This is a genomic window from Xanthomonas bonasiae (assembly GCF_017163705.1).
Lineage (GTDB): Bacteria > Pseudomonadota > Gammaproteobacteria > Xanthomonadales > Xanthomonadaceae > Xanthomonas_A > Xanthomonas_A bonasiae.
Window position 1 is genome coordinate 340,155 of the sequence record NZ_JAFIWB010000002.1, and the last position, 57,538, is coordinate 397,692.

The window sequence follows — 57,538 nt, forward strand, 5'->3', positions numbered from 1 at the left end:
GCGAGCGGTTGCTGCGTCGTGGTCGTGGCGTCCTGCTGCGGCTTGCTGTCCGTCGTGGATGCCGTGACCGGTTCCGCGACCGGCGCGGCCGGCGCTGCAACAGTCTCCATTCCGGCGTCGCGCCTGGTCGTGGCGACCGGGACGGGCTGCTCGACGATCGGCGCCGGTGTCGGCTGCAGTGCATCCTCGATGGTTTCCGGAGACGCCGTTGTGGAAGCGGCCGACTCGGTGACGGTCGACGGAGCAGGCTCCGCGGCAGTCGCTGTCTCGGAACGCGCCGCTGGCGCCTCGGCGACGACGGACGGCAGCGGTGCCGCCGCTACCGGCGCCACCGTTTCCGCCTGCGCGGTACCGACCGATGCTGCGTCGACCGATGCCGTCTCGGCAACGGAAGGCGTGGTTGCGATCGCTGCGGCTGCGGCCACCGGCGCGGCCTGCACCTGCACGGTGCGGTCCTCGGTCTGCGGCGCTGCGGTTGCGGCGACCGGTGCGGCCTGCTGCGCGGGGGCAGTATCGCCCTCGGCCTGCGGCACCACGCTTGCAGCTGCGACGACCGGCGCCGGGGCGCTGGCGGCCTGCTCGTGACGCGGCGGCCGCGGCTCGCGCTTCTCCCGCGGCGCACGCGGCGCTTGCTGCGGCTTGGCCTCGGCGGCCTCGGCGGGCGCTGCGTCGTCGTCGAAGTCGAACTCCGGCTGGCTGCGGCTCGGTGCCGGCGCGGTTTCGCCGTCGCCGTCGCTGTCGCCGGCATCCAGGTCGTTGTCGTCGAACGCCGCACCCTCGCTGCCGCTGCCGGCTTCGCCATTGCCGCGACGACGGCGACGGCCGCCACGACGGCCGCGGCGGCGGCGGCCACCGGCCTCGCCATTGGCGTCGTCGGCTTCGCCGTTCTCGCCGACCGGTACGGCCTGCGCGGTTTCCGCAACGCTCTCGCGCTCGTCGACGCCTGCCGGTGCCGGGTTCGGCTGTGCCGTCACCGGAGTCGAGGCCGTGGTGTTGGCCTCGCTGGCCGGCGTATCGCCGCTCAGCGCGACGGCACCGCCGGCCACGGCAGCGGCCGCGATCGTGGTGGCGTCCTGCGTTGCAGCGGCAGGTGCGGTAACGGGCTTGGCCGCGACTTCATCCTGGCGCGGCTGACGCTGCGGCTTGTCGCCCTGCAGGGCGGCCTGCGCCGGATCCTGCTGCGGCTTGGGCTGGCGCGGCGGGTTCTGCGGCTGCTGCTGCTTCGGCGCCTTCGGCTGCTGCTGCGGGTTCTGTTGCTGCGGCTTGGCCTGCTGCGGCGCCTGCTCGTTGCGCGGCGGCTTGGGCGCAAGGTTCTGCTGGCCACCCTGCGGGTTGCCGCCGCCGTTGCCTGGACGACGCTCGTCGCGGCGCACGTTGCCGCCGTTGCCGCGCGCGGCATTGCCGCCCTGGCCGCCGTTGCGGTTGCCGCCGTCGCGACGCGCGTTGCGGTCGCCGCGGTCGTTGCGGTTGCGGTTGCCGTCATGGGCACGCTGGCGCTGCGCCGGCTCGCTCGCGGCCGGGGCCGGCGCCGGACTTTCGCCGGCACCGAAGATCCGCTTCAGCCAGCCGACCACGCCGGTGGCCGGCGCCGCGACCGGGGCGGGCGCCGGCGCCTGGACCTGCACGGGCGCGGCGACCGGTTCCGGTGCCTCGACCACTTCGCGCACCGGGGCCGGCTGCGAGTGCTTCACGTTGGTCACCGCCGGCGCCGGAATGTTCAGCTGCGCCTTGGTCAGCGCATGCACCGGCAGCTTGCGCGGGGTGTTGCGCTGGTAGCTGGGCTTGGCGCTTTCCTCGCCGAGCTCGTTCTCGCGCAGGCGGGTCACTTCGTAGTGCGGGGTGTGCAGCTGCTCGTCGGCGACGATGACGATCGGTGCGTCGTGGCGCTTTTCGATCTCGCTGAGCGCGCGGCGCTTCTCGTTGAGCAGGTAGTTGGCGATCTCCACCGGGGCCTGCACCAGCACCTGTCCGGTGTTCTCCTTCATCGCATGCTCTTCGGCGACGCGGATGATCGACAGCGACATCGACTCGACGCTGCGCATGCGGCCATGGCCGTCGCAGCGCGGGCACACGATCTGGCTGGACTCGCCCAGCGACGGACGCAGGCGCTGGCGGCTCATTTCGAGCAGGCCGAAGCGCGAAATGCGCCCGATCTGCACCCGCGCGCGGTCGTACTTGAGCGCGTTCTGCAGGCGATTCTCGACCTCGCGCTGGTGCTTGTTGGAGGCCATGTCGATGAAGTCGATGACCACCAGGCCGCCGAGGTCGCGCAGGCGCAGCTGGCGCGCCACCTCTTCGGCGGCCTCCAGGTTGGTCTGGAACGCGGTGTCCTCGATGTCGCTGCCCTTGGTCGCGCGCGAGGAGTTGACGTCCACCGCGGTCAGCGCTTCGGTCTGGTCGACCACGATCGAGCCGCCGGACGGCAGGCGCACGCTGCGCTCGTAGGCGGCCTCGATCTGCGATTCGATCTGGAAGCGGTTGAACAGCGGGATGTCGTCGGTGTAGTGCTTGAGCTTGCGCAGGCTCTGCGGCATCACCTGCTGCATGAACTCCTGGGCATCGCCGTACATCTCGGGGGTATCGACCAGGATCTCGCCGATATCGGCGCGCAGGTAGTCGCGCAGGGCGCGGATGATCAGCCGCGATTCCTGGTAGATCAGGAACGGCGCCGGCTTGGCCAGCGCGGCCTCGGCGATCGACTTCCACACCTGCAGCAGGTAGTCCAGGTCCCACTGCAGTTCTTCGGCATCGCGGCCGACGCCGGCGGTGCGGATGATCACGCCCATGTCGTCGGGGATGTTGAGCTTGTCCAGCGCTTCCTTCAGCGCGGCGCGGTCCTCGCCCTCGATCCGGCGTGAGACGCCGCCGGCGCTGGGCGAGTTCGGCATCAGCACCATGTAGCGCCCGGCCAGCGAGATGAAGGTGGTCAGCGCGGCGCCCTTGTTGCCGCGTTCTTCCTTGTCCACCTGGACCACGACCTCCTGGCCCTCGCGCAGCAGTTCGCGGATCGTCGCCTTGTTGTGGTCGACGCCGGCCTGGAAGTAGTCGCGGGAGATTTCCTTCAGCGGCAGGAAGCCGTGGCGCTCGCCGCCGTATTCGACGAAGGCGGCTTCGAGCGAGGGTTCGAGCCGCGTGATCCGGCCCTTGTAGATGTTGGACTTCTTCTGTTCCTTGGACGGCTGCTCGATGTCGATGTCGTACAGGGTCTGGCCGTCCACGATGGCCACACGCAGTTCTTCCGCCTGCGTGGCGTTGATCAGCATTCGCTTCATTGTTGCGTTCCTCGCGCTGCTACCGCGCGGAACGCCATGGGGTTTCGCTTCTGGTCACGCTTCGCCGCCCATCGCGCAGGCGCGGGGAGGGCGGCTTGGGTTTCCAGCGCTACGACACCACGGCGAGCCGCGGGAGCGCTTCTTTCTTTTAGGTGGTTCAGGACCGGCGGCGACTCCAGCCAGGCTGGGCGCCGCACGGGGCATGTTCAGCGCGGACGCTTGTGGCATCCGGCGATGGCCGGGTAGGCCGGTGAGCCGCTAACATGGCCGCCCCGGGGGCGGTGGTCGCGCACTGTGCCGGAATCGTCGCAAGCCGGGCTTCTGGCCCTGAGCTAACTTCCAACGAAATCAAACCCTTATCTCGCCCCCCGAGTGTAACAGAATAAACTGCCTGATGACTTCTTCCCCGATCCCTCCCAAGCCGCGCGACGTCGCGACCAGCGCGGTGCGCATTCTCAAGGTCCCGGAAGACAGGGCTGGACAGCGTGTAGACAATTTCCTGCTCGGCCAGCTCAAGGGCGCCCCGCGCAGCCTGATCTACAAGCTGATGCGCAGCGGCCAGGTCCGGGTCAACGGCGGCCGCACCAAGGCCGAGCGCAAGCTGGAGGCGGGCGACGAGGTGCGCATCCCGCCGGTGAAGCTGCACGAGGAGGGCGAGAAGACCGCGCCGCCGGACGCATTCATGGCCCGGCTGGAGGCGGCGATCGTCTATGAAGACGCGCGCTTGCTGGCGCTGAACAAGCCGTCCGGGGTCGCCAGCCATGGCGGCAGCGGGATCAGCTTCGGCGCGATCGAGACCTTGCGCGCCCTGCGCCCGAACCAGACCCTGGAACTGGTGCACCGGCTCGACCGCGACACCTCCGGGCTGCTGATCGTGGCCAAGAAGCGCTCGGCGCTGACCGAGATGCAGGCGCTGATGCGCGAGGACGACCGGGTCGAGGGCCGCGGCATCAGCAAGCGCTACCTGACCCTGCTGGTCGGGCGCATGCCCGACGGGGTGATGAGCGTGGATGCGCCGCTGCACATCGGCCTGCGCCAGGGCGGCGAGCGCCATGTGCAGGTGAACGCGGCCGGCAAGGCCTCGCTGAGCCATTTCCGGGTGCTGGAGCGGCGCGGCGGGCATTCCTATTGCGAGGTGCGGATCGAGACCGGCCGCACCCACCAGATCCGCGTGCATGCCCAGCACCTGGGGCACGCGGTCGCCGGCGACGACAAGTACGGCGATCCGGCGGTCAACAAGCGCCTGCGCGAGCAGATCGGGCTCAAGCGCCTGTTCCTGCATGCCGCGTCGCTGGAATTCACTCTCGACGGCGGCAAGACCCCGTATCTGCTGAATGCGCCGCTGGCCGACGAACTGGCCGAGGCGCTGAGCCGCCTGGGCGGCTGAGCCAGGCGCGGACGGGCGGCGATGTGTACGCCGCCCGCCGGTGCCGTCTATCCGTTGTGCTTTTCGTGGTCGTGCTCGTGGTGCGGCTCGGAATGCGCTTGCGGCGGACGCGAAGCGGGGCGCGGCTCGGCCGCGTGCATCGGCTGCGGCCGCGGCGATGCGACCCGCGCCATGCGCTGCTCCTGCATCGGCGGCCGCTGCTGTTCCTGTCGCGACATGGCCTGAACGCGCTCAGGGAACTCGCGCATCGGTGCCTCCCGGTGCGCGGGTGCCGGCTGCTGCGCATTGAACGCGGCGAACTGGTGCGGCGCCTGCCGTGCCGGCTCGGGCTGGGCGAATCGGGCCTGCTGCGCACGCGGATCCTCGCGGTGCGGTGCCGGCATCGACATCGCCCGCGGCTGTGCGGCATGCGCCATCTGCATGTTCCCCATCGGCATCGGCGCGCTGGCGCGCGGCGCCTGCGGCATGTCGCGGCGCGGCGCTGCGGCAGCGTTGGCCATCGGCATGGCATGGCGGGGATCGGCCGCGGACATCGGCATCGGCGCGTGCGGCGGTTGCGCAAAGGGCGACTGCGTACGCGCATCGCGTGCGGCACTCATTGCGTTTGCGTTCGGGCCGTTCAGCCCGGGCAGCGGCGACCGCTGCGCCGCATTCGCCACGACCGGACGACCCGGCTGCAGCATCCGTTCGTTGAAATGCGGTGTGGACAGCTGTGCATAGTCGACTGGGTGGCGCGCCGCCACCGGTGCGAACTGCGGCGCGGGGCCGCGCGGGTTCTGGGCCAGATGCGGCGCCAACGCGGCCGCGGCGGCGGCCGCAGGCATCGCCGCCAGCGCGGCCCGCTGCGGAAAGCTGCGGTTGTCGTTGTGCACGAAGCTGCGCGCGTCGATCCGGTTGTTGCTGATGTTATTGGTGATGTTGTTGTTGATGATGGTGGTACGCGGCGCGTACACGCGGTTCTGGTAGACCACATAGTGCGGTGCCGAGGGCGGGGCGTTCCAGTTCATGCCCCAGCTGTTCCAGCCCCAGCGGTGCCAGGCCGGTTCCGGTTCCAGCCAGCCCAGCGGGCCGTGGTGGTGGTGTTCCAGCGCGTCGTCGACCAGCACGCCGACGCCGAAGGAGATGATGCCGGCGGTCACCAGATCGCCTTCGCTGTAGTACCGCGGACGGTAGCGGTACTCCCGGTACACGTCGACCGGGGCGCCGTAGACCACGTCCGGATCGTAGCGCGGCACATAGACGACATCCGGCTGCGCCGGTTCGATGACAATGGTCTGCCGCGGCGGCGGGATCCGCTCGTCTTCGTAAGCCGGTTCCACCACGGTGCGTTGCACCACCTGCACCCGTTGCTGCGGCGTGCTGCGCAGATGGCCCTGCGCCTGCGCCCGCCCGCGCATGACCTGGATCGCGTCGAGCACCTCGTTGGGGTCGTGCGCATAGGCATCGCCGAGCGCGCGAGTCCAGTCGCCGTTGCTGGCCAACTGCTCGATCACGTCGGGAAAGGCGATCAGCGCCTTGACGCTGGGATCCCAAGGCTGCGCTGCCGCCGCCTGCAGACGGTCCGCCACGGCCAGGCCGCTGTTGCTATGCAGCCAGCCCTGGGCATCGCCGACCTGGTCCGGATACACCGAGGCGGCCAGGGTCTGCGCGAGCAGCTTGTCGGGAAACAGCGCGATCGGCGCGACCAGCTTATACAACTGATCGGCGCTGGGCGGCACGTAGGGCGCGGGCGCGGCGACGGTTGCCGCGGCCGGTGCCGGTGCAGGCGTCGGTTGCTGTTGGCACGCACTCAGCGCCAGCACGCTCACCGCGGTGACCAGCGCCAGCGTCAACTTCGTTGATGGCAGGGAGCGGATATCCATGCTGCACCTTTTCGACGTGGTGTTCGGAAGTTGCGCGCAGGATGCTCTGTGTTGCATGTCTGCAAGCTTTCTGCGAAGCGCTGCAACACGGGCGCGCCAGCGTTCGTTCAGCCGGGCCGCCGCTGCCGGCTCAGGGCGTGGTGGACAGGCGGAACAGCACCAGGCTCAGCGCCAGCGTGGCCATGCCGGCGACCAGTCCGTACACGGTTTCGTGGCCCTTTGCGTAGCGCTTGGCCGCCGGCAGCAATTCGTCCAGGGCCAGGAACACCATCACCCCGGCGATGACCCCGAACACCGAGCCGAAGATCGCCTCGGACAGGAATCGCGACAGCGCCACATAGCCGATGATCGCGCCGATCGGCTCGGCCAGGCCCGACAGCAGGCTGGCGGCGAAGGCATAGGATTTGCGCCCGGTGGCGTAGTGCACCGGCACCGCGATGGCGATGCCTTCGGGGATGTTGTGCACGGCGATCGCGAACGCCAGCGGCATGCCCACGGTGGGGCTTTCCAGGGTGGCGAAGAAGGTCGCCAGGCCTTCCGGAAAGTTGTGCGCGGTGATCGCCACCGCGGTCAGCAGGCCGACGCGCTTGACGTAGGCGCGGTTGTCGGCGCGGAACAGCGGGTCCTGGGCATTGAGGCTTTCGTGCGGATTGGGTACCAGCCGGTCGATCACCACGATCAGCGCCATGCCGGCCAGGAACGCCAGCGTGGCATAGGCGTAGCCCAGGCGCGGATCGAACGCGTGGCTGAAGGAGGCGACCGACTTGCCGAGGATCTCGGTCAGCGACACGTACACCATCGCGCCGCCGGCGAAGGCCAGGCCGAAGGCGAGCAGGCGCGGATTGGGGCCTTTGGTGAACAGCACCAGCACACTGCCCAGGCCGGTGGCCAGGCCGGCGGCCAGGGTCACCGCCAAGGCGATCCATACGTTGTGCGACGGAATATCCAGCATGCGCCAGGCGGCTCCTGTGTCGAGACGGGGATGGAGACAGGGATGAAAGCGGGCGCGAGGCTGGCGGAATGTGAAGGCGGCGCACCGCCAAGGCCGGCGGCGCGCGCAAGCGGCCCGCGGGCCGCGTTCAGCTGGAGTGGTGCGCCTGCGCGTCGAGCGCGAAGCAGCGGTCCGGCCGCGGTTGCGGCGGATTGAAGTTGACCGGCACCTGGATCGCGCGCGGCACCGCCTTGCCGTCGCGCGTGGCGGGCTTGAAGATCCACTCGCGCACCCGCTGCTGCGCCGACGCGTCGAGTTTGGGCTGGCCGCTGCTGCTGACCAGCTGCACGTCGGTGGGCTTGCCCTGCACGCCGACCACCACGCTCAGCACTGCCTTGCCGCCGAGCCCGGCGCAGGCCAGTTCGATCGGGTAGTCCGGCGGCGGGGTCTGCACCGCGGCGACTTCGGTCGGCGCGGCGGCCACGCTCTGAGTCTGCGATTGCCCGGACTTGCCGCAGCCGCCGAGCAGCAGGACGGCAGCGAGCGGCAGGCAGGAGGCGGCGAGGATGGAACGGCGGGATGCGGCAGGCATGGGGATCATTCCGGTAGGGCCGAGGCTTTGGCGGCGCAGATGAAGTCGTTTTCGCTGAGGCCGCCGACGTCGTGGGTGGAATAGCGCACCACCACGCGGTCGTAGTGCACGCCCAGGTCGGGGTGGTGGTCTTCGCGGTGCGCGATCCAGGCCAGCGCGTTCACGAACGCCAGGGTGCGGTAGTAGTCGGGGAAGCGGAACGTGCGGCTGATCGCCATGCCGTGTTCGACCAGCTCCCAGCCGGGCACCTGCGGCAGCAATTCGGCCAGGCGCGCCTGGGTGAGCTTGTATTCGCTGCCCTTGCAGGGCGAGCAATGGGCCTGTGCGAGCGGGATCAGGTCGTTCATTGTTGGAGCCTCCGCGGCAGGCTGGCTGAACGCGCCGCCGATGGGAAAAGTTCGCGATGAGCCGGTCGCGTGGAAGCGTTAGAATAACCGCATGATCCAGATCTCCGACAACGCGCAGACCCATTTCCGCAAACTGCTCGAACGCGAGGCCGTGCCCGGCATGGGCGTGCGCCTGAGCGCGGTCGATCCCGGCACCGCACGCGCCGACGCGCGGCTGGAGTTCGCCGAGCCGGCGGACCTGGCCGGCGACGAATGGGCGATCGACTGCGCCGGCTTCACCCTGTATGTGGCCGCCGACAGCGTCGGCTGGCTGGACGGTGCCGAGATCGACTACGTCACCCAGGGCACCGGCCAGCAATTGACGATCAAGGCGCCGAAGATCAAGGGCGAGGCGCCGGGCGAGGCCGCCTCGCTGGTCGAGCGGGTGCGCTGGGTGGTCGAGAACGAGGTCAATCCGCAGCTGGCCCAGCACGGCGGCCGTGTGGCGGTGCAGGAAGTGTCGGCCGAGGGCGTGGTGCTGCTGCGCTTCGGCGGCGGCTGCCACGGCTGCGGCATGGCCGACGTGACCCTGAAGCAGGGCATCGAGAAGACGCTGATGGGACGCGTGCCGGGCATCACCGCCGTGCGCGACGCCACCGACCACGACAGCGGCAGCGCCCCGTACATCCCGCGCGATTCCGCGGCCTGATTCCTCCGCTACGCCGGTGACGCGCGCCGCCGACATCCTCGCCGCGCTGTTGGCGCGCTCGCCGCGCAAGCTGCTGCGCGATCGCCGCACCGGCCTGCCGTACGGCTGGGCGCACTGGATCTCCTCGCAGCCGGTCAAGCCGCGTCCGTTCGTCTCCTCCGAGTTGATCGCGGCGTTGCCGCAACCGGTGCCGGCACCGACCTCGCGCCTGCCCGCACTGAGTCCGTGGCAGGCATTCCGCCGCCTGTGGTGGCAGGACTGGGAGCCGGCCCCGTACGACCAGCGCTGGTGGCGGCGGATCGCGGCGCTGGTCAGCCTGGCCTTGCATCTGCTGTTCGCGCTGTTCCTGCTGTGGGTCGCCTTCGTGCGCCTGTTGCCGCCGCGCCCGGACGCGAGCGAGGCCGGGCGCGTGCAGGTGGAATTCGTCGGCCGCGGCACGCCGGCCGAGACCGGTGGCGGCGCGGACGCGCAAGACCCGGCCGCCGCTGCTGCCGCGCAGCAAGCCGCAGCGGCGAGTGCGCAGCGGGCCGCGGCGACGACTGCCGTCACCCAGCCCAAGACCGCAGCCGCGGCGCCGGCCGCCTCCGCCACGCCAGCGGCGAGCACCGCGCAGGCGGCGCCCAGTCCACCGCCGCCGCCGCCGGATCAGCCGCTGCAGGTCACCGAGACTGCGCAGCCGAGCAGCGATTTCGTGCTGCCGCCGCCCAGCGTGCGCGAACCGACGCTGACCCTGCGCGAGATCGCGCCGCCGAGCGTGCAGGTGCCGGAGCGCGAAGTCGAAGTGGTCACCGAGATGCCGACGGTGGCGCAGATCCGTCCGCGCGAAGTGCCGGTGCCGCGCCCGTCGGAACCCCAGTTGCAGGTACGCGAGCGCGAAGTGCCCGAGCCGCTGCCGCAGGTCCAGGTGCAGATGCCGCAGATCCGCGCGCGCGATCCCGCACCGACGCTGCGCACGCCGGAGGCGCCGCAGGTGCGGCAGATCGAACTGCCGACGCCTGCAACGGCGGCGACGCCGACGCCGCCAGCGGCGGTGCCGCCCGAGGTGCCGGCAAGCGCATCGGCGGCTGGCGCGGCCTTGGCGCAGGCGGCGGCCCAGACCAGCGCCGCGGCGCAAGGCAAGGCCGAGTCGCGAACGCCAGCTGGCAGCGGTGCCGCGCCGCCCGGCAGCCAGGCCGCCGCGCCGGGCAGCGGTCCGGCGGCGGTCGCGCACGACGGCGGCTGGGCGACGCCGCAACGCGGCGACGACTGGGGCGCTTCGGCGCGCAACCGCGCCGGCGACGCCGGAGCCGGTGCCAGCCAGCGCAATGGCATGTTCAACGGCGATGGCAGCGTGCGCGTGCCTGGCGGCGAAGGGCAGGGCAAGGCGCCGCCGCGCGGCGCGCCCGGCAGCGAGACCGACAGCTGGTCGCGCGATCAGATCGCCAACGCCGGGCAGTGGCTCAAGCGTCCGCCGTACGACTACAAGCCGACCTCGTTCGACAAGTATTGGTTGCCGAACGCGACGCTGCTGGAAGAGTGGGTGCGGCGCGGCATCAAGACCGTCAACATCCCGATTCCCGGCACCACCAGCAGCATTTCCTGCGTGGTCTCGATCCTGCAGCTGGGCGGCGGCTGCGGCATCACCGATCCGAACCTCAACGACCAGCCCGCCGGCGCTCGGCCGCCGCCGGCGGTGCCGTTCAAGCCGGGCCTGCAGGAAGACAACGGCAGCGTGAAGTAGGCGCCGGGAGTTCGCGCATCTGCGCTGTGGCGTCCAGCCAGCCGTGATTGCCCGGCACGCATGCGGCAGCGATTCGCCAACATGCAGACGCCTGCCTCCTGCATTCTGCAGGCGCGGCCATCTTGCTGATGCGGCCATCCTGCAGGTACGGCTTCAGCCGCGACAGAATCTATCGGTAGATGCCTGTCGCGGCTGAAGCCGCTCCTACAGAACTCGCGGCCGACGGGTTGAATGCAGTAGGAGCGGCTTCAGCCGCGACCGATCGCCGAAACCGGCGCAAGGCCGGATTGCGTTCGCCGCGCCTACAGAAAGGTGGCTCGCCGCCGACATGCGGGCGATCGCGCTCAATCCAGATGCGCTCACACCGCTTCGCCGATCTCGGCCGGTCCGGCACGAAGCCGGGCACCTGACGCCGGCTATGCCGCGTTTGGCGTGCGGACTTGCGATGGAAACCGGTGCCGGCAAGATGCCGGCGCCGCGATCACTTCACGCCGTGCAGGTCGCGCAGTTGGGTGGCGCGCGATCCGAAATACGCCGCCAGGTCGGCGATGTCCTGGTCGCTGAGCGGCGCCGCCTGCGGGGTCATCAGCGGATGCTGGCGATCGCCGGCACGGTACGCCTGCAGGGCATGCGCGACATAGTCGCCGTACTGGCCGCCGAGCTTGGGATAGCTCGGGTCGATCGGCGCGTTGCCGTCGGCGCCGTGGCAGTCGATGCAGCTCTGCCCGGTGGCCTTGCCCTTGGCGTGGGCCAGTTTCTCGCCGGCAGCGGCACGCCCGCTCGGCAGGCCGGCGGACGAGCCGGACCCATGTTCGCCGCTGGCGTGGCCGGGGTCGCCGGCGGACTGGCTGGTGGATTCCACCTGCGATTGCGAACACGCCCCCAGGCACAGGGCAGCAAGCAGGACGATGGCGGGACGCAATGCGTGCGCGGCTTTCGGCATGGGATGGCTACTTGAGGGTGGTCAGGTAAGCGGCGATGTCGGCGATGTCCTGGTCGGAGAAGCTCTCCGCCTGGGCCTGCATGGTCGGATGCTTGCGCTTGCCGAGCCGGTATTCGGTCAGCGCCTGGGTCAGGTACTGCGCCGACTGGCCGCCGATCTTGGGAACGCGGTAGCTCGGGTAGGCATTCTTGTAGCCGGTGACGCCGTGGCAGCCCTGGCAGGTATAGGTCAGCAGTCTGCCGTTGTCGGCATGGCCGACGGCGGCAGCGGGCGCCGCCGGGGCGGCGGCTGGGGCGGGAGCGGCGGGCGCCGGCGCGGTCTGCGCCGCGGCCGGGGCAACCCCGAGAGAAACGAGTACGGCCAAAGCAAAACAAGCGGCTAGCGGCTGCGTGCGCATGGTTTCGTGGTCCGGAGGACGGGACTGGGAGTTCCGGCGTGGGGGAACACGGAACGACCCGAGTATAGCCTGGCCTTTCGCGGCTCCGAAACAGGCCTTGGGAATCCTCCACGCCGCACCGTGCGGTGGACCATGACCTTTGGCTCATTCACCTGGGCGTCATCAGGTGATCTACTTACCTACAACACCATTCACGCCATCCACCAGGGACACGACGATGACGCGATATTCCACGCGCCGACGCACCGCCAGCTGCGCCGCCGCGCTGTTGATCACCTCCACGCTGTTGCTCGGCGGCTGCAAGCCGGCGGCCGGCGATGCGCAGGCCAAGGCCAAGGAGGCCGAGAAGGCGCCCGACGCGGTCCCGGTCGAGGTGGCCAAGGCCAGCCGGCGCGCGGTGGCGGCCAGCTACAGCGGCACCGCGGCGCTGGAGGCGCGCGCCGAATCGCAGGTGGTGGCCAAGACCTCCGGCGTGGCGCTGGCGGTGCTGGCCGAGGAGGGCCAGCAGGTCCGCGCCGGGCAGCCGCTGGTGCGGCTGGATCCGGACCGCGCACGGCTGGCGGTGGCGCAGAGCGAGGCGCAGCTGCGCAAGCTGGAGAACAACTACCGGCGCTCGGAGCAACTGGTCGGCCAGCAACTGGTCAGCGCCGCCGATGTCGACCAGATCAAGTACGACCTGGCCAACGTGCGCGCGCAGCACCAGCTGGCGTCGCTGGAGCTGTCCTACGCGACGGTGGTCGCGCCGATCTCCGGAGTGATCGCGTCGCGTTCGATCAAGACCGGCAACTTCGTGCAGATCAATACGCCGATCTTCCGCATCGTCGACGACTCGCGCCTGGAAGCCACGCTCAACGTGCCCGAGCGCGAGCTGGCCACGCTCAAGGCCGGGCAGCCGGTGACGCTGCTGGCCGACGCGCTGCCGGGCAAGCAGTACCTCGGCAAGGTCGATCGCATCGCGCCGGTGGTGGATTCGGGCAGCGGCACGTTCCGCGTGGTGTGCGCGTTCGAGGAAGGGGCCGAAGCCTTGCAGCCTGGCATGTTCGGGCGCATCCGCATCGACTACGACCAGCGCGCCGATGCGCTGGTGGTGCCGCGCCTGGCGCTGCTCGACGACGGCGAGCCGGCGGTGTTCCGGGTCAGTGCCGGCAAGGTCACGCGGGTGCCGGTCAAGCTGGGCTACTCCGAAGGCCCGTGGGTGGAGATCCGCGACGGCCTGCAGCCCGGCGACCAGGTGGTCACCGCCGGCAAGGTCGCCTTGCGCGACGGCAGCCGCGTGCAGGTGATCGCGCCGCAGCGCGAGGTCGCCGAGGTCGGCGGCGGCGCCGCGGTCGGAGCGCACTGATGACCAGCGCCGGTTCCGATCACGGCAGCGATCCGCACGAACATTCGCCGCCGGGCGTGCGCGGCGGTGGGCTGGTCGAATTCGCCACGCGCCGCCGCGTCACCATCGCGATGGCCACGGTGACGCTGCTGCTGTTCGGCGTGATCGCGCTGAACAGCCTCAAGGTCAACCTGCTGCCCGACCTGAGCTATCCGACCCTGACCGTGCGCACCGAGTACACCGGCGCGGCGCCGTCGGAGATCGAGACGCTGGTGACCGAGCCGGTCGAGGAAGCGGTCGGCGTGGTCAAGAACCTGCGCAAGCTCAAGTCGGTGTCGCGCACCGGGCAGAGCGACGTGGTGCTGGAGTTCGCCTGGGGCACCAACATGGACCAGGCCAGCCTGGAGGTGCGCGACAAGATGGAGGCGCTGGAGCTGCCGCTGGAAGCCAAGGCGCCGGTGCTGCTGCGCTTCAATCCGTCCACCGAGCCGATCATGCGCCTGGTGCTGGCGAGCAAGGCGACGCCGGCCAGCGACGCCGATGCGGTGCGCGCGCTGACCCAGTTGCGCCGCTATGCCGACGAAGACCTGAAGAAGAAGCTGGAGCCGGTGGCCGGCGTAGCCGCGGTCAAGGTCGGCGGCGGGCTGGAAGACGAGATCCAGGTCGACATCGACCAGCAGCGGCTGGCGCAGCTGAGCCTGCCGATCGACAACGTCATCACCCGGCTCAAGGAAGAGAACATCAACATCTCCGGCGGGCGCCTGGAGCAGGGCTCGCAGCGCTACCTGGTGCGCACGGTCAACCAGTTCGTGGATCTGGACGAGATCCGCAACCTGCTGCTGACCACGCAGGGTGCGGGCAGCAGCGCCGCCGACTCGGCGATGCAGCAGATGTACGCGATCGCCGCCTCGACCGGCTCGGAAGCGGCGCTGGCCGCGGCCTCGGCGGCGCAGAGCGCCTCGTCCAGTTCCACTACCACCATCGCCAACGGCATGCCGGTGCGGCTGAAGGACGTGGCCGAGGTGCGGCAGGGCTACAAGGAGCGCGAGGCGATCATCCGCCTGGGCGGCAAGGAAGCGGTGGAACTGGCGATCTACAAGGAAGGCGACGCCAACACCGTGTCCACCGCGGCGGCGCTGCGCAAGCGCCTGGAGCAGCTGAAGACGCAGATCCCGCCGGACGTGGAACTGACCACGCTGGAAGACCAGTCGCGCTTCATCGAGCACGCCATCGGCGACGTCAAGAAGGACGCGGTGATCGGCGGCCTGCTGGCGATCCTGATCATCTTCCTGTTCCTGCGCGACGGCTGGAGCACGTTCGTGATCAGTCTGTCGCTGCCGGTGTCGATCGTGGCCACGTTCTTCTTCATGGGCCAGCTCGGGCTGAGCTTGAATGTGATGTCGCTGGGCGGACTGGCGCTGGCCACCGGGCTGGTGGTGGACGATTCGATCGTGGTGCTGGAGAGCATCGCCAAGGCGCGCGAGCGCGGCCTGAGCATCCTCGATGCGGCGATCGCCGGCACCCGCGAGGTGAGCATGGCGGTGGTCGCCTCGACCCTGACCACGATCGCGGTGTTCCTGCCGCTGGTGTTCGTCGAGGGCGTGGCCGGACAGTTGTTCCGCGACCAGGCCCTGACCGTGGCGATCGCCATCGCGATCTCGCTGGTGGTGTCGATGACCCTGATCCCGATGCTCAGTTCGCTGAAGGGACGCCCGCCGCTGGCGTTCCCGCCCGAACCCGAGCAGCCGCAATGGCAGCCGCAGCGCGGCTGGCTGAAGCCGGTGGCGTGGGGCCGGCGCGGTGCCGCCGCGGCGGTGCGCGGCGGTTTCTTCGGCGTGGCGTGGCTGGTGGTGCGGCTGTGGCGCGGCGGCGTGGCGGTGATCGCGCCGGTGATGCGCAAGGCCAGCGACCTGGCGATGGCGCCGTATGCGCGTGCCGAACGCGGCTATCTGCGGTTGCTGCCGGGCGCGTTGGCGCGGCCGTGGCAGGTGCTGGGCCTGGCTGCGCTGGCATTCGCGGCGACCTTGGCGGTGGTGCCGATGCTCGGCGCCGACCTGATCCCGCAATTGGCGCAGGACCGCTTCGAGATGACGGTGAAGCTGCCGGCCGGCACGCCGTTGCGGCAGACCGATGCGCTGGTGCGCGAGCTGCAGGAAACCCACGGCAAGGACGCCGGCGTGCAGGCGCTGTACGGCGTCAGCGGCAGCGGCACCCGGCTCGATGCCAGCCCCACCGAAAGCGGCGAGAACATCGGCAAGCTGACCATCGCCATGGCCGGCGGCGGCAGCGCGCAGTTCGAGGCGCAGCAGAGCGACCGCATGCGCGCGACGATGCGCAAGCATCCGGGCGTGCAGGTCGGTTTCAGCCGCCCGGAGCTGTTCAGTTTCTCCACGCCGCTGGAAATCGAGCTGCGCGGGCAGGACCTGGAGACGATCCAGCACGCCGGCCAGAAGCTGACCGCGATGTTGCGCGGCAATGGCCACTACGCCGACGTGAAATCGACGGTGGAAGAGGGCTTCCCGGAAATCCAGATCCGCTTCGACCAGGAGCGTGCCGGTGCGCTGGGCCTGACCACGCGGCAGATCGCCGACGTGGTGGTGAAGAAGGTGCGCGGCGACGTCGCCACCCGCTACAGCTTCCGCGACCGCAAGATCGACGTGCTGGTGCGCGCGCAGCAGAGCGACCGCGCCAGCGTCGACAGCATCCGCCGGCTGATCGTCAATCCCGGCAGCAGCAAGCCGGTGACGCTGGATGCGGTCGCCGACGTGGTCGCCACCACCGGTCCCAGCGAGATCCACCGCGCCGACCAGATCCGCGTGGCGATCGTGTCGGCCAACCTGCGCGACATCGATCTGGGCGGCGCGGTGCGCGAGGTGCAGGACATGGTCGCGCGCGAGCCGCTCGGTGCCGGCGTCGGCATGCACATCGGCGGGCAGGGCGAGGAACTGGCGCAGTCGGCCAAGTCGCTGCTGTTCGCATTCGGTCTGGCGATCTTCCTGGTGTACCTGGTGATGGCCTCGCAGTTCGAATCGCTGCTGCACCCGTTCGTGATCCTGTTCACCATCCCGCTGGCGATGGTCGGCGCGGTACTGGCGCTGCTGCTGACCGGCAAGCCGGTATCGGTGGTGGTGTTCATCGGCCTGATCCTGCTGGTCGGGCTGGTGACCAAGAACGCGATCATCCTGATCGACAAGGTCAACCAGCTGCGCGAAGAGGGCGTGGCCAAGCGCGAGGCGCTGATCGAGGGCGCACGCTCGCGTTTGCGGCCGATCATCATGACCACGCTGTGCACGCTGTTCGGCTTCCTGCCGCTGGCGGTGGCGGCGGGCGAGGGCGCCGAAGTACGCGCGCCGATGGCGATCACCGTGATCGGCGGCCTGCTGGTGTCCACGCTGCTGACGCTGGTGGTGATCCCGGTGGTCTACGACCGACTGGATCGTCGCGCCGACGGCTATTACGCCGAGCGCGGGCAGCGCGCGCGGCGGCGTCTGGAAGGGCTTGGCCACGGCGCAGGCGACGGCGCGGGTGAACCGGCATGAGCGTCGCCGAGTTCAGCATCCGCCGTCCGATCACCACCATCATGTGCTTCGTTTCGCTGGTGGTGGTCGGATTGATCGCGGCGTTCCGGTTGCCGCTGGAGGCGTTGCCGGACATCTCCGCGCCGTTCCTGTTCGTGCAGTTGCCGTACAGCGGTTCCACCCCCGACGAGGTCGAGCGCAACCTGGTGCGGCCGACCGAGGAAGCGCTGGCGACGATGACCGGGATCAAGCGCATGCGCTCGACTGCGACCGCCGACGGCGCCAACATCTTCATCGAGTTCTCCGATTGGGATCGCGACATCGCCATCGCCGCCTCCGACGCGCGCGAGCGCATCGACGCGATCCGCGCCGACCTGCCCGACGATCTGCAGCGCTACCACGTGTTCAAGTGGTCCAGCAGCGACGAGCCGGTATTGAAGGTGCGCCTGGCTGGCGCGGCCGACCTGACCGGCGCCTACGACATGCTCGACCGCGAGTTCAAGCGGCGCCTGGAACGCATCCCCGGCGTGGCCAAGGTGGAGGTGTCCGGCGCGCCGCCGAACGAGGTGGAGATCGCGATCGCGCCGGACCGGCTCAGCGCGCACAACCTCAGCCTCAACGATCTCAGCGAGCGCCTGGGCAAGCTCAATTTCTCGCTGTCGGCCGGGCAGATCGACGACCACGGCCAGCGCCTGCGGGTGCAGCCGGTCGGCGAACTGCGCGACCTGCAGGAACTGCGCGACCTGGTCATCGACAACAAGGGCCTGCGCCTGGGCGATATCGCCGACATCCGGCTGAAGCCGACCCGGATGAACTACGGCCGGCGCCTGGACGGGCGCCCGGCGGTGGGCCTGGACGTGTACAAGGAACGCAGCGCCAACCTGGTCGAGGTGTCGCGCGCGGTGCTGGCCGAGGTGGAGCAGATCCGCACCCAGCCGGCGCTCAGCGACGTGCAGGTCAAGGTCATCGACAACCAGGGCAAGGCGGTGACCTCGTCGCTGACCGAACTGGCCGAGGCCGGCGGGGTCGGCCTGCTGCTGTCGGTGACGGTGCTGTTCTTCTTCCTGCGCCACTGGCCGTCGACGCTGATGGTGACCCTGGCGATCCCGATCTGCTTCACCATCACCCTGGGCTTCATGTACTTCGCCGGGGTGACCCTCAACATCCTGACCATGATGGGCCTGCTGCTGGCGGTGGGCATGCTGGTGGACAACGCGGTGGTGGTGGTGGAGAGCATCTACCAGGAACGCGAGCGCATGCCGGACCAGCCGCAGCTGGCATCGATCATCGGCACCCGCAACGTGGCCATCGCGCTGTCGGCCGGCACCCTGTGCCACTGCATCGTGTTCGTGCCGAACCTGTTCGGCGAAACCAACAACATCAGCATCTTCATGGCGCAGATCGCGATCACCATCTCGGTGTCGCTGCTGGCCTCGTGGCTGGTGGCGGTGAGCCTGATCCCGATGCTGTCCGCGCGCATGCGCACGCCGGCGCTGGTCCGCTCCGAGCGCGGCCTGATCCCGCGCCTGCAGCGCCGCTATGCCCGCGTGCTGCGCTGGTCGCTGGCCCATCGCGGCTGGAGCGTGGCCGCGATCGCGCTGATCACCGCGCTCAGCGTGGTGCCGATGCTGCAGACCAAGAAGGACATGTTCGGCGGCGACGGCGGCGAACAGATCTTCATCGGCTACCAGTGGAAGGGGTCGTATACGCGCGAGCAGCTGTCCACCGAGGTCGCCAAGCTCGAACGCTTCATCGACGCGCGCCGCCAGCGCTATCACGTCACCCAGGTGTATTCGTGGTTCAGCGAAGTGGAAGGCAGCAGCACCACGCTGACCGTGGACCTCAAGCAGGTGCGCGACCTGCAGGCGCTGATCGAACAGATCCGCAAGGAGCTGCCGCGCTCGGCGCTGGCTGACTACAGCGTCGGCAGCAACGGCAACGGCAATGGACAGGGCAGCGGCGCGCAGAGCGTGCAGGTGCAACTGGTCGGCGATTCCACCCAGACGCTGCGCGCGATCGCCGACGACGTGGTGCCGCTGCTGGCGCGGCGCAAGGAATTGCGCGACGTGCGCGTGGACACCGGCGACCGCACCACCGAGCTGGCGGTGCGGGTGGATCGCGACCGCGCCTCGGCGTTCGGCTTCAACGCCGAGCAGGTCGCCAGCTTCGTCGGCCTGGCGCTGCGCGGCGCCTCGCTGCGCGAGTTCCGCCGCGGCGACAACGAGGTGCCGGTGTGGGTCCGCTTCGCCGGCGCCGAGGAGACTACGCCCGAGGACCTGGACAGCTTCAACGTGCGCACCAAGGACGGGCGCAGCGTGCCGTTGCTGAGCCTGGTGGACGTACAGACGCGGCCGGCGGCGACCCAGATCGGGCGCACCAACCGGCAGACCACGCTGACCATCACCGCCAATCTGGGGGTCAAGGTCACACCGGCCGAGGCCAAGCAGGCGATGGAGGACACGCTCAAGGGCGTCAGCTTCCCGGCCGGCTACCACTACAGTTTCGACGGGGCCGATGGCCAGGACGAGGACAAGGCCGGCCAGCAGATGATGTTCAACCTGCTGATCGCGCTGCTGATGATCTACGTGGTGATGGCCGCGGTGTTCGAATCGCTGCTGTTCCCGGCGGCGATCATGAGCGGCGTGCTGTTCTCGATCTTCGGCGTGTTCTGGCTGTTCTGGATCACCGGCACCAACTTCGGGATCATGGCCTTCATCGGCATCCTGGTGCTGATGGGCGTGGTGGTGAACAACGGCATCGTGATGATCGAGCACATCAACAATCTGCGCCGGCGCGGCCTGGGCCGGACCGAGGCGCTGGTGGAAGGGTCGCGCGAGCGCTTGCGGCCGATCATGATGACCATGGGCACCGCGATCCTGGCGATGGTGCCGATCTCGCTGACCACCACGCAGATGTTCGGCGACGGCCCGGCCTACTACCCGATGGCGCGCGCGATCGCCGGCGGCCTGGCGTTCTCCACCGTGGTCAGCCTCCTGTTCCTGCCGACCATCTACGCGATCCTCGACGATCTCAGCGGCGGCGTGGCGCACTTGGTGCGCCGCGCCCGTGGCGGCCGCGGCGTGGCGGCGCCGCAGCTGTCCTGACCAAGGCAGATATGCCGCGCGCCGGAACGGCTCGCGCGCTCGTCGCCTGCGGCATATCGTGCAAAAACTTGTGGGAGGGGCTTCAGCCCCGACGCCGTTATCGATAGAGCGTCGGGGCTGAAGCCCCTCACACGACGGTTGACGACACGGAGGCCATACGCGATGGGGCAGGGCGCCTGGCCCTGCCGCCGCGGCGCGCTAGCTCAACCGGCCAGCTTGCCGAAGATGCGGAATCCCGCCAGCCACACCCCGACCATGCTGCCGAGGTTGGTCAGCAGGAAGGTCAGCACCACCCGCGAGACGCGGTTGCGGTACCAGCCGCGCAGGTTCTGCGCGTCGTCGCGCAGCGCCAGGAAGTCGCCGTAGGCCGGCTTGCGCATGTGCACCTCGACCAGCGCGCTGAACGCACCGGCCGGCACGCCGGGCCGGAACGGCTTCAGCGGCGCGGCGATGGCGCCGGCGACGATGCTCAGCGGATGGCCGCCGGCCAGCAGGCAGCCCAGCCCGGCCAGGCCGCCGGTGAACAGCACCCACTGCAGCAGCAGGTCGGTGCCCAGCGCGAAGCCGCCGCGCCAGTAGCCCCAGGCCACGCCGCCCAGCACCAGCGCGGTCAGGGTCAGGGTGATCCACGGAACCTTTTTCTTGGTCGGCACGTCTTCCAACGTCTTGCGCAGCGTGGCCGGATCGTCCTGATCGTCCTGCAGGTGCCTGGCCAGGCCGGCCAGATGACCGGCACCGACCACCGCCAGCACGTCGCGGATGCCGTCGGCACGTGCGCTGTCGAGATAGTCCGGGGTCGCGATCGGCGTCTGGCCAGGCGCGGCCCGCTGCGCGTGTTCCTCGCGCAGGCGGGTGGCCATGTAGCGGTCGCGCTCGGCGATGATGGTGTCGTACAGCGCCGGGCTTTCGCTGGCGAAGTCGCCGAAGCTGGCCTCGAGCATGTCGCCCTGCTTGAGCTTCTCGATCTCCGCCTCGCCGACCTCGTCGGAGGCGAACAGGCCGCCGAGCAGGCCGCTGCCGAGCTTGAGTTTGCCGAAGAAACCGAGCCGGCCGGAGGCGCGCTTGAAGGTCAGTCCGACCTCGCGGTCGATCAGGTACACCGGCAGCTGCCGCTCGCGGGCCAACAGCACTGCGCGCTTGAGTTCGGCGCCGGGTTCGATGCCCAACTGCTCGGCCAGGCGCCGCTGGTAGGCGGCCAGCGCCAGGTTCGCCGCGAACAGCGCCACCCGGCCCTTGCGGATCACCTGCACCAGGTCCAGCTTGGTCAGCGCGTCCGGGTCGGTCAGCGCCTGCAGCCGTTGCGGGTCCAGTTCCACCGCGACCGCATCGAAGCGGCCGCTGTCGATCGCCCGTTCCACGGCGGCGACGCTGGCCAGCGACACATGCGCGGTGCCGAGCAGGGTATAGCGCACGCCGTCGCGCTCGACGATGCGGTACGGCTGGCCGGCGAACAGGGCGTCGTCGCCGGCCTGGGAAAGTTCGTTCATTCCATCACTCATCGGAGGGCGCCTCGTCGGCGCCGGAGCCCAGCGGGCGTTGCATCTGTAGGGTGTCCAGCCAGCGGCCATGCTTGCGGCCGAGTCCGGTGAATACGCCGACCGGGATGAAGCCATGGCGTTCGTGCAGGCGGATCGAGGCCTGGTTGGCCGAGTCGCCGATCACCGCCACCATCTGCCGGAAGCCGCGCGCCTCGCAGTCCGCGATCAGCGCCTGCAGCAGCGCCGTACCGATCCCGCGGCCGTGCAGCGCCGGCGCCACGTAGATCGTGTCCTCCACCGTCCAGCGGTAGCCGATGCGAGCGCGGTAGCTGCTCGCGTAGGCATAGCCGGCGAGGCGGCCGTCGGCGGTCTGCGCGATCAGATAGGGGTAGCCGTGTGCGACGATGTCCTGCATCCGCCGCAGCATTTCCGCCTGGTCCGGCGCATCGTACTCGTAGGTATTGACGTTGCAGCGCACCTCGTCGGCGTACAGCGCGGCGATCGCGGCAATGTCGGCGGCCTCGGCGGCACGCAGCTGCAGGTCGTCCAAGAGGCGGCTCAATCGATGTAGCGCTTCAGCAGATCGCCATAGGCGTCGATGCGGCGGTCGCGCAGGAACGGCCAGATCCGCCGCACGTGCTCGCTGCGCTGCAGGTCCACGTCGCAGACCAGCACGGTCGGTTCGGCGCCGGCTTCGGCGATGAATTCGCCCTGCGGGCCGAGCACGTGGCTGTTGCCCCAGAACTGGATGCCGGCCGCGCCCACCACACCATCGGCAGCCAGCGGCGAGGCTTCGTGGCCGACCCGGTTGCAGCTGAGCACCGGCACGCCGTTGGCGACGGCATGGCCGCGATGGCTGAGGATCCAGGCGTCGCGCTGGCGCTCCTGCTCGGCCTGCTCGTCGCTGGGATCCCAGCCGATCGCGGTCGGATACAGCAGCAGTTCGGCACCGGCCAGCGCCATCAGCCGCGCCGCTTCCGGATACCACTGGTCCCAGCACACCAGCACGCCGAGGCGGCCGACCGAGGTCTGGATCGGGGTGAAGCCGAGATCGCCCGGGGTGAAGTAGAACTTCTCGTAGAAGCCCGGATCGTCCGGAATATGCATCTTGCGGTACTTGCCGAGCAGGCTGCCGTCCTTCTCGAACACCACCGCGGTGTTGTGGTACAGGCCGGCGGCGCGGCGCTCGAACAGCGAGGCGACCAGCACCACGCCATGGCGCCTGGCCAGCGCGCCGAGGCGCTCGGTGCTGGGGCCGGGAATCGGCTCGGCCAGATCGAATTCGTCCACCGACTCGTGCTGGCAGAAGTAGGCGCCGTTGTGCAGTTCCTGCAGCAGCACCAGCTGCGCGCCCTGCGCCGCGGCCTCGGCCACGCGCGATTCGATGACCGCCAGATTCGCCGCGGCATCGCCATGGTTGCGCTCCTGGATCAGCGCGACGGAAAGAGTGTTTCGGCTCATTGCGGAAGGATGGTCGGCGAAAGCGCGCATGGTAACGCGGATGGCCCCGCGGCAGGTTCCCGGCAGATGAATGCCGCCCGGCGCGGCGTGGCGATGTTCCTGGGGGTACGGCGTGGAGGCGCGAGCGCCGTGCGGTGCCGAATGCGGTGCGTTGCCCAGGTTCCGCAGAGGGGGGCGAATGCCGGCGTTCTGTCGCCATCGCCGCCTCGGAAGCGGAGTCCTCCGGCGGCGCGGATGGCGATGCCTGCGGGCGGTGCGACCTGGCGAAAGCCTGCAGTCGCTCCCGCGCGCCTTCGATCAGCGAACGCGGATCAGGCCGCCAGCACGCCCTCGGGCAACTGCATGGTGATGCAGTGCAGGCTGCCGTTCTGCCAGATCAGCGCGCGGCACGGAATCGGCACGATGTCGTGCTGCGGGAACGCCTGCGCCATCACCGCCTGCGCCTGCGCATCGGCCGCATCGCCATAGGCCGGCATCAGCACCGCGCCGTTGACGATCAGGAAGTTGGCGTAGGACGCGGCCAGGCGCCGGCCGTGGTCGATCACCGGCTGCGCCCACGGCAGCGGGAACAGCCGGTACGGGCGACCGTCGGCGGTGCGCAGCGCCGCCAGCTCGGCGCCCATCGCCTGCAGTTCGGCGTAGTGCGAATCGCTCGCGTCGTCGCAGGCCTGGTAGACGATCGCGTCTTCGCTGGCGAAGCGGGCGAGGGTATCGATATGCGCGTCGGTGTCGTCGCCTTCCAGGTAGCCGTGGTCCAGCCACAGCACGCGCTGCTGCGCCAGCCAGTCGGCCAGGTCGCGGCTCAGCGATTCGCGCGAGCGCTGCGGATGGCGTTCGTGCAGGCACTGCCAGGTGGTCAGCAGGGTGCCGGCGCCGTCGCTGTCGATCGCGCCGCCTTCCAGCGCGAAATCGATGCTGCGCACATCGCTGTCCGCAAACAGCTGCTGCGCGGCGAGCGCGCTGACCAATTGGTCGTCGCGGCTGGCTTGGAACTTGCCGCCCCAGCCGGTGAAACGGAAGTCCAGCAAGCGGAAACCGCCACCGGCGCGGGCCAGGGTGATCGGGCCGGAATCGCGCAGCCAGGTGTCGTCGTAGTCGGCCTCGACGAACTGCACGCGCTGCATGTCCACCCGCGCCGAGCGCAGCCGCGCCTCGGCATAGATCTGCAGGTCGGCATCGGCGACGCAGATCAGCACGCGCTGGTAGCGCACGATCGCCGCGACCAGCGCGATATAGGTCTCCTCGACCTCGGCCAGGCGCTCCGCCCAGTCGGTGCCGGCATGCGGCCAGGCGATCAGGATGGCGGACTGGGGCTCCCATTCCGCGGGAAGGCGAAGGCTGTCGCTCATTGCAGGCCACTACTCACGTCGTACCGGACCGAAGCCAGGCTGTTATTTAAGTCCCCGCACATGGATGTGCGGGCTTTTGCGAAGGATTCGCAGACATCGGGCTCTTGCGAAGGGACTCGCATCCCGAATCGCATCACCGAATCGCAGGCTTGGGCCCAACCTCGTTGGCATCGGCCTGGTTGGCGACCACGTCCACCACCTTGTGCTTCTCGAAGTACACGGTGAAGGCCGGATACACCCAGCGGTTGATGGTCGGCCACTGCCGCTTCTGTCCGCCGCGCGGTTCCAGCTTCTGCTGCGGGGCGCCGTAGCGCGACTCGACCTCACCCATGCTCAGTCCGCGCGCCGGCATCGCCGCCACGGGTTCCTGCTTGACCCGCTCGACCAGCAGGGTTTCGGCGTGAGCGCCCCCGGCCAGACCCAGGACGACCAGCAGCGGCAGTGCGGACAGACGGTGCTTCATCACGGTGTGCTCCCCAGAGGACGAACGGCGATTACAGCAAATTTCGGCAACAAAAAACCGCCCGAAGGCGGCTTTCGTCGATGACCCGCAACCGTGCGCGCGGTGCCGCAGGGCGGGCCGTCGTCGGATCAGCGCTGGCGAGCCTTGAAACGCGGGTTCGACTTGCAGATCACGAAAACCTTGCCGCGGCGGCGGACCACCTTGCAGTCGCGGTGACGGGTCTTCGCCGACTTCAGGGAGGACAGGACTTTCATGGCACACCTCGGCGTAAACTTGTGGATTAGAGAAGGAAACGGCGCGGCGAAACCACGTCGCTGGATCAGTAAGCCGGCGAGTATAGCCTGGTTTTCTTCATGGTTTCAACTGCTTGCGCCAGCCAGGCCGGCGCCGGGGCTACAATGCGCCGCCCCCCGTCCGAGGAACCGCATGAACGACCCCGCTCCCGTCCTGACCATCGATGGCCCTTCCGGGGCCGGCAAAGGCACCGTCAGCCGCATCGTCGCCGGCAAGCTGGGCTGGCATTACCTGGATTCGGGCGCACTGTACCGGGCCGTCGGCGTGGCCGCCAGCTGGGCGAACCTGGACATTTCCGACGCCGCGGCGCTGGTGCGCTGCACCTTCGATACCCATGTCACCTTCGAGGACGTGGCCGGTCGCGGCCTGCGGGTCAGGATCAACGAGGTCGACGCCACCGACGAGCTGCGGCTGGAGACCACCGGCGCGGTGGCCTCGGCGATCGCCGCGATTCCGGAGGTGCGCGCGGCGCTGAAGCAGCGCCAGCGCGCGTTCCGGCGCCCGCCGGGGCTGGTCGCCGATGGCCGCGACATGGGCACGGTGATTTTCCCGGACGCCCCGTACAAGGTGTTCCTGACCGCCAGTGCCGAGGAGCGCGCCATGCGCCGGCATAACCAGTTGAAGGAAAAAGGAGTTTCCGTTATATTCGACGACCTGCTGCGCGAGATCATGGCCCGCGACGCACGCGATGCCCAACGTTCGGTGGCGCCCCTGAAGCCGGCAGACGATGCCGTCCTCCTCGACACCACCGGCATGGACATCGAACAGGTGGTCGGCCGCGTCCTGGAGTTGCTGCCCGCCTGAGGGTCGCGCCGGGAGTAGGGCAGCAGCATGGCGCCGCTTCGGTGGCGTGCAGGCGATGTACCCGCAATCCGCTTCACGTAATGCCGCAATACCGTTGTTCCACGCGCCGCCGCGCAATGTCGCGCTGCGGTTTTTCCCATTTCACACCCGGCCGCGGTTTGGGCCGACTAACCAGGTGGGCAGTCCGCCGTTTCCAGAAGAAACGCACTGTCCGTGTGTCCACGAGAGTAATTTCAAATGACCGAATCTTTTGCCGAACTGTTCGAAGCCAGTCAAACCAATCTGGCCAAGCTGAAGCCGGGCTCCATCGTCACCGGTACCGTCGTGGAAGTCCGCGGCGACGTGGTGGTGATCAACGCCGGCCTGAAGTCCGAAGGCATCGTGCCGATCGAACAGTTCCGTAACGACGCTGGCGAGATCGACGTCGCCGAAGGCGACCTGGTCAAGGTCGCCCTCGACTCGCTCGAGAACGGCTTCGGCGAAACCGTGTTGTCGCGCGAGAAGGCCAAGCGCGCGATGGTGTGGGACGAGCTGGAAGAAGCGTTGGAAAAGAACGAGACCATCACCGGCCGCATCAGCGGCAAGGTCAAGGGTGGTTTCACCGTGGACATCAAGGATGTCCGCGCGTTCCTGCCGGGTTCGCTGGTCGATGTGCGCCCCGTGCGCGACCCGGCCTACCTGGAAGGCAAGGAGCTGGAGTTCAAGCTCATCAAGCTGGACCGCAAGCGCAACAACGTGGTGGTCTCGCGTCGTGCCGTGGTCGAGAGCGAGCACTCGGAAGAGCGCGAGCAGCTGATGGACAAGCTGCAGGAAGGCGCGATCCTGAAGGGCGTGGTCAAGAACCTGACCGATTACGGCGCGTTCGTGGACCTGGGCGGCATCGACGGCCTGCTGCACATCACCGACATGGCCTGGAAGCGCGTGCGCCATCCGTCCGAAGTCGTCAACGTCGGCGACGAGCTGGACGTGCGCGTGCTGAAGTTCGACCGCGAGCGCAACCGCGTTTCGCTGGGTCTGAAGCAGCTGGGCGAGGATCCGTGGGACAACATCGCGCGTCGTTACCCGGCCAACAGCCGCGTCTACGGCAAGGTCTCCAACGTCACCGATTACGGCGCGTTCGTCGAGATCGAGCCGGGCGTGGAAGGCCTGGTGCACGTGTCGGAAATGGATTGGACCAACAAGAACGTCAACCCGTCCAAGGTCGTGCAGGTCGGCGACGAGGTCGAGGTCATGGTCCTGGACGTGGACGAGGAGCGTCGCCGCATCTCGCTGGGCATGAAGCAGGTCGCCGCCAATCCGTGGGAAACCTTCGCTGCCACCCACAAGAAGAACGACAAGGTGTCCGGCCAGATCAAGTCGATCACCGATTTCGGCATCTTCATCGGCCTGGACGGCGGCATCGATGGCCTGGTGCACCTGTCGGACATCAGCTGGAACACCACCGGCGAAGACATCGTGCGCAACTTCAAGAAGGGCGACACGCTGGAAGCGGTGGTGTTGGCGGTGGACCCGGAGCGCGAGCGCATCAGCCTGGGCGTCAAGCAGCTGGAGCAGGATCCGTTCGGCCAGTACATGGCGGCCAATCCGAAGGGTTCGAAGGTCGAGGGCGTGGTGCGTGAAGTGGACGCCAAGGGCGCCACCATCGACCTGGCCGACGGCATCGAGGGCTACGTCGCCGCGCGCGACATCGCCAACGAGCGCGTCGACGATGCGACCCAGCACCTGAAGGTCGGCGACAAGATCGAAGCCAAGTTCGTGGGCATGGACCGCAAGGGCCGCACCCTGCAGCTGTCGATCAAGGCCAAGGACGATGCCGAAATGCGCGAAGTGCTGGAGGAATACCAGTCCGCGTCGGGCGGCACCACCCAGCTGGGCGCGCTGCTGCGTGCGCAGTTGAACGGCAACAAGTCCGAGTAATCCGCCACACGCAGCGTTTCTGGCACGGCCCGGTCGATCCGGGCCGTGCCGGGTTGCGACCCCACCGCACGAATCCGAATGACCAAGTCCGAACTGATCGAAATCCTGGCGCGCAAGCAGGCGCATCTGAAGGCGGACGACGTCGATCTGGCGGTGAAATCGCTGTTGGAAATGATGGGCAGCGCGCTGTCCGGCGGAGACCGCATCGAGATCCGCGGTTTCGGCAGTTTTTCCCTGCATTACCGGCCGCCGCGCCTGGGACGCAATCCCAAGACCGGCGAATCCGTCGCGCTTCCCGGCAAGCACGTGCCGCATTTCAAGCCCGGCAAGGAATTGCGCGAACGCGTCAGCGGCGTCGTTCCGGTCGAGTCCGACACGCCCTGATACGCCCCGAGCCCGCGCCGTGGCCTCCCGGACTTTCCCGGAACCCGCGCCTGTTCGGCTAATCTAGTGTCTCCCGACGCTGGAGAGCTTCATGAAAATTGCCCGTCTGCTGATATTGCTGGTGTTCCTGCTGGCCGGTCTGGTCATCGGATCGCTGAATTCGCAGCAGATCGTCATCAATTTCGGTGTCGCCGGCATCAACACCACCTCCGGCATCGCCATCATCGTTTCGCTGTTCGCCGGCGTGGTGATCGGCGCGGCGCTGGTGCTGGCCACGTTGGTGATCCCGCTGTACGCCAAGCTGCGCCGCGCCAACAAGGCCGCGATCGCCGCTGCCGCGCCGGTCGTCGCACCGGTACCGACCTATACCCCGCCTGTGGACGGACGCTGATCTTCGATGGACTTCCTGACCGAGTGGTTCTGGTTCTTCCTGTTCCTGCCGCTGGCGGCACTGAGCGGATGGGTGATCGGCCGCCGCGGTGGCCAGCGCCACGGCGACACGCAGGTCAGCCGGCTTTCCAGCACGTATTTCCGCGGCCTGAACTACCTGCTCAACGAAGAGCCGGACAAGGCGATCGAGCTGTTCCTGCATATCGCCGAGCTGGACAAGGAAACCTTCGAGACCCAGGTCGCGCTCGGTCACCTGTTCCGCCGCCGCGGTGAAGTCGACCGCGCGATCCGCCTGCACCAGGGCCTGGTGCAACGCGCCGATCTCAGCGATCCGCAGCGCGTGCAGGCCTTGCTGGCGCTGGGCGAGGACTACATGAAATCCGGCCTGCTGGACCGGGCCGAGACCGTGTTCACCGAGCTGGCGCAGATCGACCAGCGCGCGCCGCAGGCGCTCAAGCACCTGATCGGCATCTACCAGGCCGAGCGCGACTGGGAAAAGGCGATCGACAACGCCACCCGCTACGAAGACGTGACCGGCGAGCCGATGGGCAAGCTGATCGCGCAGTTCGAATGCGAGCTGGCCGATCGCTATCGCGCATCCGGCAAGCCCGAGCTGGCACGCTCGGCGATCGCGCGCGCCTACCAGGCCGACGCCACCTCGGTGCGCGCCGGCATCCTGGAAGGGCGCATCGACGTGGACGACGGCAACGACGAGGCCGCGATCCGCGCCTTCGAACGTGCCGCGCGGCACGATCCGGACTACCTGCCGGAGATCATGCCAGCGCTGATGGATTGCTATCGTCGCCGCGGCAACGATCTCAGCGGCGCGCGCGCCTTCCTGTCGGAAATGACCGAGCACTATCGCGGCATCGCCCCGGTGCTGGCGCTGACCCGGTTGATGGAGTCGCAGGAAGGCGTGTCTGCGGCGCGCGCCTATCTCGGGCGGCAGCTGAAGGATCGGCCGTCGGTCCGCGGCGAGTCGGCGTTGATCGACCTGACCCTGGCCGAGGGTGCCGATTCCACCGCCACCCTGCAGGACCTGAAGCACATCACCGACCAGTTGCTGGTGCGCAATCCCAGCTACCGCTGCACGCGCTGCGGCTTCGGCGCGCGCACCCATCACTGGCAATGCCCGAGCTGCAAGGAGTGGGGCACGGTCAAGCCCTTGCTCAACTACGCGGTGGTGTAGATGCAGGTGGCAGGGTGGGGGCTGCTCGCTGCGCTGGCGACGCTCAGCGTGGTCGGGACCTGGCTGTCGCGCCGCTATGCCCTCAAGCGCAAGCTGATGGACGCGCCCGGCGAGCGGCGCAGCCATACGGTGGCGACGCCGCGCGGCGGCGGCGTGGCGATCGTGGCCACGGTGCTGGCGGGGTGCGCGTATGCGGCGGCGCTTTGGCCGCAGCAGGGCATGGCCATCGCGGCGTTCGCTGCCGGACTGGTGCTGGTCGCCGGCATCGGCTGGTGGGACGATCACCGCCCGCTGTCGGCCGCGCTGCGGCTGCTGGTGCATGCGCTGGCCGCCACGTTGCTGGCCGGACTTGTCTACCGATTGCACCAGAATCCCTGGCTGACCGCGTTGACCTGGCTGGCGACGATCTCGCTGATCAACATCTGGAACTTCATGGACGGCATCAATGGCTTGGCGACCAGCCAGGCGATGCTGGTGGCGCTGGGTTTCGCCGTCCTGTTGCCCGCGCCGCTGCGCTGGCCGTGCTGGGTGCTGATCGTGGCCTGTGCCGGCTTCCTGCCGTTCAACTATCCGCGGGCGCGCATCTTCCTCGGCGATGTCGGCAGTGGCGCGTTGGGGTTTCTGGTCGCCGCGCTGTTCGCACTGTGCAATGTTGCGACCGGGCTCACGCCATGGTTGCTGTTGATACCAATATCGGCGTTCGCCATCGACGCAGGCTTCACGCTGCTGTCGCGCATGCTCGCCGGCGAACGCTGGTGGCAACCGCATGCGCAACATTTTTACCAGCGTTGGGTACATACAGGCAGGAGCCACACGGTTGTGACCTTCGCCTATGCCCTGTTCAGCATTGTCGCGATTACAATCGCCTGGTTCGGTGGAACGCTGCGCACCGGGGGGCAGGTTGGGTTGGCTTTTGCCTGGTACCTATCGGCGAGCGCGCTTTGGCTGACTTTGCGCAAGGGATTGCGCTGAACTCTCATGGATAACTGATGCTTTCGATCCGCGACCGATTTACCGAGCTGTTCCCCAAGGCCTCCGTGGTCGTCCACGATCTGGCGATCGTCTGGATCTGCTGGCAGCTGCTGCATGCGGCGCGCTACACGATGCTGCCCGGTGAGCACCCCTTGCCGTTGTGGAACCTCAACACCGCCATCGTGCTGGGGGCGCAGGGCCTGGTGTTCTGGAAGGTCGGCCTGTATCGCGGGCTGTGGCGCTTCGCCAGCGTTCCGGACCTGTTGAACATCTTCAAGGCCAGTTTCTACGGGCTGGTCGCGATCGTGCTGGGGCTGGCCTACAGCCGGTTCGATTCCATTCCGCTGTCGGTGCTGATGGTGTACCCGTTCGCGTTGTCGGCGCTGCTCGGCGCGCCGCGGCTGCTGTATCGCGCATGGAAGGACTACCAGATCGCGCATTCGGACGAGACCGCGCGGCGCGTGCTGATCGTCGGCGCCGGCCGTGCGGCCGAGGCGCTGGTGCGCGATCTGCGCCGCTCCGGGGCCTATCATCCGGTCGGCTTCGTCGACGATGCCGGCCATCTGCATGGCGCCAAGCTGCAGGGTCTGCCGATTCTGGGCCGGATCGACGAAGCCGGCGCGATCGCCAAGGAAACCGCGGCCAAGCTGCTGGTCATCGCGATCCCGTCGCTGGACGCGGCCGGCATGCAGCGGGTGGTGGCGATCTGCGAAAGCACCGGGCTGCCGTTCCGCACCGTGCCGCGCCTGCTCGACGTGCTCGAAGGCCACTATCTGCCGGGCGAACTGAAGGAGGTCGCGATCGAGGACCTGCTCGGGCGCAAGCCGGTGACCCCGGACTGGAAGTTGATCAAGGGCTGGTTGTCCGGGCGCACGGTCATGGTGACCGGCGCCGGCGGTTCGATCGGTTCGGAGTTGTGCCGCCAGTGCGCGCGCCATGGCGCGCGCAAGGTGGTGCTGCTGGAGATCGACGAACTGGCGCTGATCACCATCCATGCCGATCTGCACCGCACCTTCCCCGATCTGGAGATCGAGTGCGTGCTCGGCGACTGCGGCGATCCGGCCGTGACCCGCCATGCGATGCGCATCGCCGAGCCGGATGCGGTGTTCCATGCCGCGGCCTACAAGCAGGTGCCGCTGCTGGAGCGGCAGTTCCGCGAGGCGGTCCGCAACAACGTGCTGGCCACCGAGAACGTGGCCCGCGCCTGCGTTGCCGCCAAGGTCTCGACCTTCGTGTTCATCTCCACCGACAAGGCGGTGAATCCGGTCAACGTGCTCGGCGCCTCCAAGCGCTATGCCGAGATGGTGTGCCAGTCGCTGGACGACCAGACGGTGGGCACGCGCTTCGTCACCGTGCGCTTCGGCAATGTGCTCGATTCGGCCGGCAGCGTGGTGCCGTTGTTCCGCGAGCAGATCCGCCAGGGCGGCCCGGTCACCGTGACCGATCCGCAGGTGACCCGCTATTTCATGACCATTCCCGAGGCCTGCCAGCTGATCGTGCAGGCCGCCGCGTCGGCCTCGCACGGCGCGATCTACACGTTGGACATGGGCGAGCCGGTGCCGATCCGCCTGCTCGCCGAGCAGATGATCCGCCTGGCCGGCAAGCAACCCGGCCGCGACATTGCGATCGTCTACACCGGGCTGCGCCCGGGCGAGAAGCTGCACGAGACCTTGTTCTATTCCGACGAGAACTATCGGCCCACCTCGCATCCGAAGATCCTGGAGGCCGGCGCGCGCAGTTTCTCGCGCGAGAACGTGCTGCAGGGACTGCAGCAGCTGCGTGCGGCGGTGGCCGAATACGACAGCGACGCGATCGAGAAATTGCTGCGCACCACCATGCCCGAATTCGCGCCGCTGCGACAACAAGCCGGTCAGGATAGCTCGGCTACAATCGTCCCATTCCCCGCACGCGAGGCCAGAAGGCTCTGATGAGCAAGAGAATCCGCAAAGCAGTTTTCCCGGTTGCAGGTCTGGGTACCCGCTTCCTTCCCGCCACCAAGACGGTGCCCAAGGAAATGCTGCCGATCATCGATCGGCCGTTGATCCAGTACGCGGTGGACGAGGCGATCGAGGCCGGTTGCGACACCCTGATCTTCGTCACCAATCGCTACAAGCACGCGGTTGCGGATTACTTCGACAAGGCCTACGAGCTGGAGCAGAAGCTCGAGCGCGCCGGCAAGCTCGAGCAGCTGGAACTGGTGCGCCATGTGCTGCCCAACGGCGTGCGCGCGATCTTCGTGACCCAGGCCGAAGCGCTCGGCCTCGGCCATGCGGTGCTGTGCGCCAAGCCGATCATCGGCGACGAGCCGTTCGCGGTGCTGCTGCCCGACGATCTGATCTGGAACCGCGGTCCGGGCGCGCTGGCGCAGATGGCCGACGTGGCCGAGCGCTCCGGCGCCAGCGTGATCGCGGTGCAGGACGTGCCGCACGAGAGCACCGGCAGCTACGGCATCGTCGCCACCGAGGCGTTCGACGGCAGCGAAGGCAAGATCACCGCGATCGTCGAGAAGCCCAAGCCGGCCGATGCGCCGAGCGACCTGGCCGTGGTCGGCCGCTACGTGCTCAGCTCCAAGATCTTCGATCTGCTGGAAAAGACCGTACCGGGCGCCGGCGGCGAGATCCAGTTGACCGATGCGATCGCCGCGCTGATCGAGAGCGATCCGGTGCATGCGTACCGTTTCGAGGGGACCCGCTTCGACTGCGGTACCCATATCGGCCTGATCGAGGCGACCATCCGCTATGCGCTGGACCACGAGAAGCTGAGCAAGCCGGCGCAGGACATGATGCGTCGCGCCCTGGCCGACGTGGACGCCGGCGGCAAGTAGAACGCGGCAACGCTGCCGGAGCGCGCGGGTCTGCCGCGTCGCGTACGGGGTTCGGCAGCGCGAACCGCCGCGCAAGAAAAAGGGCAGCCTAGGCTGCCCTTTTTCTTGCGCGGCGCGGGATTCAGAGCGCTTCGATGATGCCCGCCGCCCCCATGCCGGTGCCGATGCACATGGTGACCATGCCGTACTTCTGCTGGCGGCGGCGCAGGCCGTGCACCAGCGTGGCGGTGCGGATCGCGCCGGTGGCACCGAGCGGATGGCCGAGCGCGATCGCGCCGCCGAGCGGGTTGACCTTGGACGGATCCAGGCCGCTGTCGCGGATCACCGCCAGCGACTGCGCGGCGAAGGCCTCGTTGAGCTCGATCCAGTCGATCTGGTCCTTGCTCAGCCCGGCCTGCTTGAGCGCCTTCGGAATCGCCGCGATCGGACCGATGCCCATCACTTCCGGGCGCACGCCGGCGACCGAGAAGCTGACGAAGCGGGCGAGGGGAGTCAGGCCGTAGTCCTTGATCGCCTGCTCGGAGGCCAGCAGCACCGCACCGGCGCCGTCGCTCATCTGCGAGGAGTTGCCGGCGGTGACGCTGCCGCCGAACTGGCCGTTGCGGAACACCGGGCGCAGCTTGGCCAGGCCTTCGATCGAGCTGTCCGGGCGCGGGCCCTCGTCGGTGTCGACCAGGCGCTTGCGCAGCGCGATGACGTTGCCGGCCAGGTCGGGCTGGTGCGACAGGATCTCGTACGGGGTGATCTCGTCGCGGAACTCGCCGGCGGCGATCGCGGCGATGGCCTTCTGGTGCGAGGCGAGCGCGAATGCGTCCTGGTCCTCGCGCGACACCTTCCATTCCTCGGCCACCTTCTCGGCGGTGATGCCCATGCCGTAGGCGATGGCGACGTGGTCGTCGGCGAACACGCTCGGCGACAACGCCACCTTGTTGCCCATCATCGGCACCATCGACATCGACTCGGTGCCGCCGGCCAGCATCAGGTCGGCGTTGCCCAGGCGGATCTGGTCCGCGGCCAGCGCCACGGCCTGGATGCCGGAGGAGCAGAAGCGGTTGATGGTCTGTCCGGCGACCGAATTCGGCAGCCCGGCCAGCAGCACGCCGATGCGCGCCACGTTCATGCCTTGCTCGCCCTCGGGCATCGCGCAGCCGATGATCGCATCGTCGATGCGCGAGGGGTCGATGCCCGGCGCCTGCGCGACCACTGCGCGCAACACGTGCGCCAGCATGTCGTCCGGACGAGTATTGCGGAACACGCCCTTGGGCGCCTTGCCGACCGGGGTACGGGTGGCGGCGACGATGTAGGCTTCCTGGATCTGTTTGCTCATGGCTTTCTCCGAAAGCCGGGATTGGGGATTCGGGATTGGGGATTCGTCAAAGCGAATCCCGGTGCCCGAATGTACTTGTGCCCGGCGGATGAATTGTTGGAGGGAATCGTTGGCGAGATGGGAGTCGCTGTTGCGAATCCCCAATCCCAAATCCCGAATCTCAGTTCCTCAACGGCTTACCCGTCTTGAGCATGTGCCCAATCCGCGCCTGGGTCTTTTCCTGCTGGGCCAGTTCGACGAAGTGCTTGCGCTCGAGCTTGAGCAGCCATTCCTCGTCCACCAGCGCGCCGCGGTCGACTTCGCCGCCGCACAGCACGGTGGCGATGCGGGTGGCGATCTCGTAGTCGTACTCGCTGATGAAGCGGCCTTCCAGCATGTTGACCAGCAGCATCTTGAAGGTGGCGATGCCGACGTCGCCGGCGACCTGGATGCGGCGGGCCGGCAGCGGCGGGCGGTAGCCGCTCTCGGCCAGCGCGCGCGCTTCGGCCTTGGCGATGTACAGCGCCTCGTAGCTGTTGAACACGATCTTGTCGGTGCCGCGCAGCAGGCCCAGTTCCTTGGCGTTGACCGCCGAGGTGGAGACCTTGGCCATCGCCACGGTCTCGAAGGTCTTCTTCAGCTCGGCGAACACGTCGCCGCCGGGGCCGGCCGCCTGCGAGGCGCGCACCGCGATCTCCTTCAGGCCGCCGCCGGCCGGCAGCAGGCCGACGCCGGCCTCGACCAGGCCGATGTAGCTCTCCAGCGCGGCCACGGTCTTGGCGCTGTGCATCTGGAATTCGCAGCCGCCGCCCAGGGCCAGGCCGCGCACCGCCGCGACCACCGGCACCAGCGAATACTTGATGCGCTGGCTGGTGGCCTGGAAGTTGGCGACCATCGCCTCGAACGCATCGACCTTGCCGGCCTGCAGCAGGCCCAGCGCGCCGGCCAGGTCGGCGCCGGCGGAGAAGGGCTCCTTGTGCTGCCACAGCACCAGGCCCTTGAAGTCCTTCTCGGCGCGGCCGACCGCTTCCTGCAGGCCGTCGAGCACCTGGTCGGACACGGTGTTCATCTTGGTCTTGAAGCTGACCACGGCGATGTCGTCGCCGTCGTGCCACAGGCGCAGGCCGTCGTTCTCGAACACGGTCTCGCCCGGGGCGAACTTCTCGCCCAGCAGCGGATCGGGGAAGCGCTGGCGCTGGTACACCGGCAGCGCCGAGCGCGGCAGTTTGGCGTTGCGCGCCGGGCTGTAGCTGCCCTCGGCGGCATGCACGCCGTCGCGGCCGTCGAACACCCAGTCCGGCAGCGGCGCGCTGGACATGGCCTTGCCGGCCACGATGTCGTCGGCGATCCACTGCGCCACCTGCTTCCAGCCGGCGGCCTGCCAGGTCTCGAACGGGCCCAGCGACCAGCCGTAGCCCCAGCGGATCGCCAGGTCCACGTCGCGCGCGGTCTCGGCGATGTCGGCCAGGTGGTAGGCGCTGTAGTGGAACAGGTCGCGGAATGTCGCCCACAGGAACTGCGCCTGCGGGTGCTGGCTCTCGCGCAGCTTGGCGAACTTCTCCGCAGGGTTCTTGATCTTCAGGATCTCGACCACTTCCGGCGCCGCGCTGCGGTCGGCCGGACGGTAGTCCTGCTTCTCCAGGTCCAGCACCACAATGTCCTTGCCGACCTTGCGGAAGATGCCGGCGCCGACCTTCTGGCCGAGCGCGCCCTTGGCGATCAGCGCGTCCAGCCACTTCGGCGAGGCGAAGTACTGGTGCCACGGATCGTCGGGCAGGGTGTCGGCCATGGTCTTGATGACGTGGGCCATGGTGTCCAGGCCGACCACGTCGGAGGTGCGGTAGGTCGCCGACTTCGGGCGGCCCACCAGCGGGCCGGTCAGCGCGTCCACTTCGTCGAAGCCCAGGCCGGACTGCGCGGTGTGGTGGATGGTGGACAGGATCGAGAACACGCCGATGCGGTTGCCGATGAAGTTCGGGGTGTCCTTGGCATAGACCACGCCCTTGCCCAGGGTGGTGACCAGGAACGCTTCCAGGCCTTCCAGCACCGCCGCATCGGTGCCCTTGGCCGGGATCAGCTCGGCCAGGTGCATGTAGCGCGGCGGGTTGAAGAAATGCACGCCGCAGAAGCGGTGGCGCAACTGCTCGGGCAGCACGTCGGACAGCGCATTGATGCCCAGGCCGGAGGTGTTGGAGGCCAGGACCGCGTGATCGGCCACGAACGGGGCGATCTTCTTGTACAGGTCCTGTTTCCAGTCCATGCGCTCGGCGATGGCTTCGATGATCAGGTCGCAGCCGCGCAGTTGCTCCAGGCCGGACGCGTAGTTGGCCGGCGTGATCGCCTCGGCCAGCGTGGCGCTGGCGAGCGGGGCGGGGCTCAGCTTGGTCAGGTTGGCGATGGCCTTGAGCACGATGCCGTCGGGGTGGCCGTCCTTGGCGGGAAGGTCGAACAGGACGGTGTCGACGCCGGCGTTGGTCAGGTGCGCAGCGATCTGCGCGCCCATCACGCCCGCGCCCAGGACGGCGGCACGGCGGACTAGCAGGGGGTTGGACATAGCGATCAGCCTCTGTGGGTCAACGATTGCGGGATGTGGACAGAACGGTTCTTGCGAAATTACGGCGCGGAGCGGGCCAGGAAGCCCGCCTCGGCGAAACGGATGAGTTCGCGCGCGGCGTGGGCGCGATGCGCGCCTTCGCTGACGCCGGCGGGGCGCTTGATCAGGCCGAAGTCGGCCATGGCATAGGTCAGGGCGCCGGCCAGGAAGTCCAGGCGCCAGTACAGTTCTTCCTTGCTCAGTTCGGGCACGCAGACGGCGATGGCCTTGCCGAACTCGCGCAGCACGTGGCCGTAGTGGTCGGACAGGAACTGGCGCAGGCTGTCGTTCTTCTCGGCGTAGGCGCGGGCGATCACGCGCACGAAGGCGCCGCCGCTCTGGCGGTCCTGGGCCATCGCCAGCGCCGGCTCCACGAACGCCGCCAGCACCGGGCCGAGCTGGCCGGGATGCTGCCGTTGCGCGGCTTCCAGCTGCGCCAGGCGCGCGGCGGTCATCTCGTCCATGCGCCGCCGGAACACCTCGTTGACCAGGTTTTCCTTGGAGCCGAAGTGGTAGTTCACCGCGGCGATGTTGACGTCGGCCTGGCTGGTGACCTGGCGCAGCGAAGTGCCGGAAAAGCCGTGCTGGGCGAACAGTTCCTCGGCCGCGCTGAGGATGCGGTCCTTGGTGGAGAAGTGCGCTTGCTTTGCCATGCGGCCGCCGGAATCAATCAAACGATTGTTTGAGTCTAGGCCTGGCATCCGGCCGCGTCATGTTGCGATGCAGCATGATTCAGCCGGCGGCCGTGCAAAGCCCGCTGCGATTGGATAGAATTGTCCATCGCAATTCTGGCTAAGCCCGCGTTTTGACGCGGGTTTTTTTCATGCTAACCTCGGGCCATCAAGTCTAGTGGCCCGCCCAACGGAGAAATTCCCATGGCGCTGGAGCGCACCCTGTCCATCATCAAGCCCGATGCCGTCGCCAAGAACGTCATCGGCGAGATCTATTCCCGTTTCGAGAAGGCCGGCCTGAAGGTCGTGGCCGCCAAGTACAAGCAGCTGTCGCGCCGCGAGGCCGAGGGCTTCTACGCCGTGCACCGCGAGCGTCCGTTCTTCAACGCGCTGGTCGAGTTCATGATCTCCGGCCCGGTGATGATCCAGGCGCTGGAAGGCGAGAACGCCGTGGCCGCGCACCGCGACCTGCTCGGCGCTACCAACCCGAAGGACGCCGCGCCGGGCACGATCCGCGCCGATTTCGCCGACTCGATCGACGCCAACGCCGCGCACGGTTCCGACTCGGTCGAGAACGCCGCCAACGAAGTGGCGTATTTCTTCGCCGCCACCGAAGTGGTTTCGCGCTAAGAGGTCATCGTGAACGAGGTCGTCCACACTCCGTTGGCGCTCGCCGATCCGATCCGGACCGGCGGCGCGACCAAGCAGAATCTGCTCGACCTCGATCGCGAGGGCCTGGAGCGTTTCTTCGCCGACACGCTCGGCGAAGCGCGCTACCGCGCCCACCAGGTGATGAAGTGGATCCACCATCGCTACGTCACCGACTTCGACCAGATGACCGACCTCGGCAAGGCGCTGCGCGCCAAGCTGCAGCAGCATGCCGAGGTCGTCGTCCCCAACATCGTGTTCGACAAGCCTTCCGCCGACGGCACCCACAAGTGGCTGCTGGCCATGGGCACCGACGGCAAGAACGCGATCGAGGCCGTGTATATCCCGGACAAGGGCCGCGGCACGCTGTGCGTGTCCTCCCAGGTCGGCTGCGGGTTGAACTGCACGTTCTGCTCGACCGCCACCCAGGGCTTCAACCGCAACCTGTCCACCGCCGAGATCGTCGGCCAGGTGTGGGTCGCGGCGCGGCATCTGGGCAACGTGCCGCACCAGCAGCGCCGTCTCACCAACGTGGTGATGATGGGCATGGGCGAGCCGCTGATGAATTTCGACAACGTCGTGCGCGCGATGAGCGTGATGCGCGACGACCTGGGCTATGGCCTGGCCAACAAGCGGGTCACGTTGTCGACCTCCGGCCTGGTGCCGATGATCGATCGCCTGTCCACCGAGAGCGACGTGTCGCTGGCGGTCTCGCTGCATGCGGCCGACGACGCGCTGCGCGAGACGCTGGTGCCGCTGAACAAGAAATACCCGGTCGCCGAGCTGATGGCCGCGTGCGCGCGCTATCTGCGCGCCAACAAGCGCCGCGAATCGGTCACCTTCGAATACACGCTGATGAAGGGCATCAACGACCAGCCCGAACATGCGCGGCAACTGGCGCGGCTGATGCGCCAGTTCGACAACGCGGTGCAGGCCTCGAACGCGGGCAAGGTCAACCTGATCCCGTTCAATCCGTTCCCGGGCACGCGCTACGAGCGTTCCGGCGAGACGGAAATCCGCGCGTTCCAGAAGATCCTGCTCGATGCGCAGGTGCTGACCATGGTGCGGCGCACCCGCGGCGACGACATCGATGCCGCCTGCGGCCAGCTCAAGGGGCAGGTGCTGGACCGCACCCGGCGCCAGGCCGACTTCCAGCGCCAGTTGCAGACCCAGGCGGACCGGGATGCGGCGGCCTAAGCATCCTCTGGCCATCGTTGCGTTGGCCGCGGCGCTGCTGGCGTTGTCGGCGTGTGCCGGGCACGGCACCAAGTCCGGCAAGCTGCGCAACGTCGAGCAGGTGGCGCCGGACTACGATTTCCGCGATAGCGGCGAGGTCAAGGCGCGCTACGCGTTGCAGGAACAACTCGGCCTGGCCGGCAACCGGCTCAGCGGCGGCGATCTGGCCGGCGCCGAGGAGCATGCGCGCAAGGCGCTGGCGCTGGCCCCGGATTCGGTGCAGGCGCACACGCTGCTGGCGGTGGCTGCCGGCCGCCGCGGCGATACCGCCACTGCCGGCGAGCATTACCGCAAGGCCGCCGAACTGGCGCCGAACCGCGGCGAGGCCTTGAACAACTACGGCGCCTGGCTGTGCGCGAACGGTGCCGCGGCCGAGGCGCTGCAGTGGTTCGATCGTGCTCTGCAGGCGCCCGGCTACGCCACGCCGGCGTCGGCCCTGGCCAATGCCGGCGGTTGCGCGTTGCAGATCGGCCAGCGCGAGCGCGGCGAACGCGACCTGCGCAAGGCGCTGGCGCTGGAGCCGGGCAATGCCTACGCGCTGGAAGCGATGGCGCGCGACGAAGCGGCGCAGGCGCGCTTTTTCGAGGCGCGGGCCTTCTCGGAACGGCGTCTGGCGGCTGCGCCGGCCACTGTATCCGTGTTACAACTTGCTATTCAGATTGAACAAGGGCTGGGCGACATGGCTGCTGCCGGCCGTTACCAACAGCGGTTGCGCAAGGAGTTTCCCGATGCCGCGACCACGACTCCCGGGGCTAGTGCATTGTGATCAGTGATTCCAATCCGAACGCTTTCGACGGCGCCAAAGGTTGCGGGCAACAGCTCCGCGAAGCGCGCGAAGCGGCGGGCCTGAGCATCGACGAGGTCGGTAGCCGTTTGCGCATGCCGGTGCACGTGATCGGTGCGCTGGAAGCGGAGCAGTGGCAGCGCCTCGGCGCGCCGGTGTTCGTGCGCGGTCAGCTGCGCAGCTACGCGCGCCTGCTCGGGGTGGACCTGGAGCCGCTGCTGGCCAGCGCGCAGATCGCGCCGGTGCAGCCGGTGGAGCTGATCAGCCATACGCATACCCCGCCGCTGCGGCGCATGCTCGAGAGCGCGACCCGGCGCATGGTGTACGTGGTGATCACCGCCGGACTGGCGGTGCCGGTCTGGTACGCGACCCGCACCCATTTCGCCGACGACGGCCCGAGCACCGCGTCGCTGGACGTGGTGCCGGCGGCGCCGGGCGACGCGGCGCCGACCGCGACGGCGGGCACCGGCGGCAACCCGGCGCCCACCGCCGCGTCCGGCAATCGCCCCGCGCCGCCTGCGGCGCCGTACATCGCCTCGCTGACGCCGCTGCCGCGCGCCTCCAGCGAGGCGGAAAAGCCCGGCCTGAGCCTGTCGTTCCAGGGCGACAGCTGGGTCCAGATCATCGCCCCGGACGGCACGCCGCTGGAAAAGGCGCTGCTGAAAGCCGGCGAAAAGCGCGACTACGCGCCGGGTCAAGTGGGCCGCATCGTGCTCGGCAATGCGTCGGCGGTCCAGGTTCAGCAATCCGGTAGTACCGTGGATCTGACTCCGTACAAGCGCGCGAACGTGGCCCGCTTTGCGGTATCCTCTGACGGTTCCGTGGTGCCAGCGTCCGAGTGACGGCGGCGCGGTTCCTCAATCTCAACATTCCATGTCCCGTCGTTGCGGCGGGGCGAGAGTACGCATGGCGATCGACGACCTGCTCGACGAGCACGAACAAAGCGAACGCGTCCGCACTTGGCTCAGGAAAAACGGCGCCGGCCTGATCGGCGGCATTGCCCTGGGCATCGGCGCGATCATTGGCTGGCAGTGGTGGACCAAGCAGCATTCCAACGACCTGGCGCAGGCCAATTCCCACTACGACGCCGTGCTCAAGAGCATCCAGGCCAAGCAACTGGACAAGGCCAGCAAGGATATGGCGGCGCTGCAGCAGGGCCCGGCCAACATCTATGCCGAGCTGGCCGCGCTGCGCCTGGCCAAGGCGCAAGCCGATGACGACAAGTACGACCAGGCCCTGGCCACGCTGCGCGGCCTCAAGGCCGAGGGCGAGCTGAAGCTGCTCATCGACCAGCGCGTGGCGCGGTTGCTGATCCAGACCGGCAAGAGCGACGAAGCGCTGAAGTTGCTGGCCGCGGCCGACGACAACCAGAGCCTGGAGATCCGTGGCGATGCGCTGATCGCGCAGGGCAAGCGCGATGCGGCACGCGAGGCGTACGCCAAGTCGTTGACCACCCTGGACGTGGCGGCGCCGCAACGGCGACTGCTGGAAACGAAGTTGATGGATGCGGGCGGCACCGTGCCGAATCCTGCGGAGCCGATCTGATGAAGGTAGTCATGTTCAAGCGCATCGCGACCATCGCGCTGCTGGGTCTGGCGCTGTCCGGTTGCAGCACGGTCAAGGGCTGGTTCGCAGGCAAGGACGCGGCCGCCAAGAAGGCCGCCGAGCCGGCCGAGCTGGTCGATTTCAAGCCGTCGGTGAAGATCGTCAAGCTGTGGTCCACCGACGCCGGCAAGGGCGAGAAGCGGATCGGCGTGCGCCAGCATCCGGCCGTGGCCGACGGCAAGGTGTACCTGGCCGCGGCTTCCGGTTCGGTCTACGCGCTGGACCTGCAGACCGGCAAGACGCTGTGGGAATACGACGCCAAGAAGGCGCGCAAGGAGCGCCTGTCGCAGGTGCAGGAGCAGCAGCCGGAGAGCCAGGTCGAGGGCGAGTCCAGCAAGGGCCTGTCCAAGGACGAGCGTGCGGCCTACAAGCAGCGCCTGCGCAACGAGAAGCAGCAGGCCAAGGAGCGCAAGCGGCTGGAGAAGAACCGTCCGCTGCCGCGCTTCGCCGGTGGTCCTGGCGTGGGCGAGGGCCTGGTCGTGGTCGGCGGCCTGAATGGCGAAGTGATCGCGCTCGACGCCGCCAGCGGCACCGAGAAGTGGCGCGCCAAGGTGCCCAACGAAGTGATCGCCGCGCCGGTGGTCTCGCAGAACATGGTGTTCGTGCGCAGCAACGACGGCCACGTCACCGCGTTCGATGCGGGCACCGGGCAGCAGCGCTGGTTCCATGTGCAGGAACTGCCGACCCTGACCGTGCGCGGCAACGCGCCGGTGGTGTCCGGCCCGGGCGTGCTGTTCATCGGCAACGACGACGGCACGCTGGCGGCGCTGGCGATGCAGGACGGGCGCGTGCTGTGGGAGCAGACCATCGGCGTGCCGGAAGGCCGCACCGAACTGGAGCGCATGGCCGACGTGGACGGCGCGCCGGTGCTCGACGGCACCACCCTGTACGCGACCAGCTTCAAGAACCAGACCGTGGCGCTGGAAGGCCCGAGCGGGCGTCCGCTGTGGACCCGCGATCACGGCGGTGCCGGCGGTGTCGCGGTCAATTCCAGCAGCGTGGTGGTGGCCGACAATGCCGGTTCGGTGTGGGCGTTGGACAAGGCTTCCGGTTCGGCGACCTGGTCGCAGCCGGCGCTGGCGCGGCGTTCGCTGACCGGCGTGGCGATCCAGGGCGACTACGCCGTGGTCGGCGACTACAAGGGGTATCTGCATTGGTTGAAGCTCGACAACGGCGAGATCGCCGCACGCGAGCGGGTGGGACGCAAGGCGCTGGTAGCGCAGCCGGTGGTAGCCGATGGCATCCTGCTGGTCCAGAACACGAAAGGCGACCTGACCGCGTTCCGGTTGGGTCAATAAAGGAAGGGAATTCGCGATGCTGCCGCTGGTCGCCCTGGTTGGACGGCCGAATGTCGGCAAGTCCACGCTATTCAATGCGCTCACGCGCAGCCGCGACGCGCTGGTCCACGACCAGCCCGGCGTCACCCGCGATCGCAACTACGGCGTCTGCCGGCTGGAGCCGGACACCCCGTTCGTGATCGTCGACACCGGCGGCATTTCCGGCGAGGAAGAAGGCCTGGCCGGGGCGACCGCAGACCAGGCGCGCTCCGCTGCCGGCGAAGCCGATCTGGTGCTGTTCGTGGTCGATGGCCGCGAGGGATCCTCCTCGCTCGACGACGAGATCCTGGCCTGGCTGCGCAAGCTGGCGCGGCCGACGCTGCTGCTGATCAACAAGATCGACGGCACCGACGAGGACCAGGTCCGCGCCGAGTTCGCGCGCTATGGCCTGGGCGAGGCGATCGCGGTGTCCGCGGCGCATCGCCACGGCATCGACGACCTGCTCGAGGAAGTGCTGTCGCGCTTGCCGGAAGAGGGCGCCGGCGAGACGCTTGACACCGATCCCAAGCGCATGCGCATCGCCTTCGTCGGTCGCCCCAACGTCGGCAAGTCGACGCTGGTCAACCGGCTGCTCGGCGAGGAGCGGATGATCGCGTCCGAAGTGCCGGGCACCACCCGCGATTCGATCGCGGTCGACCTGCAGCGCGACGACCGCCTGTACCGGCTGATCGACACCGCCGGCCTGCGCCGTCGCGGCCGGGTCGAGGAGGCGGTGGAGAAATTCAGCGTGTTCAAGACGCTGCAGGCGATCGAGCAATGCGAGGTCGCGGTGCTGCTGCTCGACGCCACCGAAGGCGTCACCGACCAGGACGCCAGCGTGCTCGGCGCGATCCTGGACGCCGGCCGCGCGCTGGTGGTGGCGGTCAACAAGTGGGACGGGCTGACCGACTACCAGCGCGAACAGGCCGAGGCGCTGCTGTCGCGCAAGCTCGGCTTCGTGCCCTGGGCCGAAGCGGTGCGGATCTCGGCCAAGCACGGCTCCGGCCTGCGCGAGCTGTTCCGCGCGATCCACAGCGCGCATGCCTCGGCGATCCGCGAATTCAGCACCAGCGAAGTCAACCAGGCGCTGGAAGTGGCCTACGAGACCAATCCGCCGCCGAGCATCCGCGGCCATGTCTCCAAGTTGCGCTACGTGCATCCGGGCGGCAGCAATCCGCCGACCTTCATCGTCCACGGCACGCGCCTGAAAGTGCTGCCGGAGTCGTACAAGCGCTACCTGGAGAATTTCTTCCGCAAGCGCTTCAAGCTGGTCGGCACGCCGGTGCGCTTCATGTTCCGCGAAGGCGCCAATCCGTACGAAGGCAAGAAGAACGTGCTGACCGAGCGCCAGATCGCCAAGAAGCGGCGCTTGATGAAACACGTCCGCGGCAAGTAGCCGATGGACGCGCGGCGCGAGGTCACGCTGGGCATCCTCGCCGGCGGCCGCGCGCAACGCCTGGGCGGTTGCGACAAGGCCTGGCTGCAACGCGACGGGCAAGCGCTGGTGCAGCGCCTGGCGCAGGCCTTGGCGCCGGCGGTCGCGGCGGTGCTGGTCAGCGCCAACCGCGATCTGCCGCGCTACGCCGCCGCCGGACTGCACGCGCTGCCCGACCGGATCGCCGCGCCGCCTGGCGCCGAGTGCTCGCTGGGGCCGATCGCCGGCCTGGACGCGCTGGCCGCGGCCTGCGCCACGCCGTGGCTGCTGACCTTGCCGGTGGACCTGTGCCGGCTTCCGCCTGCGCTGCTGGACAGGTTGATCGACGCCAGTGGCGATGCGGATGGCGCCTGTGCCGAGGACGACGACGGCGTGCAGCCGCTGGTGGCGCTGTACCGCGTCGCCGCGCTGCGGCCTGCGTTGGCTTCGGCGCTGGATGCCGGTCGCTACGCGCCGCGCGCCTTGCAGCAGCAGTTGGCGATGGTCCGCGCACGCGTGCCCGGGGAGACCTTCGGCAACCTCAACACGCCGCAGGACCTGCGCGCAGCGGGTATCCTGCCGGCGCCATGAACGACTATCCCTCCCGTATTGCCTATTCCGAGGCGCTGGCCATCGTCGCCGCCGTCGCCCAGTCGCGTCCGTTGCCGGCCGAACGCCTGGCGCTGCCGCGCGCCGATGGCCGCATCCTGCTCGAACCGCTGGACGCGCCGATCGACCTGCCGCCGTTCGCCAACAGCGCGATGGACGGCTTCGCGCTGCGCCATGCCGACCTGCATCCGGATGCGCCGACCGTGTTGCGCCTGGCCGGCGAGCAGTTCGCCGGCGAGGACTTGCGCCAGGCGATCGGTGCCGGCGAATGCCTGCGCGTCACCACCGGCGCGCCGCTGCCGGCGGGCGCCGATACGGTGGTGATCAAGGAAAACGTGGTCGAGCGCGACGGCCAGGTGCAGGTGCCGGCCGCGCCGGTCGCCGGCGCGCACGTGCGTGCGCGCGGCGAGGACGTGCGCGCCGGCGAGCGCGTGCTCGAAGCGGGCCTGGCGTTGACGCCGTCGCGGATCGGCCTGGCCGCCGCGCTCGGCGTGGCGCAGGTGGCCGTGGCGGCGCGACCGACCGTGGCGGTGTTCGCCACCGGCGACGAACTGGTCGAGCCGGGCATGCCGCTCAAGCCGGGGCAGATCTACAATAGCAACCGCGACATGCTGATGGCGCAACTGCGCCTGCTCGGCCTGGAGCCGACCGCGTGGCCGACGCTGCCGGACGATCCGCAGCGGATCGAAAGCATGCTGACCGATGCGGCCTCGGCGTTCGACGTGGTGCTGACCTGCGGCGGCGTCTCCGCCGGCGAGAAGGACTACCTGCCGCGGCTGCTGGACGAGCGCGGTCGCATCCATTTCTGGAAGGTGCGCATGCGCCCGGGCATGCCGCTGCTGTTCGGCGAGCTGGACCGCGCCCTGTTCCTGGGCCTGCCCGGCAATCCCGTGTCGGTGCTGGCCACGTTCATGGCGATCGGGCGGCCGCTGCTGGACGCGCTGCAGCAGCGCGCCGAGCCGCGCCCGCAATGGCGCGCGCGGCTGGCCTCGGGTTGGGACAAGCGCCACGAGCGCCTGGAGTTCCTGCGCGGGCGCATGCGCTGCGACGCGTACGGACAGCTGTGGGTGGAGCCGAACCCGGCCGACGGCTCGCACCGCCTGCGCGGCGCCGCCGACAGCGACGTGCTGCTGCGGCTGGACGAGGGTGCGCGCCGTTTCGATGCCGGCGACGTGGTCGAGGTGTTCGCGTACTGAGTGTCGCGGGCGCGTCCGTACACAGGTCGCGCGAACGTTCATGCGGGTCGGGACGCACAGGCCGCACGGCTGGAGCAGCTCGACTCAGGTTGCGGGCTGGTTGCACGCGCCGCCGTCGGCCGCCGCCGCCGCAGGTCAAGGTGTTCTCGATCGCCGGAAGCCGGCCTGCGTTCCGCACTGGCGCCCGTCACGTCGCGCGATGCGCGCGGCAACCGGCGAGCGCTCAGGACTGCGTGGCGATCGCGAACTCGTCTCCGGGGAGTGTGTGGCCAGCCAATCACTGGCGTTGGTCCGGGGAGTATTTCCTCGATGCGCCGATCCACCGTCCTGGCCACCGCCGCGACCATGCTTGAATGGCGTTCCCTCTGCCGGATGCAGGCGTCGGCGATGCGTCGAAGATGCCGGATCCGACGCTGCCGACTCGGGAACCGGACACCGCTCCCCGCGCGAAGGACGCGCTGCAAGTTTGCGCCGATAATGCGCGCATGAGCATTCGAGAACTGACCCCGCAGCAAGCCCGCGAGCGTGTGGCCCAGGGCGCGCGACTGATCGATGTGCGCGAGGAACACGAACGCGCCGCCGGCATGGCCGAGGGCGCGCTCGGCGTGGCCCGCGCGCAGTTGCAGGACGACCCGGCCACGCATGTCGGCGCGGCCGACGCCGAGACGATCCTGATCTGCCAGAGCGGCAAGCGTTCGCACGAGGCTGCGCTGTTCCTGCAGCAGGCCGGTTATGCCGCGGTCGCGTCGGTGCTGGGCGGCACCACGCGCTGGCAGCGCGACGGATTGCCGCTGCAGCGGCCGGCGCTGGCGCCGGAGCAGCAGGATTTCTTCGAGCGCTATTCGCGCCACCTGCGCCTGCCCGAAGTCGGCATCGACGGCCAGCGGCGGCTGCAGGCGGCGCGCGTGCTGTTGGTCGGCGCCGGCGGGCTGGGTTCGCCGGCCGGCTTCTACCTGGCCGCGGCCGGGGTCGGCCAGCTGCGCATCGCCGACGACGATGTGGTCGATCGCAGCAACCTGCAGCGGCAGATCCTGCATACCGAAGCGCGGGTCGGGCAGCCCAAGGTGGCGTCGGCGGCCGCGGCGCTGGCCGCGCTGAATCCGGGCGTGCAGGTCGAGCCGGTACGCGAACGGGTGACTTCGGCCAATGTCGAACGCCTGTTGCAGGACGTGGACGTGGTGCTCGACGGTTCGGACAATTTCCCTGCCCGCTACCTGCTCAACGACGCCTGCGTGAAGCTGGGCAAGCCGCTGGTGTACGGCGCGGTGCAGCGCTTCGAGGGCCAGGTCAGCGTGTTCGACGCCGGCCGCCGGCGCGGGCAGGCACCGTGTTACCGCTGCCTGTTCCCGGAGCCGCCGCCGCCGGAGTTCGCGCCCAGTTGCGCCGAGGCCGGCGTGCTCGGCGTGCTGCCCGGCATCGTCGGCCTGCTGCAGGCCAACGAGGTGCTGAAGCTGCTGCTGGAGATCGGCGAGCCGCTGCGCGGACGCCTGCTGTACTTCGACGCGCTGGCGATGCGCTTCCGCGAAACCCGCCTGGCCGCCGATCCGCAGTGCCCGGTATGCGTGCCCGGGCTCGCGTTTCCCGGCTATATCGACTACGCGAAGTTCTGTGGCGCGGAGTAAGTCCCTCTCCCCCCGGGAGAGGGGTTGGGGTGAGGGTACGGAGCGAAGCCCTCGCGCCGTTTGATCGCAAGGCTTCGTCCGTGCCCTCATCCGCCCCTTTGGGGCATCTTCCCCCGAGAAGGGGGCCGTGGTCCCGGCGGGAGAAGGAAAGGGCGATCGCTGCCGTCTTTGACGGCGCGGCGTCTCTCCATGCGTGATGCGTAACGCGCTACGGCATTGCATGCCTGCGCCGTCGTGCTTCGTCGCCATGCCGCACACCGGTGCATGGGGTCGCCCCGGCCTTGTGGGTAGAATCGGCGCATGACCAGTGCAGCCGACAGCAGTGAATTGATCAAGGTGGTGGCGTTGCTCGGCGCCGCGGTGGTGGCGGTACCGGTGTTCCGCCGCCTGGGCCTGGGCTCGGTGCTCGGCTATCTGGCCGCGGGCCTGGCGATCGGGCCGTTCGGATTCGGCTGGTTCGCCGATCCGCAGGCGATCCTGCACGTGGCCGAACTGGGCGTGGTGATGTTCCTGTTCGTGATCGGGCTGGAAATGCGGCCCTCGCACCTGTGGAGCCTGCGCAAGCAGATCTTCGGCCTGGGCACGGCGCAGATCGTGGTGTGCGCGACGGTGCTGACCGGGGTGGGGCTGGCGCTGGGGCTGTCCTTGCCGGTGGCGTTCATCGCCGCGTCCGGTTTCGTGCTCACCTCCACCGCGGTGGTGATGCAATTGCTCGGCGAGCGCGGCGACATCGCCTTGCCGGCGGGGCAGAAGATCGTCGCGATCCTGTTGTTCGAAGACCTGCTGATCGTGCCGTTGCTGGCCGTGGTGGCATGGATGGCGCCGGTGCCGGTCGCCGCCGATGCGCCCTCGCGCTGGATCGGCATCGGCATCGGCGCGGCGGCGATCGTCGGCCTGCTGGTGGCCGGGCGTTGGCTGCTGAATCCGCTGTTCCGGTTGCTGGCCGCGGCCAAGGCGCGCGAAGTGATGACCGCCGCTGCGCTGCTGGTGGTCCTGGGTGCGGCATTGCTGATGCAGCTCGGTGGGCTGTCGATGGCGATGGGCGCGTTCCTGGCCGGGGTGCTGCTGTCCGAATCCACCTTCCGCCACCAGATCGAGGCCGACATCGAGCCGTTCCGCGGCATCCTGCTGGGGCTGTTCTTCCTCGGCGTGGGCATGGCCCTGAACCTGGCGGTGGTGGCGGCGAACTGGACGCTGATCCTCAGCGGCGTGCTCGCGTTCATGGTGGCCAAGGCCGCGTGCATCTACCTGGTCGCGCGGCTCACCGGCAGCGGCCACGCGCAGGCGCTGGACCGCGGCGTGCTGATGGCGCAGGGCGGCGAGTTCGCGTTCGTGCTGTTCGCCGCGGCGGGCGTGGCTGGGGTCATCGATGCGCAGGTCAACGCCAACCTGACCGCAATCGTGGTGCTGTCGATGGCGCTGACCCCGCTGTTCGTGCTGCTGTACCGGCGCTGGGCGCCGGTGGAAGCGCCGTCGCTGGACGGCGTGGAGGCGGCCGACGGGCTCACCGGCAGCGTGCTGATCATCGGCTTCGGCCGCTTCGGCCAGGTCGCCAGCCAGTCGCTGCTGGCGCGCGACGTGGACGTGACCATCATCGACAACGACATCGAGATGATCCAGAGCGCGGCCGAGTTCGGCTTCAAGATCTACTACGGCGACGGCACCCGCCTGGACGTGCTGCATGCCTCCGGCGCGCACAGCGTGCGCGCCATCGCGGTGTGCATCGACAACCGCGAGGCGGCCAACCGCATCGTCGAACTGGCCACGCAGGAATTCCCGCACGCCAAGCTGCTGGTGCGCTCCTACGACCGCGAGCATTCGCTGAAGCTGATCGCCGCCGGCGTGGACTACCAGATCCGCGAGACCTTCGAGTCGGCGGTGGAATTCGGCCAGGCCGCGCTGATCGAACTGGGCATGGCAGAGGACGAGGCCGCGAGCATCGCCCGCGAGATCCGCCGCCGCGACGCCGAGCGCCTGGAACTGGAGATCGCCGCAGGCGACGTGCGCGCCGGCAGCGGCCTGATGTACGGCAACATCGCCCCGGCGGTGCCCAAGCCGACCCCGTTCACTCCGCCGCGGCGCGAGAGCCGCACGCTCAATCCCGAAGCGGTGCCGGCGGCGGAGGCGGTGGACGAGCGCCGCAACGACTAAGGCACCGCCGCCCTGTAGGAGCGGCTTCAGCCGCGACCGGGCGTTACCGGTGATGCCCGGTCGCGGCTGAAGCCGCTCCTGCAGTGGCTGCGGACTGCGAATGTCCGAGCTGAAACGCCTCAGCGCAGAAATGCGCGCAACGCCTGCGCATAACGCGGATCGGCGCTGATGTCGTCGTGTCCGGCGCGCGGCATCGCGACCACGCTGGGTGTCTGCGCCAGGGAATCGAGCAGCCGCTGCGTGCTCGACGCCGGCACCACCTGGTCGCGGCCGGCGCGCAGCACCAGCAACGGCCCGCGGTAGGCGCGCAGCGCGCTGGCCGAGTCGTAGCGGTCGCGCAGCAGCCAGCGCACCGGCGCCCACGGGTAATGCGCCTGCGCGGCCGAGGCCAGGCTGTCGAACGGGGTGACCAGCACCAGCCGCGCCAGCGGCCGCCGCGCCGCCAGCTGGCTGGCGACGCCGCTGCCCAGGCTGCGTCCGAGCACCGCGATCTCGGCCTGCGGCTGCGCGGCGTGCACGTGGTCGTACAGCGCCAGCGCGTCGCCGATCAGCGCCGCCTCGTTCGGCGTGCCGTCGCTGGCGCCGTAGCCGCGGTAGGCCAGCAGGTACACGCTGTAGTCGGGCAGCAGCGGCGCCAGCTGCGCGCGCGCCTGGCGCAGGTCCTCGGCGTTGCCGCCGAAGTACAGCAACACCTTGTCGCGGCCGGGATTGACCCGCCAGCCGCGCAGGCGCAGCACCGGGCTGCGCTGCAGGACGAAATCCGTCTGCGCCGCGGCCACCCGGGTCGCCTGCGGGAAATACAGCAGCTCGCGCTGGCCCAGGTAGAGCAGGGCGCAGACCACCAGGTAGGCGACGACCGCGATCGCCGCGACGATGCCCAGGTGGCGCAGCATCTATCCGTGCCGGCGCTGCGCGTCGGCGAAGGCCGCCAGTTGTTCCGGCGTGGCCTCGGCCTGGAACTGCGCCTTCCAGTCGGCGAACGGCATGCCGTAGACGCGTTCGCGCGCCTGATCCTTGCTCAGCGTCTCGCCTTCGGCGGCGGCCGCCTCGCGGTACCAGTCGGCCAGGCAGTTGCGGCAGAAGCCGGCCAGGATCATCAGATCGATGTTCTGTACGTCGCTGCGGTCCTGGTTGAGGTGCTGCAGCAGCCGCCGGAACGCGGCGGCCTCGATGCGGGTGGTGTCGGTCATGGCGGAATCGGGGACAATAGGGGTCCCCAGACTCTACACCCGCTCGCCTCGATGACCGATTCCGCGCCCGTCTCCTCCGTTCCGGCCCGCATCCTCGACGGGCGGCGCATCGCCGACGAACTGCTCGACCAGCTCAAGCTGCGGGTCGATGCGCGGCTGGCGGCCGGACAGCCGCGGCCGGGCCTGGCGGTGGTGCTGGTCGGCGGCGATCCGGCGTCCACGGTGTACGTGCGCAACAAGCGCCGCGCGGCGGAAAAGGTCGGCATCGAGGCGTTCGACTACGACCTGCCGGCCGGTACCGGCGAAGCCGACCTGCTGGCGCTGATCGACCGCCTCAATGCCGACCCCAAGGTGCACGGCATCCTGGTGCAGCTGCCGCTGCCGGGCATTCCCGACGCCAGCCGGCTGATCCACCGCATCGATCCGCGCAAGGACGTGGACGGTTTCCATCCGGAGAACGTCGGCCACCTGGCGCTGCGCGAATTCGGCCTGCGCCCGTGCACCCCGCGCGGCATTGTCACCCTGCTCGGGCATACCGACCAGCCGGTGCGCGGCCGCAACGCCACCATCGTCGGGGTCAGCAACCACGTCGGCCGGCCGATGGCGCTGGAACTGCTGATCGCCGGCTGCACGGTCAGCTGCTGCCACAAGTTCACCCCGCCGGACGTGCTGCAGGCGCGCGTGCGCGATGCCGACATCCTGGTGGTGGCGGTGGGCCGTCCCGGCCTGATCCCCGGCGAATGGGTCAAGCCCGGCGCGGTGGTGATCGACGTCGGCATCAACCGCCTCGACGACGGCCGCCTGGTCGGCGACGTCGGCTTCGACGCGGCCGCGCAACGCGCCAGCTGGATCACCCCGGTGCCGGGTGGAGTCGGGCCGATGACCGTGGCCACGCTGATGCAGAACACGATCGAGGCCGCTGATGCGGCCGGGATTCGGGATTCGGGATTCGGGATTCGTTAAAGGCAACGGCAAAGCGCGTGCATCGGTCGATCGCTGTTACATCCGAGATCGGCCGGCTGTTGGCGTTCAGGCAAACATGCAAACGGCCGGCTGCGGAGGGCTTCGCCGTTGCGAATCCCGAATCCCAAATCTCCAATCCCGGCCCCAAATGCGTTAAAATGCCGCGCTTCCCCACATTCGGGTCCGCCGATGCTGCGCATCCAGGCTGAAGCTTTAACGTACGACGACGTTTCGCTCGTCCCCGCCCATTCGATCGTCCTGCCGAAGGACGTCAGCCTGGAAACCCGGCTGACCCGCGACCTGCGCCTGAAATTGCCGATCCTGTCGGCGGCGATGGACACGGTGACCGAACACCGCCTCGCGGTGGCCATGGCCCAGCTCGGCGGCATCGGCATCATCCACAAGAACCTGACCCCGGCGCAGCAAGCTGCCGAAGTGGCCAAGGTCAAGAAGTTCGAAGCCGGGGTGATCACCGAGCCGTTCACCGTCGGTCCGGAAACGACCATCGGCGAAGTGCTGAAACTGACCCGCGCGCGCAACATCTCCGGCGTGCCGGTGGTCGACGGCAGCGAGCTGGTCGGCATCGTCACCAGCCGCGACATGCGCTTCGAGAAGAAGCTCGACGATCCGGTCCGCCACATCATGACCAAGAAGGATCGGCTGATCACCGTGCGCGAAGGCGCCAGCGACGAGGAAGTGCTGCAGCTGCTGCATCGCAACCGCATCGAGAAGATCCTGGTGGTCAACGACAGCTTCGAGCTGCGCGGCCTGATCACGGTCAAGGACATCCAGAAGAAGACCGACAACCCCAACGCCGCCAAGGACGCGGCCACGCGCCTGCTGGTCGGTGCGGCGGTCGGCGTCGGCGGCGACACCGAGCAGCGCATCGAACTGCTGGCCGCGGCGGGCGTGGACGTGGTCATCGTCGATACCGCGCACGGCCACTCGCAGGGCGTGATCGACCGCGTGGCCTGGGTCAAGAAGACCTATCCGCAGCTGCAGGTGATCGGCGGCAACATCGTCACCGGCGATGCCGCGCTGGCGCTGATGGACGCCGGCGCCGACGCGGTCAAGGTCGGCGTGGGTCCCGGCTCGATCTGCACCACGCGCGTGGTCGCCGGTGTCGGCGTACCGCAGATCACCGCGGTGGACATGGTCGCCGAGGCGCTGCAGGACCGCATCCCGCTGATCGCCGACGGCGGCATCCGCTATTCCGGCGACATCGGCAAGGCGCTGGTCGCCGGCGCCTCCACGGTGATGGTCGGCGGCCTGTTCGCCGGCACCGAGGAAGCCCCGGGCGAGGTCGAGCTGTTCCAGGGCCGCAGCTACAAGAGCTACCGCGGCATGGGCAGCCTGGGCGCGATGGAGAAGGGCAGCAAGGACCGTTACTTCCAGGACGCCTCCGACGCCGACAAGCTGGTGCCGGAAGGCATCGAAGGCCGCGTGCCGTACCGCGGCCCGCTCAGCGGCATCATCCACCAGCTGATCGGCGGCCTGCGCGCCACGATGGGCTACGTGGGCTGCGCGACGATCGAAGAAATGCGCACCAAGCCGAAGTTCGTCACCATCACCGGTGCCGGCCAGCGCGAGAGCCACGTGCACGACGTGCAGATCACCAAGGAACCGCCGAACTACCGCATGGGCTGATGCCCATGCGCGGGATTGGGGATTCGGGATTGGGGATTCGTAGTAGCCCGCCGCGTCTCCACCGGCAGTGCACATCGCCGCCATCCCGCTGTTGCGAATCCCCAATCCCGCATCCCCAATCCCGGCCCCAATGACCAACATCCACAGCGACAAGATCCTCATCCTCGATTTCGGCGCGCAGTACACGCAGCTGATCGCGCGCCGTATCCGCGAACTGGGGGTCTACTGCGAGATCTGGGCCTGGGACCACGATCCGGCGGAGATCGCCGGCTTCGGCGCCAAGGGCATCATCCTGTCCGGCGGCCCCGAATCGACCACGCTGCCGGGCGCGCCGGTCGCGCCGCAGGAAGTGTTCGACAGCGGCCTGCCGGTGTTCGGCATCTGCTACGGCATGCAGACCCTGGCCGCGCAGCTGGGTGGCGCCACCGAGGCCGCCGACCAGCGCGAGTTCGGCCATGCGGAAGTGGAGGTGGTCGCGCCCGACGCGCTGTTCTCCGGCCTCAGCGACCATCCCGGCGCCGCGCGTTTGAACGTGTGGATGAGCCACGGCGACCACGTCTCCAAGGTGCCGCCGGGCTTCACCGTCACCGCCGTCACCGACCGCATTCCGGTCGCGGCGATGGCCAACGCCGCCAAGCGCTGGTACGGCGTGCAGTTCCATCCGGAAGTCACCCACACGCTGCAGGGCCAGACCCTGTTGCGCCGCTTCGTGGTCGACGTCTGCGGCTGCGAGACCCTGTGGACCGCGGCCAACATCATCGACGACCAGATCGCGCGCGTGCGCGCCCAGGTCGGCGACGACGAAGTGATCCTGGGCCTGTCCGGCGGCGTCGATTCGTCGGTGGTCGCCGCACTGCTGCACAAGGCGATCGGCGACAAGCTGACCTGCGTGTTCGTCGACACCGGCCTGCTGCGCTGGCAGGAGGGCGACCAGGTGATGGCGATGTTCGCAGAGCACATGGGCGTCAAGGTGATCCGGGTCAACGCGGCCGAGCGCTACTTCAGCGCGTTGGCCGGCGTCAGCGACCCGGAAGCCAAGCGCAAGATCATCGGCAACCTGTTCGTGGAGATCTTCGACGAGGAGTCGAACAAGCTGGCCAACGCCAAGTGGCTGGCGCAGGGCACGATCTATCCGGACGTGATCGAGTCGGCCGGCAGCAAGACCGGCAAGGCGCACGTGATCAAGAGCCACCACAATGTCGGCGGCCTGCCCGAGCACATGAAGCTGGGCCTGGTCGAGCCGCTGCGCGAACTGTTCAAGGACGAGGTGCGGCGCCTGGGCGTGGAACTCGGCCTGCCGCGCAGCATGGTCTACCGCCATCCGTTCCCGGGTCCCGGGCTGGGCGTGCGCATCCTCGGCGAAGTGAAGCGCGAGTACGCCGAGCTGCTGGCCAAGGCCGATGCGATCTTCATCGAAGAGCTGCGCAAGGCCGACCTGTACGACACCACCAGCCAGGCGTTCGCGGTGTTCCTGCCGGTCAAGTCGGTGGGCGTGGTCGGCGACGCGCGCGCCTACGAATGGGTGATCGCGCTGCGCGCGGTGGAGACCATCGACTTCATGACCGCGCACTGGGCGCACCTGCCGTACGACTTCCTCGGCACCGTGTCCAACCGCATCATCAACGAACTGCGCGGCGTCTCGCGCGTGGTCTACGACATCTCCGGCAAGCCGCCGGCGACGATCGAGTGGGAGTGATTTTTGCCGATCCGGGCGTATCCGACCTGCGCGACGGACCTCGCCCATATTGACCCGCCGCAAAATCGGAAGTGCCGTCAGGAGAGGTGAGCTCTTGACGGTTTCCTCGACATGAGTGTCTGAAGACGGTCATTTCCCGCCAAGACTCACTCAAGATCGTATTTCCGGTACTTTTGCAGGCGACGCGCAAATGCAGCCGGATGCCGCGATCGAGGCTCTGAAGCCGCGAGACGACTGCGGATCTTCCGGCGTACCCGGACGAACTTTGCGGTTGCTGTGTTCTTCGGGTCAGGAGCGCTGCCGTTGCGGGCGCTCCATCACCAGCAGGGTCGAGGTCGCGCTGGCATAGATGCGCGCGTTGGCGTCCTTCAGTGTCGCCTCGGCAAAGGCGGCACGGCGGCCGACGGATAGGACGCGGCCTTCCGCGCGGAGCGGGCCGGTGTCGGCGGTGATCGGGCGCAGGTACGAAACCTTCAGTTCCAAGGTGGTGTAGGCCTGGTCCGCCGACAACTTGGAATGCACGGCGCATCCGCACGCCGAATCGAGCAGCGTCGCGGCATAGCCGCCATGGACCGTGCCGATCGGGTTGTAGGCGTGCACGCCGGGCGTGCCTGAGAAGACCGCCCATCCATCGCCGGCTTCGACGAAAGTGAAGTCCAGCGAATCGCCGATCGGCGGTCGGCCTCCGGCAGCGATCAGCGCCTGCAGGGTCTCAAGCCCGGAAAGGCCGGGGGCAATTTCGTCGACGAGATTCATTGGCATCTCTCCAATGTGGGCCGGCGCAGGGGCGCGGACGGCTTCAGCAAGATTGACGTCTGCGGGGCGCATCGTCTTTGCTGCTTATATGATGACCATAATATATGACCGTGCCAAGCGGCGGTCCTGACCGGGTGCGTGGCCGACATTTGTCGATACAAAAGCCGCGACCCGATCGCCGGTCAGCAGGGCAGGGCGGCGGTAGCGCTGGCGACAAGCAGCGGAGGCTGGATCATTTTTGACGCGGCGCCAGCAGCGTCCGCGGTCGATCCGGTTGCCCCGCGATCCGCTCCAGGGCGGGTAGCGCAACGTACACTTGCCAAGGAGCCAGGCCGAGACAACGTCGAAGTCGTCTCGGCGGATCTCGTGGCGATGCCGGAGACCATGCAGCCAGCGGATGTGCTGTGGCTGCACCTGTTCTACCCCGATCTCCATACCGCGCTGATCCAGGCCAGGGGCGCGACTGCGGCCCGCTTCAATCGAGCCGTCTTCGAGCGGCTGCGGCATCGCTTCGCCTATCGGTTCGTG

Annotated in this window: 48 protein-coding genes (2 of these 48 only partly in view); 29 read left to right on the forward strand and 19 right to left on the reverse strand. The window is 68.8% G+C overall.

What is annotated here, in order from left to right; genetic code table 11:
- Positions 1–3,272: the 5' portion of a ribonuclease E/G gene (locus tag JR064_RS04190; RefSeq protein WP_206228901.1), read on the reverse strand. It extends 331 nt beyond the left edge of the window; 3,272 of the gene's 3,603 nt are visible here — the first part of the coding sequence; its start codon is at positions 3,270–3,272; the stop codon falls past the left edge of the window.
- A gap of 394 nt (positions 3,273–3,666) precedes the next feature.
- Between JR064_RS04190 and JR064_RS04195 the strand changes: the two genes are divergently transcribed.
- Positions 3,667–4,659, forward strand: a complete 993-nt coding sequence (locus tag JR064_RS04195; protein ID WP_206228902.1) for an RluA family pseudouridine synthase — start codon at positions 3,667–3,669, stop codon at positions 4,657–4,659.
- A 47-nt stretch (positions 4,660–4,706) separates the two neighbouring features.
- On the opposite strand, the gene JR064_RS04200 is transcribed toward JR064_RS04195, so the two are convergent.
- The 4 genes from JR064_RS04200 to JR064_RS04215 form a co-directional block, all read right to left on the reverse strand.
- Positions 4,707–6,521, reverse strand: a complete 1,815-nt coding sequence (locus tag JR064_RS04200; RefSeq protein WP_206228903.1) for a DUF3300 domain-containing protein — start codon at positions 6,519–6,521, stop codon at positions 4,707–4,709.
- Positions 6,522–6,651: 130 nt separating this feature from the next.
- Positions 6,652–7,473, reverse strand: a complete 822-nt coding sequence (gene zupT / locus JR064_RS04205) for a zinc transporter ZupT (RefSeq protein ID WP_191824124.1) — start codon at positions 7,471–7,473, stop codon at positions 6,652–6,654.
- 127 nt (positions 7,474–7,600) lie between these two features.
- Entirely contained in the window at positions 7,601–8,044 is a 444-nt protein-coding gene (locus tag JR064_RS04210) for an energy transducer TonB (protein ID WP_241092842.1), read from the reverse strand.
- A 5-nt stretch (positions 8,045–8,049) separates the two neighbouring features.
- A complete protein-coding gene (locus JR064_RS04215; RefSeq protein ID WP_206228904.1) occupies positions 8,050–8,391 on the reverse strand; it encodes a 4a-hydroxytetrahydrobiopterin dehydratase in 342 nt (113 codons plus the stop codon).
- Between the two features lie 91 nt (positions 8,392–8,482).
- On the opposite strand from JR064_RS04215, the gene JR064_RS04220 reads away from it, so the two are divergent.
- Both JR064_RS04220 and JR064_RS04225 read left to right on the forward strand, forming a co-directional pair.
- Positions 8,483–9,079, forward strand: a complete 597-nt coding sequence (locus JR064_RS04220; RefSeq protein WP_003468698.1) for an NfuA family Fe-S biogenesis protein — start codon at positions 8,483–8,485, stop codon at positions 9,077–9,079.
- A gap of 16 nt (positions 9,080–9,095) precedes the next feature.
- Positions 9,096–10,799 (forward strand): hypothetical protein, encoded by a 1,704-nt coding sequence (locus tag JR064_RS04225; RefSeq protein WP_206228905.1) that lies wholly within the window; start codon positions 9,096–9,098, stop codon positions 10,797–10,799.
- Between the two features lie 481 nt (positions 10,800–11,280).
- Here the strand turns inward: JR064_RS04225 and JR064_RS04230 are convergent, their stop codons facing one another.
- Positions 11,281–11,742 carry a c-type cytochrome gene (locus tag JR064_RS04230; RefSeq protein WP_179564965.1) on the reverse strand — a complete coding sequence of 154 codons (462 nt, stop codon included), beginning with the start codon at positions 11,740–11,742 and terminating at the stop codon, positions 11,281–11,283.
- Between the two features lie 7 nt (positions 11,743–11,749).
- Positions 11,750–12,139, reverse strand: coding sequence for a c-type cytochrome (locus JR064_RS04235; RefSeq protein WP_179564963.1), 390 nt, complete (start codon positions 12,137–12,139; stop codon positions 11,750–11,752).
- A gap of 217 nt (positions 12,140–12,356) precedes the next feature.
- On the opposite strand from JR064_RS04235, the gene JR064_RS04240 reads away from it, so the two are divergent.
- From JR064_RS04240 to JR064_RS04250, 3 genes are read left to right on the forward strand one after another with little or no spacing between them, the layout of a single operon-like run.
- On the forward strand, positions 12,357–13,481 hold the full coding sequence (locus JR064_RS04240; RefSeq protein WP_179564961.1) for an efflux RND transporter periplasmic adaptor subunit: 1,125 nt from the start codon (positions 12,357–12,359) through the stop codon (positions 13,479–13,481).
- On the forward strand, positions 13,481–16,999 hold the full coding sequence (locus tag JR064_RS04245; RefSeq protein ID WP_206228906.1) for an efflux RND transporter permease subunit: 3,519 nt from the start codon (positions 13,481–13,483) through the stop codon (positions 16,997–16,999). The genes JR064_RS04240 and JR064_RS04245 overlap by 1 nt, the downstream gene beginning before the upstream one ends.
- Entirely contained in the window at positions 16,996–20,082 is a 3,087-nt protein-coding gene (locus tag JR064_RS04250) for an efflux RND transporter permease subunit (RefSeq protein ID WP_179564957.1), read from the forward strand. Before JR064_RS04245 ends, JR064_RS04250 begins: the two co-directional genes overlap by 4 nt.
- Before the next feature lie 203 nt (positions 20,083–20,285).
- Here the strand turns inward: JR064_RS04250 and JR064_RS04255 are convergent, their stop codons facing one another.
- The 6 genes from JR064_RS04255 to ykgO form a co-directional block, all read right to left on the reverse strand.
- On the reverse strand, positions 20,286–21,569 hold the full coding sequence (locus tag JR064_RS04255) for a TraB/GumN family protein (protein ID WP_179564955.1): 1,284 nt from the start codon (positions 21,567–21,569) through the stop codon (positions 20,286–20,288).
- A gap of 4 nt (positions 21,570–21,573) precedes the next feature.
- On the reverse strand, positions 21,574–22,122 hold the full coding sequence (locus JR064_RS04260) for a GNAT family N-acetyltransferase (RefSeq protein WP_241092843.1): 549 nt from the start codon (positions 22,120–22,122) through the stop codon (positions 21,574–21,576).
- On the reverse strand, positions 22,119–23,021 hold the full coding sequence (locus JR064_RS04265) for a carbon-nitrogen hydrolase (protein ID WP_206228907.1): 903 nt from the start codon (positions 23,019–23,021) through the stop codon (positions 22,119–22,121). The genes JR064_RS04260 and JR064_RS04265 overlap by 4 nt, the downstream gene beginning before the upstream one ends.
- Before the next feature lie 311 nt (positions 23,022–23,332).
- A complete protein-coding gene (locus JR064_RS04270) occupies positions 23,333–24,370 on the reverse strand; it encodes an agmatine deiminase family protein (RefSeq protein ID WP_191824132.1) in 1,038 nt (345 codons plus the stop codon).
- A gap of 133 nt (positions 24,371–24,503) precedes the next feature.
- On the reverse strand, positions 24,504–24,833 hold the full coding sequence (locus tag JR064_RS04275) for a hypothetical protein (protein ID WP_206228908.1): 330 nt from the start codon (positions 24,831–24,833) through the stop codon (positions 24,504–24,506).
- A gap of 128 nt (positions 24,834–24,961) precedes the next feature.
- Complete coding sequence (gene ykgO / locus JR064_RS04280; protein ID WP_005913193.1) at positions 24,962–25,087, reverse strand: type B 50S ribosomal protein L36; 126 nt, start codon at positions 25,085–25,087, stop codon at positions 24,962–24,964.
- A gap of 172 nt (positions 25,088–25,259) precedes the next feature.
- On the opposite strand from ykgO, the gene cmk reads away from it, so the two are divergent.
- The 8 genes from cmk (at position 25,260) to galU (ending at position 33,607) form a co-directional block, all read left to right on the forward strand.
- Positions 25,260–25,931 carry a (d)CMP kinase gene (gene cmk, locus JR064_RS04285; protein ID WP_206228909.1) on the forward strand — a complete coding sequence of 224 codons (672 nt, stop codon included), beginning with the start codon at positions 25,260–25,262 and terminating at the stop codon, positions 25,929–25,931.
- A gap of 237 nt (positions 25,932–26,168) precedes the next feature.
- Positions 26,169–27,848, forward strand: a complete 1,680-nt coding sequence (rpsA, locus tag JR064_RS04290; protein ID WP_179564947.1) for a 30S ribosomal protein S1 — start codon at positions 26,169–26,171, stop codon at positions 27,846–27,848.
- A gap of 78 nt (positions 27,849–27,926) precedes the next feature.
- Positions 27,927–28,232, forward strand: coding sequence for an integration host factor subunit beta (locus JR064_RS04295; protein ID WP_179564946.1), 306 nt, complete (start codon positions 27,927–27,929; stop codon positions 28,230–28,232).
- A 91-nt stretch (positions 28,233–28,323) separates the two neighbouring features.
- A complete protein-coding gene (locus tag JR064_RS04300; RefSeq protein ID WP_185816297.1) occupies positions 28,324–28,623 on the forward strand; it encodes a LapA family protein in 300 nt (99 codons plus the stop codon).
- A gap of 6 nt (positions 28,624–28,629) precedes the next feature.
- The gene (lapB, locus tag JR064_RS04305) at positions 28,630–29,811 is read left to right on the forward strand and encodes a lipopolysaccharide assembly protein LapB (protein ID WP_179564944.1); all 1,182 of its coding nucleotides are present in this window, start codon (positions 28,630–28,632) and stop codon (positions 29,809–29,811) included.
- A complete protein-coding gene (locus JR064_RS04310) occupies positions 29,812–30,783 on the forward strand; it encodes an MraY family glycosyltransferase (protein ID WP_206228910.1) in 972 nt (323 codons plus the stop codon). It begins immediately after the preceding gene.
- Positions 30,784–30,800: 17 nt separating this feature from the next.
- Positions 30,801–32,711 (forward strand): polysaccharide biosynthesis protein, encoded by a 1,911-nt coding sequence (locus JR064_RS04315; protein ID WP_206228911.1) that lies wholly within the window; start codon positions 30,801–30,803, stop codon positions 32,709–32,711.
- Positions 32,711–33,607, forward strand: coding sequence for a UTP--glucose-1-phosphate uridylyltransferase GalU (galU, locus tag JR064_RS04320; RefSeq protein ID WP_191824135.1), 897 nt, complete (start codon positions 32,711–32,713; stop codon positions 33,605–33,607). The genes JR064_RS04315 and galU overlap by 1 nt, the downstream gene beginning before the upstream one ends.
- A 121-nt stretch (positions 33,608–33,728) precedes the next feature.
- Here the strand turns inward: galU and JR064_RS04325 are convergent, their stop codons facing one another.
- From JR064_RS04325 to JR064_RS04335, 3 genes are all read right to left on the reverse strand, one after another.
- Positions 33,729–34,934 carry an acetyl-CoA C-acyltransferase gene (locus tag JR064_RS04325; protein ID WP_179564937.1) on the reverse strand — a complete coding sequence of 402 codons (1,206 nt, stop codon included), beginning with the start codon at positions 34,932–34,934 and terminating at the stop codon, positions 33,729–33,731.
- 160 nt (positions 34,935–35,094) lie between these two features.
- Positions 35,095–37,467, reverse strand: a complete 2,373-nt coding sequence (locus tag JR064_RS04330; RefSeq protein ID WP_206228912.1) for a 3-hydroxyacyl-CoA dehydrogenase/enoyl-CoA hydratase family protein — start codon at positions 37,465–37,467, stop codon at positions 35,095–35,097.
- A gap of 59 nt (positions 37,468–37,526) precedes the next feature.
- Positions 37,527–38,159 carry a TetR/AcrR family transcriptional regulator gene (locus tag JR064_RS04335; RefSeq protein ID WP_179564933.1) on the reverse strand — a complete coding sequence of 211 codons (633 nt, stop codon included), beginning with the start codon at positions 38,157–38,159 and terminating at the stop codon, positions 37,527–37,529.
- Between the two features lie 222 nt (positions 38,160–38,381).
- Here JR064_RS04335 and ndk point away from each other — a divergent pair, with 222 nt between their 5' ends.
- The 11 genes from ndk (at position 38,382) to JR064_RS04390 (ending at position 50,758) form a co-directional block, all read left to right on the forward strand.
- On the forward strand, positions 38,382–38,807 hold the full coding sequence (ndk, locus tag JR064_RS04340) for a nucleoside-diphosphate kinase (RefSeq protein ID WP_002812972.1): 426 nt from the start codon (positions 38,382–38,384) through the stop codon (positions 38,805–38,807).
- Between the two features lie 9 nt (positions 38,808–38,816).
- A complete protein-coding gene (gene rlmN / locus JR064_RS04345) occupies positions 38,817–40,022 on the forward strand; it encodes a dual-specificity RNA methyltransferase RlmN (RefSeq protein ID WP_369916558.1) in 1,206 nt (401 codons plus the stop codon).
- Between the two features lie 22 nt (positions 40,023–40,044).
- Positions 40,045–40,827 (forward strand): type IV pilus biogenesis/stability protein PilW, encoded by a 783-nt coding sequence (pilW, locus tag JR064_RS04350; RefSeq protein ID WP_206228952.1) that lies wholly within the window; start codon positions 40,045–40,047, stop codon positions 40,825–40,827.
- Positions 40,824–41,687, forward strand: coding sequence for a helix-turn-helix domain-containing protein (locus tag JR064_RS04355; RefSeq protein WP_179564931.1), 864 nt, complete (start codon positions 40,824–40,826; stop codon positions 41,685–41,687). Before pilW ends, JR064_RS04355 begins: the two co-directional genes overlap by 4 nt.
- A 64-nt stretch (positions 41,688–41,751) precedes the next feature.
- Positions 41,752–42,390, forward strand: a complete 639-nt coding sequence (locus tag JR064_RS04360; protein WP_179564929.1) for a YfgM family protein — start codon at positions 41,752–41,754, stop codon at positions 42,388–42,390.
- Positions 42,390–43,748: an outer membrane protein assembly factor BamB gene (gene bamB / locus JR064_RS04365; protein ID WP_369916561.1), complete on the forward strand. Its 1,359-nt coding sequence runs from the start codon at positions 42,390–42,392 to the stop codon at positions 43,746–43,748. The genes JR064_RS04360 and bamB overlap by 1 nt, the downstream gene beginning before the upstream one ends.
- Positions 43,749–43,764: 16 nt before the next feature.
- On the forward strand, positions 43,765–45,162 hold the full coding sequence (gene der, locus JR064_RS04370) for a ribosome biogenesis GTPase Der (RefSeq protein WP_179564927.1): 1,398 nt from the start codon (positions 43,765–43,767) through the stop codon (positions 45,160–45,162).
- Between the two features lie 3 nt (positions 45,163–45,165).
- Positions 45,166–45,771, forward strand: a complete 606-nt coding sequence (gene mobA, locus JR064_RS04375) for a molybdenum cofactor guanylyltransferase (RefSeq protein ID WP_206228913.1) — start codon at positions 45,166–45,168, stop codon at positions 45,769–45,771.
- Positions 45,768–46,985, forward strand: coding sequence for a molybdopterin molybdotransferase MoeA (locus JR064_RS04380; RefSeq protein WP_206228914.1), 1,218 nt, complete (start codon positions 45,768–45,770; stop codon positions 46,983–46,985). Before mobA ends, JR064_RS04380 begins: the two co-directional genes overlap by 4 nt.
- Before the next feature lie 353 nt (positions 46,986–47,338).
- The gene (gene moeB, locus JR064_RS04385; RefSeq protein WP_425510268.1) at positions 47,339–48,607 is read left to right on the forward strand and encodes a molybdopterin-synthase adenylyltransferase MoeB; all 1,269 of its coding nucleotides are present in this window, start codon (positions 47,339–47,341) and stop codon (positions 48,605–48,607) included.
- Positions 48,608–48,907: 300 nt separating this feature from the next.
- Entirely contained in the window at positions 48,908–50,758 is a 1,851-nt protein-coding gene (locus JR064_RS04390) for a monovalent cation:proton antiporter-2 (CPA2) family protein (RefSeq protein WP_206228916.1), read from the forward strand.
- Between the two features lie 119 nt (positions 50,759–50,877).
- Here the strand turns inward: JR064_RS04390 and JR064_RS04395 are convergent, their stop codons facing one another.
- On the reverse strand, positions 50,878–51,651 hold the full coding sequence (locus JR064_RS04395; protein WP_206228917.1) for an alpha/beta hydrolase: 774 nt from the start codon (positions 51,649–51,651) through the stop codon (positions 50,878–50,880).
- Positions 51,652–51,948 carry a DUF1244 domain-containing protein gene (locus JR064_RS04400; RefSeq protein WP_179564915.1) on the reverse strand — a complete coding sequence of 99 codons (297 nt, stop codon included), beginning with the start codon at positions 51,946–51,948 and terminating at the stop codon, positions 51,652–51,654.
- A gap of 51 nt (positions 51,949–51,999) precedes the next feature.
- On the opposite strand from JR064_RS04400, the gene folD reads away from it, so the two are divergent.
- The 3 genes from folD (at position 52,000) to guaA (ending at position 56,254) form a co-directional block, all read left to right on the forward strand.
- On the forward strand, positions 52,000–52,911 hold the full coding sequence (gene folD, locus JR064_RS04405) for a bifunctional methylenetetrahydrofolate dehydrogenase/methenyltetrahydrofolate cyclohydrolase FolD (RefSeq protein ID WP_206228918.1): 912 nt from the start codon (positions 52,000–52,002) through the stop codon (positions 52,909–52,911).
- 189 nt (positions 52,912–53,100) lie between these two features.
- Positions 53,101–54,558, forward strand: a complete 1,458-nt coding sequence (gene guaB / locus JR064_RS04410; protein WP_179564911.1) for an IMP dehydrogenase — start codon at positions 53,101–53,103, stop codon at positions 54,556–54,558.
- A 130-nt stretch (positions 54,559–54,688) separates the two neighbouring features.
- Positions 54,689–56,254 carry a glutamine-hydrolyzing GMP synthase gene (gene guaA, locus JR064_RS04415; RefSeq protein WP_206228919.1) on the forward strand — a complete coding sequence of 522 codons (1,566 nt, stop codon included), beginning with the start codon at positions 54,689–54,691 and terminating at the stop codon, positions 56,252–56,254.
- Between the two features lie 288 nt (positions 56,255–56,542).
- Here guaA and JR064_RS04420 read toward each other — a convergent pair whose 3' ends face one another.
- Positions 56,543–57,010 carry a PaaI family thioesterase gene (locus JR064_RS04420; RefSeq protein ID WP_179564907.1) on the reverse strand — a complete coding sequence of 156 codons (468 nt, stop codon included), beginning with the start codon at positions 57,008–57,010 and terminating at the stop codon, positions 56,543–56,545.
- A gap of 138 nt (positions 57,011–57,148) precedes the next feature.
- Between JR064_RS04420 and JR064_RS23010 the strand changes: the two genes are divergently transcribed.
- Positions 57,149–57,538, forward strand: partial view of a hypothetical protein gene (locus JR064_RS23010; protein ID WP_241092844.1) — the 5' portion only. It continues 9 nt past the right edge of the window; the window shows 390 of its 399 coding nt (coding positions 1–390); the start codon lies at positions 57,149–57,151; the stop codon falls past the right edge of the window.

Coding starts and splice junctions, on each gene's coding strand:
- JR064_RS04360 (WP_179564929.1), top strand. CDS start 41,752: ATGGCGATCGACGACCTGCTCGACGAGCACGAACAAAGCGAACGCGTC.
- JR064_RS04270 (WP_191824132.1), bottom strand. CDS start 24,370: ATGAGCGACAGCCTTCGCCTTCCCGCGGAATGGGAGCCCCAGTCCGCC.
- der (WP_179564927.1), top strand. CDS start 43,765: ATGCTGCCGCTGGTCGCCCTGGTTGGACGGCCGAATGTCGGCAAGTCC.
- cmk (WP_206228909.1), top strand. CDS start 25,260: ATGAACGACCCCGCTCCCGTCCTGACCATCGATGGCCCTTCCGGGGCC.
- JR064_RS04230 (WP_179564965.1), bottom strand. CDS start 11,742: ATGCCGAAAGCCGCGCACGCATTGCGTCCCGCCATCGTCCTGCTTGCT.
- JR064_RS04325 (WP_179564937.1), bottom strand. CDS start 34,934: ATGAGCAAACAGATCCAGGAAGCCTACATCGTCGCCGCCACCCGTACC.
- galU (WP_191824135.1), top strand. CDS start 32,711: ATGAGCAAGAGAATCCGCAAAGCAGTTTTCCCGGTTGCAGGTCTGGGT.
- guaB (WP_179564911.1), top strand. CDS start 53,101: ATGCTGCGCATCCAGGCTGAAGCTTTAACGTACGACGACGTTTCGCTC.
- JR064_RS04420 (WP_179564907.1), bottom strand. CDS start 57,010: ATGAATCTCGTCGACGAAATTGCCCCCGGCCTTTCCGGGCTTGAGACC.
- JR064_RS04335 (WP_179564933.1), bottom strand. CDS start 38,159: ATGGCAAAGCAAGCGCACTTCTCCACCAAGGACCGCATCCTCAGCGCG.
- JR064_RS04255 (WP_179564955.1), bottom strand. CDS start 21,569: ATGAACGAACTTTCCCAGGCCGGCGACGACGCCCTGTTCGCCGGCCAG.
- JR064_RS04390 (WP_206228916.1), top strand. CDS start 48,908: ATGACCAGTGCAGCCGACAGCAGTGAATTGATCAAGGTGGTGGCGTTG.
- JR064_RS04275 (WP_206228908.1), bottom strand. CDS start 24,833: ATGAAGCACCGTCTGTCCGCACTGCCGCTGCTGGTCGTCCTGGGTCTG.
- JR064_RS04200 (WP_206228903.1), bottom strand. CDS start 6,521: ATGGATATCCGCTCCCTGCCATCAACGAAGTTGACGCTGGCGCTGGTC.
- JR064_RS04300 (WP_185816297.1), top strand. CDS start 28,324: ATGAAAATTGCCCGTCTGCTGATATTGCTGGTGTTCCTGCTGGCCGGT.
- JR064_RS04400 (WP_179564915.1), bottom strand. CDS start 51,948: ATGACCGACACCACCCGCATCGAGGCCGCCGCGTTCCGGCGGCTGCTG.
- JR064_RS04215 (WP_206228904.1), bottom strand. CDS start 8,391: ATGAACGACCTGATCCCGCTCGCACAGGCCCATTGCTCGCCCTGCAAG.
- mobA (WP_206228913.1), top strand. CDS start 45,166: ATGGACGCGCGGCGCGAGGTCACGCTGGGCATCCTCGCCGGCGGCCGC.
- JR064_RS04220 (WP_003468698.1), top strand. CDS start 8,483: ATGATCCAGATCTCCGACAACGCGCAGACCCATTTCCGCAAACTGCTC.
- ykgO (WP_005913193.1), bottom strand. CDS start 25,087: ATGAAAGTCCTGTCCTCCCTGAAGTCGGCGAAGACCCGTCACCGCGAC.
- JR064_RS04240 (WP_179564961.1), top strand. CDS start 12,357: ATGACGCGATATTCCACGCGCCGACGCACCGCCAGCTGCGCCGCCGCG.
- JR064_RS04310 (WP_206228910.1), top strand. CDS start 29,812: ATGCAGGTGGCAGGGTGGGGGCTGCTCGCTGCGCTGGCGACGCTCAGC.
- JR064_RS04195 (WP_206228902.1), top strand. CDS start 3,667: ATGACTTCTTCCCCGATCCCTCCCAAGCCGCGCGACGTCGCGACCAGC.
- JR064_RS04245 (WP_206228906.1), top strand. CDS start 13,481: ATGACCAGCGCCGGTTCCGATCACGGCAGCGATCCGCACGAACATTCG.
- JR064_RS04330 (WP_206228912.1), bottom strand. CDS start 37,467: ATGTCCAACCCCCTGCTAGTCCGCCGTGCCGCCGTCCTGGGCGCGGGC.
- JR064_RS04295 (WP_179564946.1), top strand. CDS start 27,927: ATGACCAAGTCCGAACTGATCGAAATCCTGGCGCGCAAGCAGGCGCAT.
- JR064_RS04235 (WP_179564963.1), bottom strand. CDS start 12,139: ATGCGCACGCAGCCGCTAGCCGCTTGTTTTGCTTTGGCCGTACTCGTT.
- moeB (WP_425510268.1), top strand. CDS start 47,339: ATGGCGTTCCCTCTGCCGGATGCAGGCGTCGGCGATGCGTCGAAGATG.
- guaA (WP_206228919.1), top strand. CDS start 54,689: ATGACCAACATCCACAGCGACAAGATCCTCATCCTCGATTTCGGCGCG.
- JR064_RS04250 (WP_179564957.1), top strand. CDS start 16,996: ATGAGCGTCGCCGAGTTCAGCATCCGCCGTCCGATCACCACCATCATG.
- folD (WP_206228918.1), top strand. CDS start 52,000: ATGACCGATTCCGCGCCCGTCTCCTCCGTTCCGGCCCGCATCCTCGAC.
- lapB (WP_179564944.1), top strand. CDS start 28,630: ATGGACTTCCTGACCGAGTGGTTCTGGTTCTTCCTGTTCCTGCCGCTG.
- JR064_RS04265 (WP_206228907.1), bottom strand. CDS start 23,021: ATGAGCCGAAACACTCTTTCCGTCGCGCTGATCCAGGAGCGCAACCAT.
- bamB (WP_369916561.1), top strand. CDS start 42,390: ATGAAGGTAGTCATGTTCAAGCGCATCGCGACCATCGCGCTGCTGGGT.
- JR064_RS04210 (WP_241092842.1), bottom strand. CDS start 8,044: ATGCCTGCCGCATCCCGCCGTTCCATCCTCGCCGCCTCCTGCCTGCCG.
- JR064_RS04315 (WP_206228911.1), top strand. CDS start 30,801: ATGCTTTCGATCCGCGACCGATTTACCGAGCTGTTCCCCAAGGCCTCC.
- zupT (WP_191824124.1), bottom strand. CDS start 7,473: ATGCTGGATATTCCGTCGCACAACGTATGGATCGCCTTGGCGGTGACC.
- JR064_RS04380 (WP_206228914.1), top strand. CDS start 45,768: ATGAACGACTATCCCTCCCGTATTGCCTATTCCGAGGCGCTGGCCATC.
- JR064_RS04395 (WP_206228917.1), bottom strand. CDS start 51,651: ATGCTGCGCCACCTGGGCATCGTCGCGGCGATCGCGGTCGTCGCCTAC.
- ndk (WP_002812972.1), top strand. CDS start 38,382: ATGGCGCTGGAGCGCACCCTGTCCATCATCAAGCCCGATGCCGTCGCC.
- rpsA (WP_179564947.1), top strand. CDS start 26,169: ATGACCGAATCTTTTGCCGAACTGTTCGAAGCCAGTCAAACCAATCTG.